Annotated in this window: 53 protein-coding genes and 1 pseudogene (1 of these 54 cut by a window edge); 26 read left to right on the top strand and 28 right to left on the bottom strand. The window is 35.9% G+C overall.

Annotated features, from left to right (window positions below; genetic code table 11):
• A protein-coding gene (gene rimK, locus AWV75_RS05285) for a 30S ribosomal protein S6--L-glutamate ligase (RefSeq protein WP_002985675.1) crosses the window boundary here: on the top strand, positions 1-939 show its 3' portion. Its footprint begins 426 nt before the window's first position; 939 of the gene's 1,365 nt are visible here — the last part of the coding sequence; its start codon lies beyond the left edge, outside the window; it ends in the stop codon at positions 937-939.
• A 52-nt stretch (positions 940-991) separates the two neighbouring features.
• On the top strand, positions 992-2,140 hold the full coding sequence (locus AWV75_RS05280) for an LETM1-related biofilm-associated protein (protein WP_060873385.1): 1,149 nt from the start codon (positions 992-994) through the stop codon (positions 2,138-2,140).
• Here AWV75_RS05280 and can read toward each other — a convergent pair.
• Positions 2,137-2,787, bottom strand: a complete 651-nt coding sequence (gene can, locus AWV75_RS05275) for a carbonate dehydratase (protein ID WP_002985679.1) — start codon at positions 2,785-2,787, stop codon at positions 2,137-2,139. The two genes, AWV75_RS05280 and can, sit on opposite strands and share 4 nt — an antisense overlap.
• 11 nt (positions 2,788-2,798) lie before the next feature.
• Positions 2,799-3,437, bottom strand: coding sequence for a carbonic anhydrase family protein (locus AWV75_RS05270; RefSeq protein WP_060873384.1), 639 nt, complete (start codon positions 3,435-3,437; stop codon positions 2,799-2,801).
• A gap of 390 nt (positions 3,438-3,827) precedes the next feature.
• Between AWV75_RS05270 and metK the strand changes: the two genes are divergently transcribed.
• Positions 3,828-5,120 (top strand): methionine adenosyltransferase, encoded by a 1,293-nt coding sequence (gene metK / locus AWV75_RS05265; RefSeq protein ID WP_060873383.1) that lies wholly within the window; start codon positions 3,828-3,830, stop codon positions 5,118-5,120.
• 93 nt (positions 5,121-5,213) lie between these two features.
• Here metK and AWV75_RS05260 read toward each other — a convergent pair whose 3' ends face one another.
• The 6 genes from AWV75_RS05260 to AWV75_RS05235 form a co-directional block, all read right to left on the bottom strand.
• Complete coding sequence (locus AWV75_RS05260) at positions 5,214-6,728, bottom strand: lectin-like domain-containing protein (protein WP_060873382.1); 1,515 nt, start codon at positions 6,726-6,728, stop codon at positions 5,214-5,216.
• 13 nt (positions 6,729-6,741) lie between these two features.
• On the bottom strand, positions 6,742-8,235 hold the full coding sequence (locus AWV75_RS05255; RefSeq protein ID WP_060873381.1) for a hypothetical protein: 1,494 nt from the start codon (positions 8,233-8,235) through the stop codon (positions 6,742-6,744).
• Positions 8,232-8,867 (bottom strand): hypothetical protein, encoded by a 636-nt coding sequence (locus AWV75_RS05250; RefSeq protein ID WP_060873380.1) that lies wholly within the window; start codon positions 8,865-8,867, stop codon positions 8,232-8,234. Before AWV75_RS05250 ends, AWV75_RS05255 begins: the two co-directional genes overlap by 4 nt.
• Before the next feature lie 30 nt (positions 8,868-8,897).
• Positions 8,898-9,587, bottom strand: coding sequence for a hypothetical protein (locus tag AWV75_RS05245; RefSeq protein WP_060873379.1), 690 nt, complete (start codon positions 9,585-9,587; stop codon positions 8,898-8,900).
• A gap of 507 nt (positions 9,588-10,094) precedes the next feature.
• Positions 10,095-11,192, bottom strand: a complete 1,098-nt coding sequence (locus AWV75_RS05240) for an inorganic phosphate transporter (RefSeq protein WP_060873378.1) — start codon at positions 11,190-11,192, stop codon at positions 10,095-10,097.
• A gap of 17 nt (positions 11,193-11,209) precedes the next feature.
• Complete coding sequence (locus tag AWV75_RS05235; protein WP_060873377.1) at positions 11,210-11,854, bottom strand: DUF47 domain-containing protein; 645 nt, start codon at positions 11,852-11,854, stop codon at positions 11,210-11,212.
• Positions 11,855-12,505: 651 nt separating this feature from the next.
• Between AWV75_RS05235 and AWV75_RS05230 the strand changes: the two genes are divergently transcribed.
• Positions 12,506-14,134 (top strand): acyl-CoA carboxylase subunit beta, encoded by a 1,629-nt coding sequence (locus AWV75_RS05230; protein WP_002985701.1) that lies wholly within the window; start codon positions 12,506-12,508, stop codon positions 14,132-14,134.
• 525 nt (positions 14,135-14,659) lie between these two features.
• Here the strand turns inward: AWV75_RS05230 and AWV75_RS05225 are convergent.
• From AWV75_RS05225 to AWV75_RS05210, 4 genes are all read right to left on the bottom strand, one after another.
• On the bottom strand, positions 14,660-15,601 hold the full coding sequence (locus AWV75_RS05225) for a YeiH family protein (protein WP_060873376.1): 942 nt from the start codon (positions 15,599-15,601) through the stop codon (positions 14,660-14,662).
• A 70-nt stretch (positions 15,602-15,671) separates the two neighbouring features.
• On the bottom strand, positions 15,672-16,568 hold the full coding sequence (locus AWV75_RS05220) for a LysR family transcriptional regulator (protein WP_060873375.1): 897 nt from the start codon (positions 16,566-16,568) through the stop codon (positions 15,672-15,674).
• Between the two features lie 265 nt (positions 16,569-16,833).
• The gene (locus AWV75_RS05215) at positions 16,834-17,460 is read right to left on the bottom strand and encodes a 2OG-Fe(II) oxygenase (RefSeq protein ID WP_060873374.1); all 627 of its coding nucleotides are present in this window, start codon (positions 17,458-17,460) and stop codon (positions 16,834-16,836) included.
• A 184-nt stretch (positions 17,461-17,644) separates the two neighbouring features.
• Positions 17,645-18,571, bottom strand: a complete 927-nt coding sequence (locus AWV75_RS05210; RefSeq protein WP_060873373.1) for a bestrophin family protein — start codon at positions 18,569-18,571, stop codon at positions 17,645-17,647.
• 272 nt (positions 18,572-18,843) lie between these two features.
• Here AWV75_RS05210 and AWV75_RS05205 point away from each other — a divergent pair, with 272 nt between their 5' ends.
• From AWV75_RS05205 to nhaC, 3 genes are all read left to right on the top strand, one after another.
• Positions 18,844-19,440, top strand: coding sequence for a superoxide dismutase (locus AWV75_RS05205; RefSeq protein ID WP_060873372.1), 597 nt, complete (start codon positions 18,844-18,846; stop codon positions 19,438-19,440).
• Between the two features lie 2 nt (positions 19,441-19,442).
• Positions 19,443-19,883, top strand: a complete 441-nt coding sequence (locus AWV75_RS05200) for an undecaprenyl diphosphate synthase family protein (protein WP_060873371.1) — start codon at positions 19,443-19,445, stop codon at positions 19,881-19,883.
• 804 nt (positions 19,884-20,687) lie between these two features.
• A complete protein-coding gene (gene nhaC / locus AWV75_RS05195; RefSeq protein ID WP_060873370.1) occupies positions 20,688-22,166 on the top strand; it encodes a Na+/H+ antiporter NhaC in 1,479 nt (492 codons plus the stop codon).
• 250 nt (positions 22,167-22,416) lie between these two features.
• On the opposite strand, the gene AWV75_RS05190 is transcribed toward nhaC, so the two are convergent.
• On the bottom strand, positions 22,417-23,316 hold the full coding sequence (locus AWV75_RS05190) for a helix-turn-helix domain-containing protein (RefSeq protein WP_060873369.1): 900 nt from the start codon (positions 23,314-23,316) through the stop codon (positions 22,417-22,419).
• 142 nt (positions 23,317-23,458) lie between these two features.
• On the opposite strand from AWV75_RS05190, the gene AWV75_RS05185 reads away from it, so the two are divergent.
• The 8 genes from AWV75_RS05185 to AWV75_RS05150 all read left to right on the top strand — a co-directional run bounded on the left by AWV75_RS05185 (position 23,459) and on the right by AWV75_RS05150 (position 29,945).
• Positions 23,459-24,079: an urease subunit beta gene (locus AWV75_RS05185; RefSeq protein ID WP_082711036.1), complete on the top strand. Its 621-nt coding sequence runs from the start codon at positions 23,459-23,461 to the stop codon at positions 24,077-24,079.
• A gap of 21 nt (positions 24,080-24,100) precedes the next feature.
• Complete coding sequence (ureC, locus tag AWV75_RS05180) at positions 24,101-25,807, top strand: urease subunit alpha (RefSeq protein WP_060873368.1); 1,707 nt, start codon at positions 24,101-24,103, stop codon at positions 25,805-25,807.
• 415 nt (positions 25,808-26,222) lie between these two features.
• Complete coding sequence (locus AWV75_RS05175; RefSeq protein WP_002985718.1) at positions 26,223-26,861, top strand: peroxiredoxin; 639 nt, start codon at positions 26,223-26,225, stop codon at positions 26,859-26,861.
• A gap of 29 nt (positions 26,862-26,890) precedes the next feature.
• Positions 26,891-27,199: a thioredoxin family protein gene (locus AWV75_RS05170; RefSeq protein WP_060873367.1), complete on the top strand. Its 309-nt coding sequence runs from the start codon at positions 26,891-26,893 to the stop codon at positions 27,197-27,199.
• A gap of 17 nt (positions 27,200-27,216) precedes the next feature.
• Positions 27,217-27,474: a DUF6952 family protein gene (locus AWV75_RS05165; protein WP_002985723.1), complete on the top strand. Its 258-nt coding sequence runs from the start codon at positions 27,217-27,219 to the stop codon at positions 27,472-27,474.
• Between the two features lie 216 nt (positions 27,475-27,690).
• Positions 27,691-28,224 (top strand): NADPH-dependent FMN reductase, encoded by a 534-nt coding sequence (locus AWV75_RS05160; protein ID WP_060873366.1) that lies wholly within the window; start codon positions 27,691-27,693, stop codon positions 28,222-28,224.
• 233 nt (positions 28,225-28,457) lie between these two features.
• Positions 28,458-29,567 (top strand): FUSC family protein, encoded by a 1,110-nt coding sequence (locus AWV75_RS05155; protein ID WP_060873365.1) that lies wholly within the window; start codon positions 28,458-28,460, stop codon positions 29,565-29,567.
• 27 nt (positions 29,568-29,594) lie between these two features.
• Entirely contained in the window at positions 29,595-29,945 is a 351-nt protein-coding gene (locus AWV75_RS05150) for a hypothetical protein (protein WP_060873364.1), read from the top strand.
• Between the two features lie 107 nt (positions 29,946-30,052).
• Here AWV75_RS05150 and AWV75_RS05145 read toward each other — a convergent pair whose 3' ends face one another.
• The 4 genes from AWV75_RS05145 to AWV75_RS05130 form a co-directional block, all read right to left on the bottom strand.
• The gene (locus AWV75_RS05145) at positions 30,053-32,152 is read right to left on the bottom strand and encodes a heavy metal translocating P-type ATPase (RefSeq protein ID WP_060873363.1); all 2,100 of its coding nucleotides are present in this window, start codon (positions 32,150-32,152) and stop codon (positions 30,053-30,055) included.
• Positions 32,153-32,156: 4 nt separating this feature from the next.
• The gene (locus AWV75_RS05140; RefSeq protein WP_060873362.1) at positions 32,157-32,609 is read right to left on the bottom strand and encodes a heme-binding domain-containing protein; all 453 of its coding nucleotides are present in this window, start codon (positions 32,607-32,609) and stop codon (positions 32,157-32,159) included.
• 72 nt (positions 32,610-32,681) lie between these two features.
• Positions 32,682-33,245: a DUF3347 domain-containing protein gene (locus AWV75_RS05135; protein ID WP_060873361.1), complete on the bottom strand. Its 564-nt coding sequence runs from the start codon at positions 33,243-33,245 to the stop codon at positions 32,682-32,684.
• 199 nt (positions 33,246-33,444) lie between these two features.
• Positions 33,445-33,840 carry a hypothetical protein gene (locus AWV75_RS05130; RefSeq protein ID WP_060873360.1) on the bottom strand — a complete coding sequence of 132 codons (396 nt, stop codon included), beginning with the start codon at positions 33,838-33,840 and terminating at the stop codon, positions 33,445-33,447.
• Positions 33,841-34,035: 195 nt separating this feature from the next.
• Between AWV75_RS05130 and AWV75_RS05125 the strand changes: the two genes are divergently transcribed.
• Genes AWV75_RS05125 through creD form a run of 3 tightly spaced genes read left to right on the top strand, consistent with a single transcriptional unit; the run spans position 34,036 to position 36,283 of the window.
• Entirely contained in the window at positions 34,036-34,641 is a 606-nt protein-coding gene (locus AWV75_RS05125) for a hypothetical protein (RefSeq protein ID WP_060873359.1), read from the top strand.
• Between the two features lie 6 nt (positions 34,642-34,647).
• On the top strand, positions 34,648-34,947 hold the full coding sequence (locus AWV75_RS05120; protein WP_060873358.1) for a winged helix-turn-helix domain-containing protein: 300 nt from the start codon (positions 34,648-34,650) through the stop codon (positions 34,945-34,947).
• Between the two features lie 52 nt (positions 34,948-34,999).
• Positions 35,000-36,283 carry a cell envelope integrity protein CreD gene (gene creD, locus AWV75_RS05115; RefSeq protein WP_060873357.1) on the top strand — a complete coding sequence of 428 codons (1,284 nt, stop codon included), beginning with the start codon at positions 35,000-35,002 and terminating at the stop codon, positions 36,281-36,283.
• A 167-nt stretch (positions 36,284-36,450) separates the two neighbouring features.
• Here the strand turns inward: creD and AWV75_RS05110 are convergent, their stop codons facing one another.
• On the bottom strand, positions 36,451-37,839 hold the full coding sequence (locus AWV75_RS05110) for an aminopeptidase P family protein (RefSeq protein WP_060873356.1): 1,389 nt from the start codon (positions 37,837-37,839) through the stop codon (positions 36,451-36,453).
• A gap of 53 nt (positions 37,840-37,892) precedes the next feature.
• Positions 37,893-38,606 (bottom strand): SDR family oxidoreductase, encoded by a 714-nt coding sequence (locus AWV75_RS05105; protein ID WP_060873355.1) that lies wholly within the window; start codon positions 38,604-38,606, stop codon positions 37,893-37,895.
• Positions 38,607-38,767: 161 nt separating this feature from the next.
• On the opposite strand from AWV75_RS05105, the gene AWV75_RS05100 reads away from it, so the two are divergent.
• Positions 38,768-40,102 (top strand): metal-dependent hydrolase family protein, encoded by a 1,335-nt coding sequence (locus tag AWV75_RS05100; RefSeq protein ID WP_060873354.1) that lies wholly within the window; start codon positions 38,768-38,770, stop codon positions 40,100-40,102.
• A gap of 92 nt (positions 40,103-40,194) precedes the next feature.
• Here AWV75_RS05100 and AWV75_RS05095 read toward each other — a convergent pair whose 3' ends face one another.
• Entirely contained in the window at positions 40,195-41,229 is a 1,035-nt protein-coding gene (locus AWV75_RS05095; RefSeq protein WP_060873353.1) for a hypothetical protein, read from the bottom strand.
• A gap of 373 nt (positions 41,230-41,602) precedes the next feature.
• On the opposite strand from AWV75_RS05095, the gene AWV75_RS05090 reads away from it, so the two are divergent.
• The 7 genes from AWV75_RS05090 (at position 41,603) to AWV75_RS05060 (ending at position 51,650) form a co-directional block, all read left to right on the top strand.
• Positions 41,603-42,418 (top strand): 2,3,4,5-tetrahydropyridine-2,6-dicarboxylate N-succinyltransferase, encoded by an 816-nt coding sequence (locus AWV75_RS05090; protein WP_060873352.1) that lies wholly within the window; start codon positions 41,603-41,605, stop codon positions 42,416-42,418.
• 82 nt (positions 42,419-42,500) lie between these two features.
• A complete protein-coding gene (locus tag AWV75_RS05085; protein ID WP_060873351.1) occupies positions 42,501-44,372 on the top strand; it encodes an LTA synthase family protein in 1,872 nt (623 codons plus the stop codon).
• A 57-nt stretch (positions 44,373-44,429) separates the two neighbouring features.
• On the top strand, positions 44,430-45,179 hold the full coding sequence (locus AWV75_RS05080; RefSeq protein ID WP_060873350.1) for a glycosyltransferase family 2 protein: 750 nt from the start codon (positions 44,430-44,432) through the stop codon (positions 45,177-45,179).
• A gap of 45 nt (positions 45,180-45,224) precedes the next feature.
• Positions 45,225-45,989, top strand: a complete 765-nt coding sequence (locus tag AWV75_RS05075; RefSeq protein ID WP_060873349.1) for a glycosyltransferase family 2 protein — start codon at positions 45,225-45,227, stop codon at positions 45,987-45,989.
• Positions 45,990-46,039: 50 nt separating this feature from the next.
• Positions 46,040-47,524: a hypothetical protein gene (locus AWV75_RS05070; protein ID WP_060873348.1), complete on the top strand. Its 1,485-nt coding sequence runs from the start codon at positions 46,040-46,042 to the stop codon at positions 47,522-47,524.
• A 67-nt stretch (positions 47,525-47,591) separates the two neighbouring features.
• The gene (purL, locus tag AWV75_RS05065; RefSeq protein WP_060873347.1) at positions 47,592-51,260 is read left to right on the top strand and encodes a phosphoribosylformylglycinamidine synthase; all 3,669 of its coding nucleotides are present in this window, start codon (positions 47,592-47,594) and stop codon (positions 51,258-51,260) included.
• A 165-nt stretch (positions 51,261-51,425) separates the two neighbouring features.
• Positions 51,426-51,650: a hypothetical protein gene (locus AWV75_RS05060; protein WP_002985766.1), complete on the top strand. Its 225-nt coding sequence runs from the start codon at positions 51,426-51,428 to the stop codon at positions 51,648-51,650.
• A 37-nt stretch (positions 51,651-51,687) separates the two neighbouring features.
• Here the strand turns inward: AWV75_RS05060 and AWV75_RS05055 are convergent, their stop codons facing one another.
• The 8 genes and pseudogenes from AWV75_RS05055 to AWV75_RS19105 all read right to left on the bottom strand — a co-directional run bounded on the left by AWV75_RS05055 (position 51,688) and on the right by AWV75_RS19105 (position 57,563).
• Positions 51,688-52,008 carry a rhodanese-like domain-containing protein gene (locus tag AWV75_RS05055; RefSeq protein ID WP_060873346.1) on the bottom strand — a complete coding sequence of 107 codons (321 nt, stop codon included), beginning with the start codon at positions 52,006-52,008 and terminating at the stop codon, positions 51,688-51,690.
• 70 nt (positions 52,009-52,078) lie between these two features.
• Entirely contained in the window at positions 52,079-53,101 is a 1,023-nt protein-coding gene (locus tag AWV75_RS05050; RefSeq protein WP_060873345.1) for a hypothetical protein, read from the bottom strand.
• Positions 53,098-53,742 carry a hypothetical protein gene (locus AWV75_RS05045; RefSeq protein WP_060873344.1) on the bottom strand — a complete coding sequence of 215 codons (645 nt, stop codon included), beginning with the start codon at positions 53,740-53,742 and terminating at the stop codon, positions 53,098-53,100. The genes AWV75_RS05050 and AWV75_RS05045 overlap by 4 nt, the downstream gene beginning before the upstream one ends.
• Before the next feature lies 1 nt (position 53,743).
• The gene (locus tag AWV75_RS05040; RefSeq protein ID WP_060873343.1) at positions 53,744-54,163 is read right to left on the bottom strand and encodes a nucleoside 2-deoxyribosyltransferase; all 420 of its coding nucleotides are present in this window, start codon (positions 54,161-54,163) and stop codon (positions 53,744-53,746) included.
• Between the two features lie 270 nt (positions 54,164-54,433).
• Positions 54,434-54,907 carry a hypothetical protein gene (locus AWV75_RS05035; RefSeq protein ID WP_060873342.1) on the bottom strand — a complete coding sequence of 158 codons (474 nt, stop codon included), beginning with the start codon at positions 54,905-54,907 and terminating at the stop codon, positions 54,434-54,436.
• Between the two features lies 1 nt (position 54,908).
• A complete protein-coding gene (locus tag AWV75_RS05030; protein ID WP_060873341.1) occupies positions 54,909-55,190 on the bottom strand; it encodes a hypothetical protein in 282 nt (93 codons plus the stop codon).
• Between the two features lie 17 nt (positions 55,191-55,207).
• A pseudogene (locus AWV75_RS18680) lies at positions 55,208-55,348 on the bottom strand (RHS repeat-associated core domain-containing protein); the annotation flags it as partial.
• A gap of 1,252 nt (positions 55,349-56,600) precedes the next feature.
• Entirely contained in the window at positions 56,601-57,563 is a 963-nt protein-coding gene (locus tag AWV75_RS19105; RefSeq protein WP_262491987.1) for an RHS repeat domain-containing protein, read from the bottom strand.
• Positions 57,564-57,671: the final 108 nt, after the last annotated feature.

The raw sequence follows: 57,671 nt of genomic DNA, 5'->3' as shown, positions 1-57,671 counted from the left end.
CCAACAGTAGAAAAACTAGATGAATACTACAATAAACCCAAAGAAGCTAAAAGCGGCTTAAGAATTGGGTTATTAGCTAGTAATCCAGACTTATACAGCAACCAACGTATTATTGAAGCAGGAGAATTAAGAGGGCATGAAATGCACTTCTTAAATCTGAAATACTGTTACATGAAATTGGACGCGAATCAACCGGAAATTCACTATAGAGGGGGTCGTGTATTGAATGATTTTGATGCTGTTATTCCTCGTATTAGACCGAGTATGACCTACTATGGTTGTGCGTTGACGCGTCATTTTGAATCGCTAAAAGTATACAGTTTGAATAGCGCTGCAGCGATTGCACAATCGAGAGATAAATTATTCTCTTTGCAATTGCTTTTAAATCATGGAATTGACATTCCTACCACAGGATTTGCCAATTCACCTTTGGATACCAATGATTTGATTAAAATGGTTGGCGGAAGTCCGCTAATTGTCAAATTATTAGAAGGAACACAAGGGAAAGGCGTGGTATTAGCAGAAACAAAGAAAGCAGCGGAAAGTGTAATCAATGCTTTCAAGAGCTTAAATGCCAATATTTTAGTTCAAGAATTCATCAAAGAAGCCAATGGAAAAGATATCCGTTGTTTTGTGGTGGATGGCAAAGTAGTGGCTGCAATTCAGCGTGAAGCTGTTCCAGGGGAATTCAGAGCGAATATCCACTTAGGAGGAACTGCCTCAATCATCAAAGTAACACCTGAAGAAAAACGAATTGCTATTCGCGCAGCGAAAGCGATGAATTTAAAAGTGGCGGGAGTTGATATCATTCGTTCCGCTAAAGGTCCTTTGTTGTTAGAAGTGAACTCTTCACCTGGATTAGAAGGGATTGAAGGCGCAACAAATAAAGATATTGCCTCTGAGATGATTAAAGCAATCGAAAAACAAGTTAAATGGTAAAGAAATAGCTTCCTGCTATTTCTTACCTTCATTATAAACGCACTTTGTATTTATGAACCCATCAACAACTGGCTGGATAAAAAAATACTTCGCTGAGCAAGATAAATACGCTATTTTCAAGGCTACTGATACAAAAACATTAGCCCATGAAATTAGAGCAACTGGTTTTAGTTTCGGTCAAATCAACGCTAGTGGATTTCCCGAGATCTATACAACATTTAAGTATACCCAAGAGGAATTTGCTAAAATCTGTTTCTTACAGCTCTTAGAAAAGATTTACTTCTTTAAGTATCCCACACATACAACTGATGAATTCATCAGTCGATTGCTTGATTTTTACCAGTTATTTGTACCCCATAAAACCAATTTCTTCACTAGTTTATTTGAAGATAAAAACACCTATGCGCGTTTAGAACACCTCTTTGCAATTAAGTGGAAAGAAAACTTCTTTTCGCAGTCTAAGAGCAATAATATTGTATTGAATTTACTTGTTCTGTCTATTTATCTCTTGACTTTCGAGACCTATTTGGCAGGACAAATTCACCCGAATCTATACCATGTTTACTTGGAAGATTTGATTCAATCCATCTTAAATCGCACTCAACCTCAGCAAAACGCCGAAGTTCATTTAGTCGACAACCCCAATGACTTTGCCATTGAAGAAATCATGGAAGTACAATCCTCTTATTTGGAATCGAGTTTACTCTTGGATATTGTGATGTGTAGTTCTTGGAACAATGAAATAAAGACATTGGAATTACCCGATTTTTCTGTTGAACCATTCAATCGATTAGCATTTACGGAAGAACAAATTGAAGATAGTCGTTTGTGCTTTATGCTTTTCTTACAGCAAAATGATTACAACTACTTCTATTTAAAGTCATCGAATTTATTCAACAATATGATTAATAATTCAACTAATTACGTAGAGTTTTTAGTTGGACGAAATAAAGGGAGAATTTTAAAGGAAATTCAGAAAAATAAGCAATTGATGCAGTTATTGATGGATTCAACCCATCGAAATTTAGATATACAAGAAAAGAAATTGATTAAGAAACAAACCTTAGAGGTGATTAAAACAATTCCTTCTCTTGCTATATTTTTATTACCAGGTGGTACAATATTACTCCCTATCATTTTAAAATTTATCCCTTCACTCCTCCCCTCCTCATTTAATGAGAATTTGGATTCAGAAGATTAAATTTTCTTGAATCGAAGTTGATACACTTCATCAAGATCTTGATTATTCGTAACGTTTACTTCTAAATCTGTCACATAGCCAGAATTTAGTCCGTATACCCATCCGTGAATGCTCAAGTCTTGGTTTCTTGCCCAAGCCCCTTGTACGATAGATGTTTTTGCTAAATCGTACACTTGTTCTTGTACGTTTAATTCTACAAATCGGTTGAATCGCTCAGTGGTATCTTCAATACCATCCAATTCCACATTGTGTAAGCGATAAACGGTTTTAATGTGTCTGATCCAGTTGTCGATCAATCCATAAGATTCATTTTTCATTGCAGCTTCTACTCCACCGCATCCATAATGACCACAAACAATAATGTTGGTTACTTTCAGGATATTCACCGCATAATCTAGGACACTCAACATATTCATATCAGAATGAATAACCATGTTGGCGATATTACGGTGTACAAATACATCTCCTGGTTCTGCCCCAATAATTTCGTTTGCCGGTACACGGCTATCCGAACAACCAATCCATAAAACAGGCGGGGTTTGTCTGTGACAAAGGCGTTTAAAATATTCTGGATTAATGGCTAGTTTTTCTTCTACCCACGCTTTGTTATTCTCTAATATTTTTTTGTAAAATTCGTTGTGTTTCAAAACTTCTTCTTTTATTCAACAAACATTTCTTTAACGAAATCTACTTCCCCCGTTTCCACTTTGTAAAAAGCACCTACAATACCGATTTCTCCTTTTTCATACATTTCACAAAGTACATTACTTTTAGTCAAAATATGATTGATGGTATATTCCACATTGTAAAACGCGACCATATCAACCCCTTCTTTTGATTTGATATCTAAATTAGGATAGTGTTTTTTTACGTGTTCAACGGCAGGGTCTACTTTAGCTAATAAGTTGCTTAAATGGCCTAATTTAACGTCTTTACACGCTCCTGTGATTGCACCACAGTGCGAATGTCCCAAAACCATAATCAATTTAGAACCGGCTAATTTACAAGCGAATTCCATTGAACCGATAATATCTTCGTTCAAGACATTTCCGGCGATACGCGTACTAAATACATCTCCCAATCCTTGGTCGAAAATAAGTTCAGCAGAAGTACGGCTATCAATACAACTTAGGATAATAGCGAAAGGAAATTGGCTCTCTTTCGTGTCATTTACTTGCTCCAATAAATTAGCATGTGCTTTTAAGTTTTCAACAAAGCGTTTGTTTCCTTCTTTTAAAAAAGACAACGCCATCTGCGGAGTCATTGACTTTTGGTCTTCTATATTATGTAGTCTCATTTTTACGCGATTTGTACGATAATAATTTCGAAACAAATGTAACCAAAAATGGCTTTTAAAATATAAATAAAGCAATAAACCTCTAGATTTTTATCAATTTAAAAAAAACATAACAGTTTTTAAGGATTTTATAGCTCCATATGTTTCAGTTCCAATTCATATAAAGGTGTATTTGCTTGGGATTACTAAAAATCACATAATCGTTAAGGGAAATATAAAAAAGAGAAAATTTGTATAGATTCAAAAATAGTTAATACATTTGCAAAGAATTTCACGGGAGGAAAAATTTGTACTGATTGCAACCTCGGTAAAAAATGCTAAAGCAGAATATATTGTATCTTCACTTTAGCCATTTCCTCTTTTTTTAAAACATTAAAAAAAACAAATCATATGGCTTATTACTTCACATCAGAATCTGTAAGTGAGGGACATCCTGATAAAATTGCAGATCAAATTTCAGATGCTTTAATTGACAATTTTTTGGCTTTTGATTTAGAATCAAAAGTAGCATGTGAGACTTTAGTGACTACTGGGCAGGTAATTCTTGCTGGGGAAGTAAAATCAAAAACCTATTTAGATGTACAACAAATTGCTCGTGATGTAATCAACAAGATTGGTTATACCAAGAGTGCGTATATGTTTGATGGCAATTCATGTGGTATCTTATCGGCGATTCACGAACAATCGGCAGAGATTAGCCAAGGTGTTGAGCGTACCAACAAAGAAGATCAAGGAGCAGGAGACCAAGGGATGATGTTTGGTTATGCATCTACAGAGACCGAAGACTATATGCCTTTAGCTTTGGACTTATCTCATAAATTATTGCAAGAACTTGCTGTAATCCGCAGAGAGAATAAAGAGGTAACTTACCTTCGTCCAGATGCAAAAAGTCAGGTTACTTTAGAGTATAATGACGACAATAAACCGGTTCGCATTGTAACGATTGTATTATCTACACAACACGATGACTTTATTCAGGCAGAAAATGCAACTCCTGAGGCAAAAGCGAAAGCTGAAACAGCGATGCAAGCGCAAATTAAGAAAGACATCATCGAGGTATTAATTCCACGTGTATTAGCTAAATATCCACAGTACCAATACTTGTTTGAATCAAAAGAAGAAATCGAGTTCTTAATCAACCCCACAGGTGTTTTCATTATTGGAGGCCCACATGGAGATACTGGATTAACAGGTAGAAAAATTATCGTTGATACCTATGGAGGAAAAGGAGCACATGGTGGAGGTGCTTTCTCAGGGAAAGACCCAAGTAAAGTAGACCGCAGTGCAGCTTATGCTACCCGTCACATCGCCAAAAACCTTGTTGCAGCTGGTGTTGCTGAAGAAGTTTTAGTACAAGTTTCTTACGCCATTGGTATTGCAAAACCAACAGGAGTATACGTGAATACCTATGGTACATCTAAAGTAAATCTAACAGATGGAGAAATTGCAAAAAAAGTAAGTGAACTATTTGATTTACGTCCTTACTTTATTGAAACAACGCTAAAATTGCGTAATCCAATCTACAGTGAAACAGCAGCGTATGGACATATGGGACGCAAACCACAAGTGGTAACTAAAACATTTACTAGACCTGGTGGAGAAACCAAACAAGTAGAAGTTGAATTGTTTACTTGGGAAAAATTAGACCGTGTAGACGATATTAAAAAAGCTTTCAATTTATAAGCATTTAGGCTTATTTCATTCTTATAAAAAACGCTTAGCTAATGCTAAGCGTTTTTTCTTTTCAACAAAATGCAACCCCTATTTTCCCCGTAGTTACTTTACTTTTTTCACCCCTTTATTTATTAACAAAGGAGGATTGCGATATAGTGGAATTTCATCTGTAAAATTCAATGTTACTGAAGCGGTGGTTGATCGGTATTCTTCTGCTCCAATATTTACCCCTGATATTGGTCGTTTATTTTTTATATCATAGTAAAAGGTATAGCTCGTTCCTTTAAATTCAGCTTCAGCAGTAAAGGTTACTTCTCCAGTATTCGTATTGTAGTTAAACTCGCCTACCCGTGGTACAACCAATTGATAAGGCGTGCTATTTACCACATAGTTTTTTGTGCTTTCATCAAATACTTTAAAGCGAAAAGAAGCAAAATCTAAGAACGAGGTTGACGGGCTTGGTGGATCTAGAACTTTATACACATTCGTATCATATCCAAAAGCGCTGTACAAAGGTTGACATACAAAAGGTCTACTTCGGATCACATCGGGGATGATGATATCTTGCACCTTTGGACAAAATGGTAGACTTAAGCTTATATTCCGAACATGTGTACGCACATAGGCCCCTCCCGTAGAAGCAGTAAATCCCATTTTCATTGTATTAGGAATATTGATAGCTAAATTCTTAACCTCAGCCACACTCGTCTCTCCTTGTTTTACTTGTTCTTGGTATTTAATAGTTCCTGATTTAGGGACAAAATAATTGCGGATAATCGAAGCTTTACTTGTGCCATTGATGATATCAACAAAAATAAAGAAACCGGATCTTCGACTAACATCATCGATACCTGGTACAAAAGCGATTTGAACCTTTCGATATCCCTTTTGCCCTGGTTTTGCTACTAAAGCATTGTTGCGAATACTAAAACGATTTCCTTTAAACCCTTTTTGTTTACTTATGGCTTCCCCTGTGTTAGTATCTAGATACAGATTGGCATTTTTTTTAGTTCCTATAGCAAAAAGTACTGGATAACCTTCGAATTCATTTCGTGGATCATAAGGCCCTCTTAAAGCAATAAAATCTCCATCTTTTAGGTTCGTTAAACCATTTCTAATCTCATTTTGATCCTGTTGGATTCTTTTATAATTCCCAAAAATATCTAAACCAAGCCCAAAGATACCTTTGGTAAACCCAGCTACATTTTGACCTGAAATTCTTTGAGTAGCAGCGTATCCTAAAGCTCCTCCTCTATCTCCTATACTAGGATTGGACTCATTGGCATCAAACAACACCATCGTTAAGCCATCCCCATATTTCCCTTCCTCCATTATTCCCATGTCAAAAGCATATTCAAACTCCAAGATAAACCCCTTGTCGGGTGTAAAACTTAAATTTTCTAGATATACCCCTGCATATTCATTTATATGATGGGTTAAATTTATGCCATACTGATTAAATTTAACCAAACCGGGGCGACTCTCGGCTATGACCTTGAAATCAGCTGCTTTCTGTCCTGAATTAAAATAAGGAAATTGAGCATAAAATGAGACGCTATACAACAGACTTATTCCAAGTACAATAAACTTTACTTTTCTTTTTCTATTTCTTTTCATTGTCGTTTATGTCTTAAAGAGAACTGCCATTTACCATAATAATATCGTTGCAATTGTCTTTAAACTTCAACTGAATTTTAGCACTTAAAGACCGATATTGTTCTCCCCCTAAATTGGTAATTCCCATCATTTTCTTTTTATTTTTCACCGTAAAATACACCGTATCTTCTTTGGCTGTCAAATTCTTGTTTGGCGTAAATACAACCTCCATGGCCAATGGATTATATTCATATCGCCCATTATCCGTTGTCGCCACAAAGGGTTCTAGCGTATATTCTAAATTTGCCTCTTCTAGAATTAAAAACCTAAAACTATAAGGATCAATATGTTCCCTACTTCCTAAAGCATTTAAATCTTGTCCCATTTCATATTTATTGGTATTAAAACCAATAGCGTGTTCAAAGACCTCTACTGTAGTTGTATGGTCCTTACAAGCATTGGACACTAGTATATTTTTCAAAACGGGAGAAAAGGGCAAATAGACCTCAATATTTCGGATGATATTTTTTTGATAAATCTCTCCCGTTGTTGCAGTAAAACCAATATTAAAATTAATTGGAGCAATTATTTTTTTATCCTTTAAAACATCAGCTGTTTTCGTGTTTGCTTCATAGTATTTAATCCAACCATTCGATGGAATAAACAAAGAATTGATGACTCTACTAGTTTCACTTCCATGTATGATATCCACATATAAACTAAATCCTGGATTTCCTAAATATTTAGTCGGCAACAAAGCCACAAGGACTCTTCGATAAGAAGCATGTCCAAAACTAGCCTGGATATCTCCTTCATTATTTGCATTGTTTTCTCTCAATTTAAAGCTAAAACCACGCGGGTCCGGAGTCTCAAAATTCTCGGTATAATTTCCCGTTGCTATATCGAGTTTATAGTGTTCATTACTGTCGGTTACACTTTGTGAAATCAATACTGGATATCCTTCTAATCTATCCCCTTGCCCTCGAACTGTTACATGGTTCATTTGCTTTCTCTCTGTGTAAATTCCATTTCTAAATTCAGTATCCCCTATTTTACGCTCCTTAAAGTCCCCATTTATATCCAATCCAATACTCAAAAAACCTTTACTCAGCCCATGTACTGCTTGATTTGTTGCTACCGCTTTACTATAAGCATACCCGAGTCCAGCAGTTTTAGATCCGATTTCAGGATTACTTACTTTCGCATCAAATAGTACTAAAGCTAAGCCATTGGCCCCTATTTGAGTCGAATTAGACCCTTTACCAGTCATAAGGTAATCGAACTCAATCATACATCCTCGCTCAGAAGCAAAGAATAAATCCTCTACAAACACACCGCTGGTTTGTTTGGCTTTAGCAGTTAATTCAGCACCATATTTCGAAAAATTGACTTTGTCTGATCCTGTAAATTTTACGAATTCATCTTCAGAAGAAGCCGTAGTAAAATAAGGTAATTGTCCATATACCCAGCTTGATGAACAAAAACATGCCATACAACAATAGGCGATTAAGAAAATTCTATTCTTCATTGTATTTTCACTATAATGAGGTTCAAATAACTAGAGGCTGTCACCTTATTCACGAGTGATTTATACACTAGGTATTGTTTTCCGCCTTCCGTCCTAACGGTAGGTGCTGTACTAAAAGCAGTAGTGTCAAAACCAGTCACCACAAACTTTACTTCATGCTCTGCCCAAATAGGCATACCACTCGTTTCTCCTATTTGATTCTTATATTGTTCATAGAGATAAACTTTCTGCTCAGTTGTCTTATACATTTGAATGGGAAATGCAGGCATATAAATCCAAGGATCTTGTTCAGCACTTCCTCCACCTGTCCACATCTCACCATTCCATGTTTTTACTCCTGCCGACATTTCATCGCTTCCAATGTGATAGACTTGCAAGCCGATATGTTCTTTTTTATTCGCCACTGTTTCGGTCTGTACCATGGGCATTAAACTAGATAATTCACTCAATTTTACACGCGGTAATAAAAGTCCTTTGGTTGCTGTTGTATTCTCTGCATCTGACTGATACTCTTTGACATCCAACAAAGCTCCTTCTACGGGATAAGTTGCGCCACCTATAACCACTTGTCCATAAAACAAATGGCCACATCCCAAAACAAGCAATAAGGTAATTCGTATTTTACTTTTCATCTTTTTATAATTATATATGCGATTTCGTTTTTAACTAGCTAGTAAAGTAGACTTGTATTTCAAGACCAACGTGTAGCTTCCTGTGGGTAGTGTAGTATACATATTCTTTGTTCCAAAATGGAAAGACAAACCGTTATTTGTAGTGATATTTGCAATTTGCTGCAAAACCAAAACACCCGCACTATCGTATATTTTTGCGTCAATTACTTGGTCAAAATTAGCTACTGATAGCGGTTGTTTGATTGTAGTATTGTAAGATAACGTTGTTGCATCGGGTCCGCTTACTTCTATATCAAATTTCCCAATATAGACTTGTCGATTATCTATGACTTCATTGGCAAAAATAGGAACATTGCCTATAACAAGGACTGGAGGTTTAATCTGTTCTATTTTTTGATAAAGATTCTCAATTTCAATCGTTACATCGGATTCTAAAGCTAATAATTCCCAATTATTACCATTCCAGAAATAGAATCCCTTCTTAGAGATTTCACCTGTACCATTATTAAATACAACAACGCCAATAGGATTTACACCACCAGCTAAAACAGTTTGTTTATGCAAAGCTATTCGAGGAAATAATACCCCTTTATCTGTTGCACTAATGTCCAAAACTGCGGATTGATGAGGCTCTACTGTACCAATACCAATATTATCTTGCGCGTGAATTGCTGTAGTAGTTAAAGCAATTAGTCCAATAACCAATCTTTTTTTTCTCATTTTTTACACATTTAATGGTACAAAACAACTAAAGATGTAAAAAACAGCAGATGCAAACTGTAAAAAGGTTCATGAAAATTTGTATTTACCCTTTTCCGTGATGATAAAAGTGTTTTTATTTAAAAAAATAACTTTTTGACACTCGCCTATCAAAAAGAAGGCAACTGTAGGAATTACAAGTGCAAAGCACTCCATGCTATTACATTTTTATAAAAAAGTTTCAATTATTTACATTTTCAACGCCTTATTGGGTTGTAATTTTTATTTATTTTATGCGGTATTTTTTAGCTTTTCCAGCTGACTTACAACAAAAGAAACGGAGATATACAATCCTTTTATCACCTTTTTAATCGTTGTTATTTTCTAATGTCCCTTGAGTAAAAACAAGCCATCTCGCTTCTTCCTGCGTTAATTTTTCTTCTTTTATTTAGGCAAATGTATAAAACAAAAAAAGGAATGATTTTTCAATCATTCCTTTTTTATCTATACTTAAAAACTTGTGTCTAATTAAATCACTGCCGATACAATATAATATACAATCATAGCGATAATTGCAGATACAGGTATGGTCAATACCCAAGCCCATAGTAAGTTAATTGTAACTCCCCAACGTACTGCTGATACGCGTTTTGTTACCCCAACCCCAATAATTGAACCTGTAATCGTATGCGTTGTTGAAACTGGAATACCCAAGTGCTCGGTTACGTATAACGCTACAGCCCCAGCTGTTTCAGCAGCAACACCTTCTAATGGTGTCACTTTGGTAATCTTACTTCCCATTGTTTTAACAATCTTCCATCCTCCAGATAACGTTCCTAAACCAATGAATAAGAAAGAAGCAAGAGGAACCCACCACCAGTGCTCTACGAACACTTTGAAGGTATCTACCCCTTCAACTAAGTAATCTGGATCCATATCTACATTCACATGGTAGAAGATTACTGCAGCACCGATAATACCCATTACTTTTTGCGCATCGTTACCTCCATGTCCTAAAGAGAACAAAGCAGAAGAAACTAATTGCAAGCGCTTAAACCATTTTTCGCATTTGTAGTGGTTTTGATTTCTACAAATCCACATAATAGCCACGGTAATAAAATAAGCGAGTATTAAACCTAATAAAGGAGCTCCAAAAATGAATAAGAAGATTGGAATTACTTTAGAGTACACCACTACATCCACTCCCTCAATAGAGAAACCACCGGCATGAGCAACAGCAGCACCTATAAAACCACCAATTAAGGTATGAGAAGAGGAAGAAGGAATACCTAACTTCCAAGTGGCTAAATTCCAAATAATTGCAGCAATTAAACCTGCAAAAATAACTTCTAAGCTAATAAAGTTCTCGTTAACCGATTTGGCGATGGTATTACCAATCTTAAATTCACCAATAATATATAAGGAGATAAAATAAGCTGCAAAGTTAAAAGCCGCCGCCCAAAGCACTGCTTGGAAAGGGGTCAAAACTCGAGTTGTTACAATAGTAGCAATTGAGTTTGCGGCATCGTGAAAACCATTGATATAATCAAATCCGAGGGCTAAAACGATAATCACAATTAACATTATCCCGCTTTGATTACTCAATATTTCTGTAAAAAATTCCATATACTAGCGCTAGATCATTAAGAGTATTTAACGATAACAGTTTCTAAAACGTTAGCCACGTCTCTACAACTATCTGTAGCCGTTTCTAAAGCCACCATTACCTCTTTGTATTTAATAATTTCGATCGCGTTATTTTCATTTTCAAAAATATCGGCCACGGCCTTATCAAAAACTTTATCCGCCTTTCTTTCTAAGCGTGAAATGTTTTTACATACAGTAGCTAACTCTTCTAGCTTTTTTAAATCTTTCAAATGTAATAGTCCTTTGTGTACTTCACTACAAGCTTCTAAATTTGCTTCAGTTAATTTGCGCAAAGGCTTCGTAATTTTATCAATTTGATACAATCTCATACGAGAAGCAGCATCAGATAAGTGGTCCGCTACATCATCAACCGCCGTAATTAAACTGTGGATATCTTCTCTATCAAAAGGAGTGATAAAGTTTTTCCCCAATTCAATTCTTGTTTTCTGTGCGATCGCTTCGATTTCCACCTTAATTACTTCAACATCTTTAAGTAATTTCTCTCTCTCCTTAGCTGGCGTATTCACAGCTTCATTCAGCGTTTCTGATAATTTTTTAAGCTTTACAGCTGCTTGTTCAAATAAAGGATAAAACGTTTTGTCCTTTGGAACTAAAAATTGAAAAATGTTATTCAATGACATTATATAATAATATATGTTATAAACAGGGGCAAAATTACGCAATAAAATCAACCTAATGTTTCCTTAACGTTAATTTTTACGTCAAAACGAGGTTTCCTTTTATTTTACCTATACAATTTACGACTATTTATTGATTTTTAACCACTTATATAATTAACATTGGTACTAAAATTCAATAATCACTTAACAATAAGGTAACATTGGAGTTATATAATCCTGTACACCTGCAGGCTTAAAAACACACAAACTGCTGAAATTCAATATATTAACTTTCATTTTTCTGATTTTTGATTCTTGACCATCCAACGCCCAATTTGAGGAGCATTAGACACCAAAAGAGACCCCAAAACTAAATGGACTACACGAACAAACCAATAATTCCCTGTTTGCACCTATTCATAGGAGGTTTCTTTAGTCGTTGCTTTAAACTAAAACCACGTATTCCTCAAGTACACTATTATTTAGTTGACCCTATAAATTTAACAAAAATACAGCTATTTATTTGCTGCTCTCTTAGTGGATGAATTACTTTCTTTTGTATTGCCTTTTATATTTAAGCATTCTTGAATATTAACGCTATTGCTATTCCTATAAATTTTTATTTTGTACTTTAGCGAAAACTAATAACATTATACAACAACCTAAATAACTATGGATATTAACTTCAATAAAAACGAAGATCACAACAAGTTATTGCTTTCAGATTTAAAACGAAAACTAGCAAAAGTTAAACTTGGTGGAGGTGAAAAAAGAATTGAAAAATTACACCAACAAGGAAAAATGACAGCCAGAGAGCGCATTGATTATCTATTAGACCCTAAAACTAATAGTATTGAAATTGGTGCTTTTGCAGGAGATGAGATGTATGAAGAACACGGAGGATGTCCTTCTGCTGGTGTTGTAGTCAAAATAGGTTATATCAAAGGAAAACAATGTATCGTTGTAGCCAATGATGCTACAGTAAAAGCAGGTGCTTGGTTTCCGATTACAGGAAAGAAAAATTTACGCGCACAAGAAATTGCCATAGAGAATAAACTTCCAATTATTTACTTGGTTGATAGTGCGGGAGTATATTTACCCCTTCAAGATGAGATTTTCCCAGACAAAGAACACTTTGGAAGAATTTTCAGAAACAACGCCATCATGAGTAGCATGGGCATCACGCAAATCGCTGCTGTAATGGGAAGTTGTGTTGCAGGTGGTGCTTACTTACCCATCATGAGTGATGAAGCGTTAATTGTAGATAAAACGGGGAGTATTTTCTTAGCAGGAAGCTATTTAGTAAAAGCAGCCATTGGCGAGAGTATTGATAATGAAACCCTAGGTGGCGCAACGACACACTGTGAGATTTCAGGTGTTACAGATTACAAAGCAAAAGATGATAAAGACGCTTTAGATACCATCAAGAATATCGTAGATAAAATTGGTGATTTTGACAAAGCAGGTTATAATCGAATTGCAGCTAAAAAACCCGCTGCAGATCCAAATGAAATTTATGGTATTTTACCTAAATCTCGTGCAGAGCAATACGATATGATGGAAATCATCAAGCGTTTAGTTGATGAGTCTGAATTTGAAGAATACAAAGCGGGATATGGTCAATCCTTGATTACGGGCTATGCTCGTATTGATGGATGGGCGGTTGGAATTGTTGCCAATCAACGCAAAGTAGTAAAAACGAAAAAAGGTGAAATGCAGTTTGGAGGAGTGATCTATTCGGATTCTGCAGATAAAGCGACTCGTTTTATTGCGAACTGTAACCAAAAGAAAATTCCTTTGGTATTCTTGCAAGACGTAACAGGATTCATGGTAGGTTCTAAATCAGAACACGGAGGAATTATCAAAGACGGAGCGAAGATGGTGAATGCAGTATCTAACTCTGTGGTTCCTAAATTTACAGTAGTTGTAGGAAACTCTTATGGAGCAGGAAATTATGCAATGTGTGGAAAAGCTTATGACCCACGTTTAATCTTTGCTTGGCCAAGTGCTGAACTTGCTGTAATGGGAGGAGCTCAAGCGGCAAAAGTATTGTTGCAAATTGAAGCTTCTTCTTTAAAAGCGAAAGGACAAGAATTATCTGCGGAAGAAGAACAAAAATTATTCGATAAGATTAAAGCGAAATACGACAAACAAGTATCGCCTTATTATGCTGCTGCTCGCATCTGGACAGATGCTATCATCGATCCATTAGATACGAGAAAGTGGATTTCTATGGGAATCGAAGCGGCGAACCATGCGCCCATCGAGAAACCGTTTAACTTAGGTGTGATCCAAGTATAAGTATACAAAAATCGGCAATTTAAAATTGCCGATTTTTTTTTTGATTTTTTATAACTTTTTGAAGTTGTAGAGGTTGTCAATTAAAGACTATTTGCAAAAAACAAACCTCAACGCCTCACCTTCTCAACGCCTCACAAAAAAACAAACCTCACAAAAAACAAACAAAAACCCCTTCAACTAACCCAAATAAAGGTCAAATTAGTTTTTAAGTCTGAAAATACAAGAACTCGCTACGCTCAAACACCTTTTATTTTTACAGCCTTTTCAAACATTTGACGCTCTTTATTTGACTTGCGTTGAGGTTAAATTGTCTTTTGTAAAGATATTTTTTTCTTTTAAGTAAATTGGTTTTCTATTCTCTACTAGGAAAAAGATGATCTCATAACGCATTACTTGTATGATAGGTAGGTTGCTTTTTTGTTTTTGTGAAGTTGTAGGGGTTATCAATTAAAGACTATTTGCAAAAAAGCAAACCTCACCATCTCATCCTCTCACCATCTCATCCTCTCACCGCCTCACAAAAAACTACACATACAAAATATACGCTAACGAACTTACCGAAATAAAGATCCACAACAAGACCCCTTCAATAAAAGGTTTAGCACCCGCATTTTTCACTGTTCTAAAGGATAGCGAAGTTCCAATTAAAAAGAGTGTTAGCGTCAAAGCAGCTTTGGATAGTTCTACGATATAAGGACCTAAAGGTTGAATAAAAGGAATATAGGAATTAGCGAGCATGGCTAAGACAAACAACCCAATAAAATAAGGTATTTTCACTTTAGAGCCTTTATTTTTGAAGAGCATGGTAGATAAAAAAGCTACTGGAATCACCCATAGCGCACGGGCTAATTTAACCGTTGTAGCGACTTCTAAGGCCTCATCTCCATATTTAGCAGCTGCACCAACCACCGAACTCGTATCGTGAATAGCAATCGCCGACCAAAGTCCAAAATCGACTTGACTCAATCCCAACGCATGACCAATAGGCGGAAATATAATTAAAGCGACTGAATTCAGGATAAATACAATCCCCAAAGCGACAGATATTTGTTTTTCATCTGCATCAATTACAGGGGATACAGCAGCAATCGCACTACCTCCACAAATCGCTGTTCCCGAAGAAATTAAGTAGGATATTTTCTTGTCAATTTTCAATAATTTCCCTATTCCAAATCCTAAAGTTAACGTTAAGAAAATGGAGAAAATCGTCAAGACGAAGCCATCCTTTCCTGCAGCTAAAGCACTGTACACGTTCATTCCAAATCCCAATCCAACTACAGCAATCTTCAATAGGAGTCCTGTAGCCTTTTTCGTTTGTTTGGCATAGGGATTTTCAAAAATTTGTGCATAAATGATTCCCAACACCAAAGCCGTTGCAGAAGAAATAAAAGGAAACAAGCTTAGAAGAGCTAAGCCCATGAATATTATTTTACTACCGAGTGCAGTATTGCTATTTTGTACTGTCATAACTATGTATTTTCAACCCTACAAAGGTCAATCATCTATACTAGCGAGAAAAATACATAATAGTTATCAGCTATAACTTTAGGTTATATGACTTAATGAATCGTATAAATAATTCTACTAAGGCACTTTCTTGTCCTTGACGTTGTACAATACTGAATTTTCGTCTGATATCTAAGCCATTAATATCCACTACAACTAATTCGTTGTATTTTAATTCTTTGAGAATAGCATGAATGGATAAAAAGGCAAAGCTATCGGAGTGTTTTAAATACATTTTGATACTTTCAGTACTAGAGAAATTCATTTCATTGCGCAACTGATTGAGTGAGATCCCTAGGTGATTTAAGTTGCTTTCAATCACGTCTAATGTACCTGATCCTGCTTCCCTTAATAGGAAAGAATACTCTTTTAATTCATGAGGTTCGATGATTCCTGTTTTGAACTTCGGGTTATCTGCTCGACAAACTAGTACAATTTCATCGTCAATAAAGTCGATATACTTGATTTGCGGGTTTTTGGAACAGCCTTCAACAACTCCAACATCAATGTTTTTACTCAAGAGCAATTGCTCGATGACTGCTGAATTTTCGGAGAGGATATCCAAGTGGATATCGTGTACTTTACCTCTAAATTCAGCTAACAATGGCGGTAAAACATATTGAGAAACCGTGGTACTTGCACCAATACGCAAATTGCCATCCATTTTAGCATTGAGTGCATGCATGTCAAACTCTAAATTGCGGTACGTGGAGAAAATATCCTCAGCATACGTATACAACAATTGCCCAGATTCGGTTAAGCGAATAGTAATTCCATCTCGTACAAATAATTTGGTTTGATAATGTCCTTCTATTTCTCGAATGTGTTTGGAAACAGCTGGTTGAGAGATTAATAGTTCTTTGGCCGCTTTGGTAAAGCTTTCTCTTTTTGCCACGGTATAAAAAACTTTCAACCGAAAATCAAACATAGTTTTCTCTATTAAATGATACTTCTATTAGGAAGCAATATCTGTTGTATAAACAAAAATACTGAAAATAATGGATGCTTCGTGTTTTTTTGTTTTGGTAGCGGAAGTACATTGATTCATAGCATTACATTGATTACACTAGTGAACAAGTCTTTTCAATCCTATTGAACCCATTGTATTTATACTAATATTCATCCTTCTCTTACGGAGTATATATCCGTACAACACCCCATTATAAAAAAAGTTAGGTTTCCCTAACTTTCACTTATCTTGTTTTCAACCATCCCGTAATACTATAGCGGGGTTTATTTACTGTTCGAACTTCATGTTCGATCGATTTACTGTCAAAAATCACCAATCGCCCTGGTAAAGCATAGACGATTTCCTCTCGTTCATTCCCTTGTTCATCAGGTAAAAATAAGACTAATTCCCCACCGTTGGCAGGAGTCCAATCTTGCTCATTTAAATATAGAACAACAGATAAAGTACGGCGTGTATCTTTGTGAAACACATCCAAATGACGTTGGTAACCCGTTCCAACAGGATAACTCGCATAGTGAAACTCTCCTTCTTTGATTCCCAAGAAACAAGTGCGATTGACATAAGCAATAAATTCATTCATCTTTTGGAAGTACATTGCTTCTACCTCATCAGGTGCCTGTTCATTCAACCATAAAATAAAATCCCCTCTCACCTCTTCTACTATTTGCTCTTCACTTGCCTGTCCAATCGCTGCTTTTTTAAACACTTGTAAATCTTGTTTCATAAAAAAATTTGCGCGTAACAGGTTTATTTCCTCTTCAGTGAAAAAACAATCGACTACAGCATATCCACAATTTACTAAATCGTGTATTATTAACTCATAAAATGAATTTACTTCAAAGTCACTCATATATCATTAGATAAAAACTAAGCAAAAATAATTTACAACACAAAAAAAATAATGCGAGTATGGCACTTTTTTTTAGTTGTTTCTGCGTTAATTTTTTCTTAAAGAAATCGACTCCCTCTTTCACAAAGCACAAAAAAACACGCCAAATAAGCGTGTTTCTCGTTATACTACTGAAATAATATGTTTATTTGACAATGTAATTTTCGTCAGGCAAGACTAACGCAGGAAGCGGTAAGTCTGAAATTTCTGATAAGGAATAAGCGATATTACTACACATTTGATCCAAGGCCAAATCATTTTCTTCTTCACCAAAAGGTTCCGCAATTTCCGCAACTACCGCATCTAGCGCAATGAAAGTATAAGCGACAAAAGTTACAAAGAATGGCATAGTCCATACAATTAAGTCAATCAACCCAAAAGGAAGTAGGAAGCTATACACGTAAACAGTACGATGCAAGATAATAAAGTATACAAATGGAATCTTAGTATGCACAATGCGCTCACAAGCAGCAAGTACAATCGACAATTGTTCAATATTTTGATCTATTCTCGCCTGTGTAATTGAATCTATACGCCCTGCTCTATACTGTTCATTGACCCATTTCGTCAATTCGCTCAATAAAAAAGCAGGTTTAAAACGCTTAGTCAACATCTCTTGATACATTTCTTCCGTTAGATAAGAACGCACAATCGTCCAGTCCGTTTTATTTCTCAGTTGTTTATTCAATACATAACAAAATGCAATAATTAACTGAATACCCTTTTGTTTCTCTTTCAAAGTAAAACTGTCGTCTTCTTTGATGAAATGCAATATCTGAAAAGCCAAAGAGCGAGTGTAAATGACTAAACTTCCCCATTGTTTTCGTCCCTCCCAATACCGATCATAGGCTGCACTATTGCAAAAACCCAAGAAGATAGCTAAGGAAATCCCTACTAAGGTAAATGCTCCAACATTTAGGGGTATAATAATCTCTGGAAAAAAGTAATGACTCCAATAGACTAACCAAGAAAAAATAAAGATGGCTAATAAAGTAGGCGCAATCTTCTTCAACACAGACCCTTTCCAAATAAAAAGCATTTGAACAATATGCTTTTTGTCTCTAACTATCATATGCTATAGAATTTATATCCTACAAAATTAATCTATACTGAGGGAAAAATAGCCCCTAGCACACCAAAAATAAAAACAAAATAAAAACGCCGTGTAGAAACTTGATAAGTACCTATCAACTAACTATTCCTAAATATTATTTTAGATAAATCTAAAATAATATTTCAACAAAACTAAATAACTCCTATATTTGTACAGGTAAACTTCACTTCATTAAGTAAAAAGACCGCTTAAACCCAGATATAATTCCATTAATTACAAAAGAAACAAAAATGAAAATCGACTTACAATTACCTGCATTACCCTATGAAAAAAATGCACTCACACCTTTAATTACAGCAGAAACCTTTGATTATCATTATGGTAAACATCATGCTACTTACGTCAATAACCTCAAAGAGCTGATTCAAGATACCCCCTTACTTGAAAAATCTGTACCTGAAATCATTCTGCACAGTTACCAAACAGGAGATATAGCACTTTTTAATAATGCTGCTCAACACTGGAATCACACCTTCTTTTGGCATAGTTTATCTCCTTTTGGCGGAAAGGTTCCTACAGGAAAAATCAACGACTTAATCATCCGGGATTTTGGTAGTTTTGACCATTTCAAGACACTTTTCACTACAACAGCGACCAAGCTTTTTGGTTGTGGATGGACTTGGTTAGCTCAAAATGAGGACGGTAAATTGGAAATTATCCCTTTAAAAGAGGCGCATACTCCTTTGACACTCAACAAAACGCCTATTCTAACCTTAGACGTTTGGGAACATGCGTATTACATTGACTATCGAAATGCAAGGCCTCAATTTATTGCCAATTTTTGGGAAATCGTCAACTGGGAATTTGCGAATCAAAATTTAAAATAATTATGAGCGATACTTGTATAAATCACCTAGAACGTTATTGGAAAACCTTAACGGTATCCAGTAATGAAAAATTCAACCAGGCAAACTATCTGGAAGCCTTAGAAGGATACAAAGAAGCACTGTATAGAGCTGAAGTACTAAATAACCATCGGGAATTATGCCTGCGATTAAAAATCCCTGTTATTCAAGTGTATATCATTTCGTGTAACAACTTAGCCCATACCCACGAAGAACTTCAAGAACTTAATCAAGCACATGCCTATTTAAAACGCGTCATTTACTTTTTGATTTACCTTGTGGAACATATCGCAATTTCAACGGAATCCATTCAAGGAGACCTCAAACAAGCACTACTTGCTTATGCCGATTTTAAACAGCGTAATCAATATTATCCGCTAGAAGATACTACATTAGATCAATTGATTCAAACCTTACCTCGATAGGGTCGTTCTTTGTGAGGCGGTGAGATGGTGAGGTGGTGAGATAGTGAGGTGGTGAGATGGTGAGGTGGTGAGATGGTGAGGTGGTGAGGTGGTGAGATGGTGAGATGGTGAGATTTGTGAAATCATGGGTTTTATCGATTAAAGAAGATGAGATCAGACTTTACTCATAACCCCATAACCCATAATGGTGAGACATTCTTCTTTAAGCGAAGAAATCATCAAAAAAACCTCTAACAAAAAAGCGAAAAGAGTAATGCGTTGTGAGATCATCTTTTTCATAGCAGAGAATAGAAAATAAATTTATTTAAAAGTGTAAATCATTTTTACAAAAGACAATTTAACCTCAACGCAAGTCAAATAAAGAGCGTCAAATGCTTGAAAAGGCTGTAAAAATAAAAGGTGTTTGAGCGTAGCGAGTTCTTTTATTTTCAGGCTTAAAAACTAATTTGACCTTTATTTGGGTTAGTTGAAGGGGTTTTTGTTTCTTTTTTACCCTTAAAAAAAGAAAGGGTTGCTCTTTATGAGGGTTTGTTCTTTGTGAGGCGGTGAGGTTTGTGCTTTGTGAGGTTTGTGCTTTGTGAGGTTTGCTTTTTATGAGGATTGCTCATCGTCTCACCATCTCACCACCCACCACCTCACCATCTCACCATCTCACCACCTCACCACCTCACCATCTCACCACCTTCACAAAAAAAATCTTTCCTTCCCTTTTTTGGTACAGTTTATGAGGGGTATTATTTACGATTCGATCAAAATTAAGTACTTTTACTTTTTATATTATTCATTTTTTAAACGGAACTTGACATGCAAGAAAAACAAGAAAAGCCTATTTCGCTAACACAATCATTAATTCCTGTCGTATTACTCGTGATATTACTAGCTATTAATGTTTATGTATTCCGGGATGACGCTTTATCGGGAACCAATCAATTCATTTTGTTATTGGGTGGTGCCATTGCAATTCTTGTAGGAATGTACAATCGCGTTTCTTATGATAAGATTTTACAGCAAATTGTCAATAATGTACGTGATACGTCAAATGCCATTTTTATCTTACTCCTTGTAGGTGCTTTATCAGGCACTTGGTTATTGAGTGGTATTATTCCCAGTATGATTTATTATGGTTTAGAGATTCTACATCCTTCCATTTATCTACCCGCTTGTGTGATCATTACTTCTATTATCTCTATTGCAACGGGGAGTTCATGGACTACTTCGGCTACTGTCGGAATAGCGCTTGTAGGAATTGGTAATGCCTTGGGTATGCCCTTGGGTGTAATTGGTGGAGCCGTTGTTTCAGGAGCTTACTTTGGTGATAAACTATCCCCCTTATCTGATACGACAAACTTAGCGCCTGTGATGGCGGGCACCGATTTGTTTACGCACATTCGCTATATGCTATATACCACAGTACCAACCTATACTGTGACCTTGATTTTGTTTATTATTTTGGGGTTTATTTATGGTTCAGAAGGGCAGGTAAATACAGCAGAAACATTGGATGCAATTAGCACTACCTTTCACATTACCCCACTTCTATTTATTGTTCCTCTATTGGTTATTGTACTTATTGTCAAAAAAGTACAACCAATTGCGGCTTTATTAATTGGTACTCTATTAGGAGCTGTATTTGCCTTGATTTTTCAACCTTCTATTGTTCTGGCAGTTGCAGGTGGTCAAGAATTTAATTTCTACAATGCCTATAAAGGAACAATGCTCGCTTTAACTACAGATATTCGCATCTTATCGCCATTAGAAAGCCTCAATGGATTATTTGAAGCAGGAGGTATGGCGAGTATGTTGAATACAGTATGGTTAATCTTATGTGCGATGTTTTTTGGTGGAACAATGGAAGCAATTGGTGCGTTGCAGAAAATATCAACGGCTTTACTATCCATCGCCACTAACATATTTGGTCTATTTGCCAGTACTGTTGCTAGCTGTTTAGCGGTAAATATCACAACGTCTGATCAATATTTATCCATTGTGGTACCTGGAAAAATGTTTGCGGAAGCTTACAAACAAAAAGGACTTGCCCCAGAAAACTTAAGTAGAACGCTGGAAGATTCTGGAACGGTAACCTCAGTATTAATTCCTTGGAATACCTGTGGTGCTTATCATGCAGGGGTTCTTGGTATTCCTACCCTCACTTATTTACCTTATGCCTTTTTTAATTACTTAAGTCCTTTTGTTACTTTGTTGTATGCGGCTTTTGACATTAAAATAAGACGTTTAATCAACAAAGAAAAAGAACAAGTCGATCTAATAGAAGAGAACAACTAGCGCCTATATGCTTTATTCGCGCGTTTTCTTTTCTATGTCAACGTAATATTTCTATATTGAGTCCATATTGAGTCTATTAAAATGCGCATTTTTATGGACTCAATATGGACACACTACCTATTATTCCCCGCTAACTGCTAGTTAAAACAAGTTGTATTTTTCTTGCTGACTTTTCATGCTTCTAAGCTACAGCGGATTGAATATACAAAATAGCATTGAAATTTCTCCTTTTTAAACACCACTATGCTGTTTAATGAAGTCGATTATCAATGGCTAGTCGTTCTCTAACTCGATATTCATTCGGGGCTATGCCCATTTCTTTTCGAAAAAATTTTGAAAAGTAACTTGGTGATGGATACCCCAATTCAAAAGCAATTTCGGCTATATCTTGAGTGGTATTAATCAATAAAAGTTTAGCATATTCCACATTCACTTCATTAATCAACTGCTTAGCCGAACGTCCAATGATCTTTTTGATGCACCGATTTAAATAGTTCTCCGATAAACACAATTGATTGGCATAGTAACCCACTGATTTTTCTCTAATATGCATAGCTATAACCAATTCTTTAAACTTAAAGGCAATTTCTAAATCCCTTGAATTAAATGTGTAGTTATCTGTATAATAATTTAATCGAGATAAAATAGAATAAAAGATAGGCACATAAATAGCTGGCCTATTTTCAGGGAGGCCCAATTCACCATACAACAACAATAAACTAGCTGTTATCGCTTGTGTATCATAATAATTAAATTTGTAAAACGGAACATACTTCACCTCTTCTTTTTTGTCATACATCAACAGATATTGGGTAAAAATATCGGATTCATAAAAGACGATAAAACCTTTAACATCTTCTGATAAGTACTGGGTAGCTGTCCACACTCCTTGCTTAACGTGGAGGCACTCCCCTGCCACTATGCGATAATTTTGAAAGTTGATCAACTGCTCAAATTCACCCTGAGCTAAATAAATGATAAAGCTAAAGGCTGTTCGATAAGGATTTACAGGTTTTACAATTCCCGTTAAATATTCTTCTATTTTATAAACTTGCAGCGAGTTCGTATTACTTAAAATCGCAAAATCAAGATAAGGCAAGTATCTTTTTTTATAATCGTAACTAGATAAAATCGTAGAAACTTCTTTCATATAAAAATACAGTAAAAAATACGGTTAAAGGTAAGTAAAAATAAGACAATTTCGCATGGCACGAAAAAGGAAAGTATTGGCATGATATGGCTATTTACTAGCATGCTATCGTTAATTATTTTTGCATAAAACTTTAAGAACTATGTATTTAACTCACCAAGAAAAGGAGAAAATGCTTCTTTTATTTGCGGCTATTGTTGCAAAAAACAGAAAAGAAAAAGGACTAAAACTAAGTTATCCAGAAGCTGTTGCTTACCTATCTGGACATGTCATAGAGGGGGCCAGAGAAGGAAAGACGGTGCAACAATTGATTGAAGAATGCAATCAATTACTGACAACTGAGGATGTTATGCATGGAGTTCCTGAATTAATTGAGCAATTACAGGTCGAAGCGATGTTTGTAGATGGCACAAAATTAGTATCACTTAACAACCCAATAAACGGAAGGGGTGCCACCTTAATCCCTGGCGCATACGAATACGCAGAAGATGACATTAGTCTATCTGAAGGAAGAAAGCGCCTGACCATCAAAGTAATTAATACGGCGGATAGACCGGTACAAGTAGGCTCCCACTTCCATTTCTATGAGGTGAATCCAGCTTTAGATTTCGACAGAGCACAAACAAAGGGATACCACCTTGATATTGCCTCTGGTTTATCCGTTCGCTTTATGCCCGGGGTTGAAGAAACCATTGACCTTGTTTCCTACGGTGGAGCGCAAATCATTCACGGTTTTACAGGAAAAATAAATGGTTCGATTTAATTTAAATGAGTAAGAAGTAATATGAAAAAAATATCACGTAAAGAATATGCTAGCTATTTTGGACCAACTACAGGAGACAAAATACGCTTAGCAGATACCGATCTTTGGATCCAAATTGAAAAAGATTATACCACGTATGGAGATGAGTTAATTTTTGGCGGCGGAAAAGTAGTACGCGATGGTATGGGACAACATCCTTTGGCTACGAAAGACCAAGTATTAGATACAGTAATTTCCAATGCGATAATTTTAGATCATTGGGGCATTGTAAAAGCAGATATTGGTATTAAAAACGGAGTTATTGTTGGCATTGGAAAAGCTGGAAATCCGTTAACGATGGATGGGGTGTCACCGGATATGATTGTGGGTGTTGGAACGGAATACATCGCAGGAGAAAATCTCATTGTAACTGCAGGAACGATTGATACACATGTACACTACATTTGTCCACAACAATTTGATGTTGCCCTACAATCGGGTACAACAACTGTAGTTGGAGGAGGAACAGGACCTGCTGCTGGAACTTTAGCAACCAACTGTACTTCAGGCGCATGGCATTTGCAACGTATGGCCTTAGCTACGGATAAAATTCCAGTAAACTTCATCTTTTTAGCCAAAGGAAATAGTTCAAGTGCAGTAGCTTTACACGAAATTGTCACTGCAGGGGCAGGAGGAATGAAAATTCACGAAGATTGGGGAAGCACACCTTACGTCTTAAACAAATGCTTAGAGGTGGCAGACGAAGCGGATATCCAGGTTTGTATTCACACCGATACCCTAAACGAAGCAGGATTTGTAGAAGACTCCTTGAATTCTTTTAACGGTCGATCTATCCATACTTATCACACAGAAGGTGCAGGTGGTGGACACGCTCCCGATTTACTAAAAGTGGTTGAATACGATAATATCCTTCCTTCTTCTACTACACCAACCAATCCTTTTACCATCAATACCATTGATGAACATCTGGACATGATGATGATTTGTCATCACTTAGATAAAAATATTCCAGAAGATATTGCTTTCGCCAAATCGCGTATTCGCGAACAAACGATTGCTGCAGAAGGAATTTTACACGATATGGGCGCTATTTCCATGATGAGTTCTGATTCTCAAGCGATGGGCCGAATTGGAGAAGTGGTAACACGTACTTGGCAAATTGCTGATAAGATGAAGAAAGATTTTGGTCCTTTGCATCCCGATACGACTAGCGATAATTTCAGAGCAAAGCGTTATGTAGCGAAATACACCATTAATCCTGCAATTACACATGGTATATCAGACTATGTAGGCTCTATTGAAGTTGGTAAAATGGCTGATTTAGTTTTCTATCGACCTTGTGCCTTCGGAATAAAACCGGAAATGGTGCTTAAAGGAGGGGTAATTGCTTATGCGGGAATGGGAGATCCTAATGCCTCTATTTCTACACCTCAACCTTATATGTATCGCCCAATGTGGGGAACCTATGGCAAAGTAGTTGGAGAAATTTCTGTTCTATTTGTTTCACAGCAAGCCATTGATAATGGTGGATTACAGGAATTAGGTGTTGAAAAAGCATTAAAAGCAGTGAAAAACACCCGCCAAGTGAAAAAATCAGATTTGATTCACAATGCAAACCAACCTCATATTGCTATGAATCACGAAACGTATGAAATTCACATTAATAATCAACCTGTTTCTATACAACCTTCTAAGTCCTTACCATTAAGTCAATTGTATCATATTTAAGAGGAAGGAGCAAATAAGGGATTTTCAATAGTCAAAGAACAAACTTTCCTTTGCTATAATTAGAAAAAAAGGCTAAACTTAATAATAAGTTTAGCCTTTTTTTATGCGGTTTGACTTTGGCGGATACCTATAATGATTTACAATTCTCCTCCTCCACTCAACAAACTACTCCATCTCTATTTTATAACAAATTCTTCACACCTCTTCTTCTTTTTTCTTTGTATATTTAGGCTCGTCGAAATTTGATATACGACTGAGCGTACAGCCATAAAACTGGGTTCAACACTATAAATAAAACTTATAGTAAAATAAAAAACAATAATCAGAAATAATAGTATAAGCCACTTTTGTGGGCTACTTTTGTATTAGAAATAAGAAAGAAAAAACAAATATTAACTTTAAAAAAATAAATAATATGTCTTTAGTAGGTAAAAAGTTTCCAAACATTACAGTAGATGCAATTTCAGAAATGGGTGATAATTTAAGAATCAACATTTTCGAAGAAGCTACAAAAAATAACAAAAAAGTATTATTATTCTGGTATCCAAAAGATTTCACTTTCGTATGTCCAACAGAATTACATGCTTTCCAAGAAGCTCTTCCTGAATTTGAAAAAAGAAATACAATGGTAATTGGAGCATCTTGCGATACAAACGAAGTACACTTTGCTTGGTTAAACACAGCAAAAGACAACGGAGGTATTGAAGGAGTTACTTATCCTATCATTGCTGATACACAAAGAAACTTATCTTCTGTATTAGGAATTTTAGACGTAGAGAGTGAAGTATACAACGAGGAATTAGATTCAGTTCAAATCGAAGGATCAAACGTTACATACAGAGCAACTTATTTAATTGACGAGACAGGAAAAATTTTCCATGAGTCAGTAAACGATATGCCATTAGGAAGAAACGTAAATGAGTACGTACGTTTAATCGACGCTTACACACACGTTCAAACACATGGTGAAGTATGTCCAGCAAACTGGGAAGAAGGAAAAGATGCAATGAATGCTGACAGAAAAGGTGTTGCTGATTACTTAAGCAAACACTAATTAAATACTAACGTAAAAAAACTTAAAAAATGCTTTTAGAATTAGATCAAGATAACTTACAAGAAATTGTAGGTCAAAATGAAAAAGTAGTTGTTCAATTTTCAGCTACATGGTGTGGTAATTGTAGAATTATGAAACCGAAGTTTAAAAAGCTTTCAACAGAAAAAGAGAATATCACATTTGTAATTGCAGATGCGGAGAAATTCCCTGAATCTAGAAAACTAGCTGACGTGAGTAATCTACCTACATTCGCTACTTTCGTAAATGGAAAATTAGTGAACCAAACGCAAACAAATAAAACGGAAGTTTTACACGAGTTAGTTGGTGAAATCGCTTAATTCTAAATACAACGAGCATGAAATTACCTGTAATTAAACATTTGACTCAATTTATTGAGCAAAATGACCAAGACTATATCATTGAAACCCTTGAAGTATTGGAAAACCTTACGGAAGTTCCTTCGTTAAAAGACGAAGAATTAGATGTAATTGGCGAATTAATTTCCAATATGTATGGAGCACTAGAAGTTCAAAAATTAATGAAAGAAGGTGCTACGCAAAAAGAAGCTTTAAACAGCTTTATGCAACGCGTTTTAGGGTCAATCGACAAATAATCTTTATATTTTACATACAAAAAGCTGCAAAATTTGTTTTTTGCAGCTTTTTTTTATTTCTATGTCTAAGAGTAACTTGTATTTACTTTTATGAATCTTTCCTTTTTAAGTTAAAAATCAAATCACCATTTGCTCTTATTTTTTTCTTATTCTAGATTAAGAAACGGTTGAGTCTTCTGCTTGTATCTTTGTAGGGTAATAAAAAACAATTCAACCATGAAAATTACAGCCTTTGCAGCTACAAATAGTACGCAATCAATCAACCTAGCCTTAGTTAAAAGCGCATTACATACTTTTCAAGAACACGAAATACAAATTTTAGATCTCAACGATTATGAAATGCCTATTTATTCGCCAGAACGAAACCAAGGGGGTATTCCAGAAAAGGCACTCGCTTTTAATCAAATCTTACAAGAAAGTGATGCTTTAATTATAGGATTAGCAGAACACAACGGAACGTTTAGTACTGCATTTAAAAATATTTTTGATTGGGGATCACGTGCAGATAAAGCCTTGTTTCAACAAAAACCAATGCTATTATTATCAACATCGCCTGGACCTAGAGGAGGACAGTTTGTTATGGAATCAGCCAAAACGATCTTTCCTTTCTTTGGTGGAAATATTAAATCTCATTTCTCCTTGCCAAGTTTCCAGGATAATTTTAAAGATGGAACTATTGTCAATGACAACTTACAACAAGAATTTGAAGCGCGATTAAACGATTTTAAATCAACGCTTCACCAAAACTAACAACTACTTTTTCAACAAAAGAGGTTATTCTTTCGAGGATAGCCTTTTTTTATTCTCAATTCGCATCCTGTTTTTGTCCTCTATTTTGCTTATTTCTTCTATTTTCAAACTGCAAATTGATTCGTATCTTTGTCCTACCTTAAAAGTTGATTCAAAAGTTCTTTACTCTTTATGTAAAACACAACGAATCAGTACAGTTTACTCATTGTAAGCTACAAAAAATAAATGTAACCATGAGAAGTAACTTCTTCGTTCAATTACTCCAACAAGAAAGTAAAAATTTATTCCAACTCAAACACAGTGATCGCTTATGGCATATTCCCTTTATGGCCATGTTTGCCATTGGAGTTCCCTTGTTAGTAGGTTGGCATTTTGACAATCTGCAAGCGGGTTTATTGGCCTGTTTGGCGGGTTTGGTTATTTTATATCTCCCCTCCAATTTACCTACACCTCAACGTATGTTTATCATGTTGGTTTGTTCTTTTGGCTTTATGTTTTCCTATGTAGTAGGGGTTATTTTTAGCTTTAATTTTATTGTATCCGCCCTTGTCTTTGGATTATTTGCAACAGCGGTACACTGGATATCCTTGTATTTTGCTATGCCTCCACCTGGGAGTTTTTTCTTTATTATGATTGCCTCAATGGCAAGTAATACTCCTTTCGACTTTGATACCATTGCCACGCGAATTGGTTATTTTGTTTTAGGAACTATTTTTGCTTGCACCTTAGCTTTAATTTACAGCTTTATTGTCGGACGCAAATACACCTCCAAAACACCCGTCCGCATTATCATACCTGTTCCTATAAAAACACAAGTAGATTACTTCATTCGTTCTCTTATTGTGGGAGCTTTTATGTCCTTATCTCTACTAATTGGCAATGTACTGAATTTCAATAATCCTTATTGGATTCCCATTTCTTGCTTGGCGATTATGCAAGGAATCTCCCTTTATCACGTGTGGCAAAGAGCGTTGCATCGTATTACGGGAACTTTCATTGGTATTGGCCTCTGTTGGGTACTTATTTCCCTTTCACAAGACCCGCTATACTTGTGTATTTGTATCATGCTTTTGCAATTTATCATTGAAATTTTTATTTCGAGAAACTATACCCTTGCTGTCATTTTTATTACTGCCCTCACTGTTCTATTGGCGGAGGCCGGTAGTACGCTTATCCACTCGCCAAATGTATTGATACAAGCGCGTTTAACGGATATAATTATTGGTAGTTTATTGGGTGGAATTGGTGGATGGCTCTTGCATCATGAATATCTGCGTCATCATACCGTTGATCAAATCAGAAGCACGCGCATTGGTATAAAAAGAAAACGAAAAAAAGCGTAATTTGCTTCTTATTAATCTTTGCAAGGTATGAAGCAAAAGCTACCTATTATCGTTTGTAAGTACCTGCCGAAGCATATAGCAGCCCTAACCTTATACCCCTTTATTATCTACAAAGATGCCTCTTTTGCTGAAGATGCTATTCTGATCAATCACGAACGCATTCACCTAAAACAACAACTGGAACTTCTTATTCTACCATTTTATATTTGGTATGGAATCGAGTTTCTTATTCGATTACTATACTTGAGAAATAGAAAAAAAGCCTATCGCGCCATTTCATTTGAACAAGAAGCCTATACACATGAAGCTAATCTTGCGTATTTAAAACAACGTAAAGCCTATGCATTCTTCCAATACCTGCGTAATCAAAAACTGTAATTTGATTCTTACCTGAGTATCTCTGAACTTGTAAATAAAAAAACCGATAGTCAAACTACCGGTTTTCAAAGCATTTCATTGTATAACTTCCCTTGTAATAAAGTAAGTTACTTTATTGTATTCATTTTTAATAAGCTTGCATTTAATGCTACTACAATGGTACTTGCACTCATTAATACCGCACCTAAAGCGGGACTAAGCATAAAATGTGGATATAATATTCCAGCAGCTAAAGGTATTGCAATCACGTTGTATCCTACAGCCCACAAGAGGTTTTGAATCATCTTACGATACGTTTTCTTATCAAATTCAATTAATTTTACCACATCTCTTGGGTCGCTATTCACTAAAATGATATCTGCTGTTTCTGCTGCTACATCCGTTCCTGATCCGATGGCAATTCCTACATTTGCTTGCGCTAAAGCGGGTGCATCATTTACTCCATCCCCAGTCATGGCTACTATTTCTCCCTTCGCTTGGTATTCTTTTACAATTTCTTGTTTATTATGGGGAAGTACATTCGCCAAATAACCATCCATACCCAATTTAGCTGCTACCGAAGCCGCTATTTTCTCATTGTCACCTGTAAGTAAAAAGGACTTAATTCCCATTGCTTTTAATGCTGCAATCGCCTCTGCGGATCCTGTTCTAATTCTATCCGCTAAACTTAAAATACCAACAACTTGATTGTCTATTAATACAAAGTTGACAGTGGCTGTATCTTGCTCTATTTCTTTTGGAATTGGCGGGATAACGAGGTTATTGGTTGTAAAATAGTTTGGTCCAGCAGCAATTACTTCTTTTCCATTTACCTTCCCCTTTACTCCTATTCCCTGCATATACTGAAAATCTTCTGATTTCCACAAAGGATATGCATTTGCATGGAGTACGCGCATGATTCCCTTAGCAATATGATGTTCTGAGTTTTGTTGAACTGCAGCTGCATATTGAATAATTTCTTGTGAGGAATAATCCCCTAAAGGAATAATATCCTGTACTTCATGAGAGCCTTCAGTTAACGTACCCGTTTTATCAAAAATAATGGTCGTTAAGTTTCTCGTAATTTCAAAAGCAGTGCGATTTCTGATTAATAGCCCATTGGTAGCTGAGAGTGTCGTCGAAATAGCCACAACCAATGGAATTGCAACACCTAAAGCATGCGGGCATGCCGTTACCATTACTGTCACCATGCGCTCTAAGGCAAAACTCAGATTTCCTTCTACACTATACCAATATGCAAAGGTTGCAACCCCAGCAAATATGGCGATGAAAGTTAGCCATTTCGCTACTTTATCCGCTAGATTTTGGGTATTCGATTTGGCTGTTTGTGCATCTTGAACCAGAGTAATAACTTTGTTTAAGTAACTGTCTTTTCCAACACCTGTTACCCATACTTTTAATGCGCCATCGCCGTTGATAGAGCCCGCGATTACTTTTGCTTTTACTTCTTTTTTAACTGGAACACTTTCCCCCGTCAGCATACTCTCATTAACATAGGACATTCCTTCTATTACCTCTCCATCTGCGGGAATTTTTTCACCGGGTTTGATAATGACCGTTTCTTTATCCTTTAGTTCGCTCAACTTGATTTTTACAGCCTCCCCTTCGCGTTCTACTGTTACTTCGTTGGGCAATAAAGCGACTAAGGATTGTAAGGCCTTAGATGCCGCCATTTGGGAACGCATCTCTAACCAATGTCCAAGGAGCATAATGACAATAAGTGTAGCCAATTCCCAGAAGAAATCCATTCCCTCTAAGCCAAACACAACTGCCGTTGAATAGGTATAGGCGACTGTAATTGCAATTGCGACTAATGTCATCATTCCAATATTCTTTGCTTTTATTTCCCCTATCATTCCCTTTAAGAAAGGCATTCCCCCATAGCAATAAATAAATGTTCCCAACGCAAGTAACACATATTTATCACCTGTAAAGCTCAAAGTGAAGCCCAGCCATTGCTGTATCATAGGAGATAAGATGAGAATGGGAATCGTCACTGCTAAGCTCACCCAAAATTTACTTAAAAAAGCATGGGTATTATGCCCTTTATGTTTATCATGGGTATGTTCCATATCATGATGGTGATGTTCTTCATTGGCATGTCCTCCAGTTGCTCCGAATGGAACTAAATCCATTCCACAAATGGGGCATTTTCCAGGTTGATCTTCTAAAATTTGAAGATGCATCGGACAAGTATATTTTTTCATTGTTTTATGGTTTTACTAATGAATTAAAATAACGAATTAAAATCTCTTCTTCCTCTTTCGTCAAAGCTGTCCCTTTGTGCATTAGGGTATAGGACGTCAAAGGCATTTTTCCTTGCTGAATCTGATTGATGATTTGCTTAAACTTTGACCTTCTTTTTCGCGTTCCATAGGTAGCTACCACATCAAAGTTCAGCTTGTCTTTTCCTTCTACAATGTGCTGTTCCATCAACCAGGCCAACGGTTGAATTTTACTGTACCAAGGGTACGTAGTTTCATTACTATGGCAGTCATAACACGAGGTTTTCAAGATCGATTGAACTTCTGAAGGAACTTGAAATGCCGCATTGAAACTTTCTTCTGCAGGTACCGTATAGGCCTTGATTTCTGGTCTTTTCAATTGAATTAAAGCAAAACAGACCAGGAAGAAGAAGATATAGGTACTACTTTTACTAAACATAGCCTTAAAATTACAACGTATTTTACCCCCCTTATATGCTTACATCAAAGGGGATAAAATAAAGTGGTGCAATTAATTTAATTCTTCTTGGATGGATCCACAAGACAACATTTTTTCTCCCATATAAGGGTTTCTAAAATCTTTCGCTGAACTCAACCAGAAAGCACCTTCTCCTCCATTAACCATAGGGCAGAAAACTTTGTAATATGGTTTTGAAATATCAAACAGTTGCACTAAATCATAGATATCTGTGCTAATTTCCACGAAATGTTCTCTTTGGTGTGCAATATCCCCAATATTACCTTCAATATGTTCTGCGTTTTCTTTAATATTGGCAGCAATATCTTGGTACGTATTTTTTTGTTCTGCATCAAAATGAGCTCCCTCTACCTTTTGTAAAGCCGCTAACATTCCCGTCGCTGCCTTCGCTGTTTCTTCAGCATTATCAGAGGACAAAGCAAAAGTCATATGATCATAGTGTCCTAACAATTGCGTAAAATCTATCGCTTCTGCTGGTTTTTCCTGTATCGTTTCGGTTGGTGTATTCGTTCCTATTGGCGTAGTTTCTTTTTTATCGTTACACGCTGTTAAAGTAACCAATGAAGTGGCAATTAACCCTAAAACTAAGTATTTCATCTTTTGTAAATTTTTAAATTAGATTATATATTATGTATGTATAAAAACATTTATTTCCAATACGCTATTCTATTTTCAATCTTGAAAATCAAACAACAGCTAGCGCAGTCCTTGCCAAAGAAGGACTGTGAAAAATAAAGGATTCGAAAACTACTTTTCGTTTTCGACAAGACACATCTTAGGCTATACAGCCTATTATTTAACCTATTTTAGGAGGTAACCAAATTGAAAATTCCCCCGATGGATACTGGGGTTGACGATAAACAGGATAACTGTGTTTATCTTTACATATAAGCACTGTGTAAGACTGCTTTTCCAATGGAGCAAGTAACAAAATATGACAAGGGCCTTGGCAAAAAAATTGACAACAATCACCATGGGAACGAGAACCTTCTCCTGCATCTGCACAACAAGCATTTCCGCAAAAACTACTTTCATGATGGGTTGATGAAGACATCTTAGTCCCTACAACCGTTTCATGAGATGCCCTAGTAGCATCAGTAGTAGTATGGACAGCACAAGCCAATAGCTCACTTGGAAGGAAAAAAATTCCAAGCAGAACTAATTTTACTACTATATTCCATACTTTATACATACAAAGCCTTCTATTTCTGACAGTAATACCAAAGATAGGTTTTATTTTTCAGATTACAAGAAAGGGGAACTACTATTAAAACTTTACAATGTGTAAGTAAGAATCTCGTATTTTAAGTTTACTATTTTTTATTTTTTACTTCTTGCTTTTTTTATCAAAATTATTTATAACTTTGTTTTTCAAAGTACTTTTCAAATGAACACAAAAGCAATCGAAGATTTACAGCAAATCAAGTCCATCATGGAACGTTCTACTAAGTTTTTAAGCTTGAGTGGTTGGAGTGGCATCTGGGTTGGTATTTGTGGCTTAGCTGCAAGTGCTATTTTATATACGTGGCAATCCAATACAAACGCAGCGCAAGTTTTATCTTATGATGCAGTAAACTTAATCCTATTAGCGTTACTTACGCTTGGAGTTGCTTTAGGCGGTGGACTTTACTTTACGATTAAAAAAACAAGAAAGCAAGGCATTCCTTTTCTAACTAATGTGACGAAGCGCTTGCTCCTTCGCTTTTTATTTCCTTTAGTACTAGGCGGAATACTGTGTATTGTGTTTTATTCTAAATCTCTCCTCGAACTTACTTTACCTACTACCCTTTTATTTTATGGGTTGGCTTTGTACAGTATTCAAGAAGATACCGTTAAAGAAATTAAAGCTATTGCTTTCATCGAAATTGTATTGGGTTTATTGGCTTTTTATTTTTCCAAACATTCACTTGTATTTTGGGCTTTAGGATTTGGGTTAACTCATCTCCTTTATGGTTTAATTTTATGGAATAAGTACGACAAAAGAGCAAATTAGAAAGACATGAAATTTGATATTGAACAATTAAATAAAGTATTTGACAATCGTATTCGCGTTGGAATCATGAGCGGATTGATGGTTAATGAAACATTGTCTTTCAAAGATTTAAAAGAATACTTAGCGCTTACCGATGGCAACCTTGCTTCTCATTTGAAAAATTTAGAGGACAGTCAATATATTACTGTACACAAAGGTTTTATTGGTCGTAAAACCAATACCGTTTACAGCGCTACAGCAGAAGGCAAACAAGCCTTCAAACAACACTTAGCTTATTTAGAAAATTTAATACAGAAACTAAAATAATTTTTTTTACTCATTTACTTTGAAAAACAAAGTACTTTTAAAATTAAAAAACATGGAAAAAGAAACAAAAAAACACTTGTTTAAAGGGTTAGCCATCGCAGCTTTAACCCTGGGCTTACTAATTTTTATTCCCATCATTGGAGGTATCATTTCCGAACGTTCTGCTTTTCAAACCGAAGTTGTACAAGAAGTATCTGAAAAATGGGGAGATCAACAAACTCTATATGGTCCATTTATCTTATTGGAGTACAGAATTGCTACTATCAATGAAAAAAACGAAGTCTTATATCAACGGGAAAAAGCCTTGTTTTCCCCAACAACACAGACAATAACAGGCTCTATTTCAACAACAACCAAGAAAAGAAGTTTATACCAAGTTACCTTATACAATACCGATCTTCTTATTGAGGCTCAATTTGATCCACAAGAAAAGCTCCTCGCCTCTCTTGGAACTCAAGGGAATCCTGAAATTACAAGTAAGAAAATTCTCTATGGAATTTCAGATACCAAAGGACTTTCTGAGGCTTTGGCTTTATTGAATACTCCTGGCAAAGTATTTACATTGAACGACAATCCTATTATAGAGCAAATTCCCTTTTTAAGCTTAGACTATACCGCAGAAGAATCAACACCTACTGCCATCAAACTCCCTCTCAAGCTAAAAGGCTCATCGAATTTGCAGTTTCTCGCTCATGCAACAACAACAAAAGTCAATATAAAAAGCGATTACCACGATTTAAAATACATTGGAAATTACCTTCCTGAAGAACCAGAAAAAGGGAAAGACCAAGCTAATAGCACTTGGAATATCTACCAACCTTTACCCTTAAATACAACTTCCCTACACAACCTAACGTTTGATAAATATACCTTTGGAATTGAATTTTTAGAGCTCAATAACTTTTATTCCAAAATTGATCGCTCTATTAAGTATGCCTTACTCTTTGTAGGACTTACTTTTATTGTCTTTTACTTTTTAGAGAATATTAAAAACTTAAAAATCAATTTAATCCAATATGCTTTAATTGGGTTCGCTATTTTCTTAAATTACATTTTATTGCTTTCTTTTTCGGAATATCTAGGGTTTAGCATCTCCTATGTTCTTTCCTCTCTATCCACGATAGTACTCATCACCATTTTTACCTGGAAAATTTCCAAGAATAAGAGCAGTACCGGAACTATTTTTGGTTTACTCCTACTGTTATATGGTTTGCTTTATTTTTTAATCGAACTAAAAGAAACGGCCTTACTTGTAGGAAGTATTAGCATCTTTATTATCCTTGCTGCCTTAATGCAATTTTCAATCAAAATGACAGCATCTAAAAAAGAGGAATAGGAAACAAGATTGAACAATACTTCTGTTTTATCCTATGAACAAAAAAAACACGGCATGCAAAATCAACTGCATGCCGTGTTTTTCTATTTTACCCCGTAGTTTCGCCGACTTCACTACGTTATTATTTCGCTATCACTTTATTTCATAAAGAACGAGGCTCGTAAATATTACCCCATTTTATAGGCTTCAATTTCTTCTACTGTACGGATTAATTCAGGTCCTAACTGACGATATCCCTTTTCTTGAATGAGGAAGTTATCTTCAATGCGAATTCCTCCAAAGCCTTGGTATTGCTTTAACTTTTCATAATTGATGAAATCCAGGTATTTCTTTTCAGCCTCCCAACGTTCAATCAGTTCGGGAATAAAATAAATTCCAGGTTCAACGGTTACAACATGGCCTGATTTTAGTGCTTTACCCAAGCGAAGTGATTTAAGTCCAAACTGTTGTGTTTCTTTGGGTTCACTTGGCGTATACCCCACATATTGTTCTCCTAAATCTTCCATATCATGTACATCCAATCCCATCATATGCCCTAAGCCACACTGAAAAAACATCGTATGCGCATGCGCTTCCACTGCATCTGCTGCATTCCCTTTCATCAATCCGAAATCAATTAACCCTTGTGTAAGAACTAATGCAGCATGTAGGTGTACTTCCTTAAACTTTACACCTGCTTTTAATTGATTTTTAGCCTCTTCAAAAGCAGTTAGTACCACTTGGTATAAATCGCGTTGTTCAGGTGTAAAACGCGGATCTACGGGAAAAGTTCGCGTTAAATCGGAAGCATAGCCCATGGGTACCTCACAGCCAGAGTCATTCAGTAGCAATTGTCCCGATTGTAGTGTATTTCCTTGATAATGATTGTGTAAGATTCCTCCTTGCACCGTTACAATGGACGGATACGCTAAGGCGCAATCTTCTTGTGCTGCAATTTGTTGAATAGCAGCTGCAATTTCGTATTCTTTTACTCCTGGTTTTGCTAAGCGCATTGCCGCTAAATGCATACGCGTAGAAATAGTCAAAGCTTTTTCAATTTCGCTAATTTCCTGCTCTTCTTTGATTTCTCTTTGTGCCACTATGGCTTGAATCAACGCTGTTGAGGGCTGAAGATTGGCAATTGCAACTTGAAGTAACTCACTGAGTATAATCTTGTTTGCTGGTTGATAAGGTGGCAAATAATGGATGTTGCGTTTTGCCGTTTGAGCAGCAAGGATATACGATGCTAATGCTTCATACGGACGCGTTTCTGTTACCCCCGTTTTCTCGCATTTCGCTTTTAGCGTTTCTTGTCTTCCCATCCAAACTAAAGCATCCATCGACAATTCATCACCAAAAATCAACGTTTTATTTGCATCCAAATCAACAATTGCAGCGATATGTGCCTGTTGAATACCGAAATAGTACAAAAACGTACTATCTTGCCTAAAACGATAAGTATTATCTTCAAAATTAATGGGATTTTCTCCATTACTTAAGAACAATAAAAGTCCAGTGTCTTCTACTTGTTGTATTAATTTTTCTCTTCGTTTGAGATAGGTTTGTGTACTAAACATAGTGTCTGATTTAAAAAAGTAAGGTACGATTTATTTAGAGCATGCTGATTAACTTATACGTTAAAATCTTGCATGGCTGGCATATCAATTTCCTTCACACAAGTAGCTTTGCTTGTACTTAAGATAAAGCGAATAGCAGCTAATACATCCGTTAAAGGAATTAATGCCCCTGCTGTTACTTCAATTACTTGCTCTGGTGGTACAGTATAATCACATTCCGTAGCCAAGTATCCCAAATTGAGGATGCTAATGCCAATTGCGTGCTCGCGTAATGTTTCGCGTAAGGCATGAACCATCCCCCTCAAAGCAAATTTAGAAGTTGAAAAAGCCACCTCTTTTCCCTTGTGGTTTTCTAGCCCCCAAGTGGATCCAATAAGGATAATCTTCGCGTTTTCACTGCCTTTTAGATTCTTAAGAAAAGCGTGTAAGGATAAAATACAAGCTGTAATATTCGTTTGTATAATTTGTACGATTTCAGCAGTAGAAGATTGTTCAAAATCATAAGCATCCGAAAATGCTTCTTGTTCCCAAATACCGACATTGTAAATCAAGTAATCGAGAGGCGTATCACCTACAATAGCTTCAACAGCATTTACAGCTTCTGTTGGTTGAGCTAAATCAGCCTGAATCCATACCAAATTATCTTTTGCATCTGCTGGTTTGGATCGAGAAACGCCAAATACTACATCTTGTTCCTGAGGAATCGCTTGTGCAAGGGCTCTCCCTAAACCTTTGCTGATTCCATATATTAAATATTTTTTAGCCATCATTACTTATTTACACACAAAGCTAGTTGAGTTTCTACAACATTTCCTCTTTTTAAGAAAAAATTAAATTATTCTCAATATATACAGACAAAACAACTTTTTTAATTAAAAATAAGTCAAAATAAAATTTAATAAGTGTATATTTACCCTAAAAATTTAAGATGATACATAATTTTTTAAAAGTTAGTTTACTTTTCGGTGCACTTTGTTTGGCTACTGCAGGTTTTGCACAAAACAAACTTGTTCTTCAAAACGTAGAAATTTTTAATGGCAAAGACAGCAAGACGAAAGTGGGCTCTCTTGTTGTAGAGAAGAATAAAATTGTAAAGATTGTCACTGGAACACTTACCGCACCTGATCTTGAGGGAGCTCAGGTGATTGATGGGAAAGGAAAGTTTGCCATGCCTGGGATGATTGATGCCCATTGGCATTCTTTTTTAGCAGCCAACTCTAACCAAGCGATTATGTTAGGGGATGAGAGTTTTCTGTTTATTAATGCGGCAAAAGAATCTGAAAACACCTTACAACGCGGTTTTACAACAGTTCGAGATTTAGGTGGGCATGTGATGGGAATTAAACAAGCGAATGATTATGGTATCAATAAAGGACCTCGTATTTACCCAAGTGAGGCTATGATATCACAAACGGGAGGACATGGAGACGCTAGTTTTCCTTGGTCTGAACCGCGTATGGTTGATCATACTCCCCCGCGATTTCAAGTCTTAGGAGGTAGTATCATTGCCGATGGAGAACAAGAAGTTACTGTGGCAGCAAGAGAGCAATTAAGAAAAGGAGCTTCCCAACTAAAAGTGATGGCTGGCGGTGGTGTGGCGACCATCTATGATCCTTTGGATGCTACACAATATACAACGAAGGAAATCAAAGCAGCAGTAGAAGCAGCTGAAAATTGGGGTACCTATGTAACGGTACATGCGTATACCCCAAAAGCAGTAAGACAAGCTGTTGAAGCTGGTGTTAAATGCATTGATCACGGTCACTTATTAGATGAGGCAACTGTAAAACTTCTGGGAGAAAAAAAGATTTGGTTGAGCATGCAGCCTTTCGACCTAGATGCAAGTGCTTATACCAACCCTGAACAAGCTTCCAATAAAAGAGCGGTAGGAATGGGAACAGAAAACGTCTATACTTGGGCTAAAAAACACAACGTAAAAATAGCTTTTGGAACAGACTTAGTTGCTCCGCCTAAAAACCCATTGAGACAAAATGAGTTAGTGGTGAATTTACAACAATGGTTTAGCAATTTTGAAATCTTAAAGATGATTACGTATGACAATGCGCAATTGCTAAAAATGAGTGGTCCAAGAAATCCATATCCAAGTGATTTAGGAACCCTAGCAGAAGGAGCTTATGCTGATATTTTACTATTTGACAAAAGCCCACTAGAAGATATCGCCGTGATTGGAGATCCTAAAACCCATTTGCTTTTGATTATCAAAGATGGTAAAGTATTCAAAGATCAATTGACAACGAAATAATATTGCGTTAGCCCTAGAAAAAACAATAAACTAAAAAGGTTCGATTGCATGCAATCGAACCTTTTTAGTTGGCTATTATTTATCACTTCATCCTATTCCGTCGTTTTCCATCGATCCAATCGATTAAAGTTTAACGTATAGACATCCATTTCTTTCAACACTTTCATCACCTCTTCAGGAGCATATAAATCTACTGCACGATCTTTAGCTTCCCATGCTTTTTCATCGGTTAGCTCTTTTATTTCCTCCTTATCGGATTGACTCAAACCTTTAAAAAATAAAATTTTTCCCATGCCAGCTTCTGAGGCGCCTTTATACATGCTATATTCATTTTCATTTTCGGTATTTTCGGTATACTTTACCCCTTCTAACCAAGGTTCTTTATGCTGAGCTAAGACCCGATCATTGAACAATAAATCCCACTGCTTACTCACGTAATTGGCTGGGAAAATTGCACGTCCTATCCCACTCACCACAAATTGGCTGTACCATTGACTGAAAAAGAATCGCTCGGTAAGAGTTGCATCCACCATCAAAAATTTATCGGAAGACAAATAAGCGGCATACGCAGCACCTAACCCCATAGCTGCTGTAGGTCCACCCAAGATAAAACGCCCTTCATCGAGGTGTTTTCCTTCATGGTCTGTAATTCGATCCAACATCGAAGTTGTAGCATAAATCGCATTTTCTTCAAACGCTTCTTTTGAATCATAGTATCCATAAGGTTCACCTTGGGCATTCTTCCCTACCTTACTTCCACCAAATCCAATGCGATCGATGGCAATAAGATGAAAATTATGGGTCAATTCTTCATCTAGAAAATAAGGCAACAAACTAGTAATATTATCTCCATTGCGCGGCACTAAAATTAAGTAAGGATTTCGTACACCCCCTAAATAATCGTATCCCTCTACATAGTTATATCGCTTATTGCTCAAATACCCTATTTTAAAATTATTCACGCTCAAAGTATCGTAGACTGGAGTTCTTATTTTTTTAGACGCAAAAAGTTCTTCCGCTTTTTTGGGGTCATATTCCTCATACATCCAATCATATTTGCTCCAAATAAATACATACCCTAACAATAGTAAAGCTGCTAGTCCAAAGCCTATTTTTTTTATTTGCATACCCAATCTTTTCTCTTTTTAACATTTTTTTGTAAAAGTAAAGGTAAAATATAAGTCATCCAATTTTTTACTATCAAACACCTAAATCTCATCGCCTCATCCTCTCACCCTCTTCTCGCCCTTTCTTGTTATATATTCGCCTTTGATTTTTACCTGATTTCCTTCATTTCCGCTTAATTTTTCTAAACATTTATACTTATATTTGTAGCTGTTTTTCAGTACAAAAATCAGTTGTTGTATCTGCCAATATGATAGAACGTATCAGATTTTTATTTTACTTCATCAAAAGAAGAGTAAAGACTAAAAAACAAACGAGTACAAGGATTATCGCAAGACAATTCAAAGTTATTTTTAATCTCAAAACAACCGAATAATGAATCAGCTACAACACATTATTGAAACGGCATGGAATGATCGTTCCTTACTTCAACATCAAGATACACAAGACGCAATCCGCGAAGTAATCGATGCGGTTGATCAAGGTAAATTACGCGTTGCAGAACCTACGGCAGAAGGATGGCAAGTTAATGAATGGGTAAAAAAAGCGGTTGTTTTATACTTTCCGATTCAAAAAATGGAAACGTTTGAGGTAGGAATTTTCGAGTATCACGATAAAATGCCTTTAAAGCGAAATTATGCAGCAAAGGGAATTCGCGTGGTGCCTAATGCTGTTGCTCGTCATGGGGCTTATATTTCATCGGGTGTTATTTTAATGCCTTCGTATGTTAATATCGGCGCTTATGTAGATGAAGGAACCATGGTAGATACATGGGCAACCGTAGGATCTTGTGCTCAAATTGGCAAACACGTTCACCTTTCTGGAGGTGTGGGTATTGGAGGTGTATTAGAACCTTTACAAGCGGCTCCAGTTATTATTGAAGATCATGCATTTATTGGCTCACGTTGTATTGTTGTTGAAGGTGTTCGCGTAGGAAAAGAAGCGGTTTTAGGTGCCAATGTAGTCTTAACTGCATCTACGAAAATTATTGATGTGACAGGAGAAACTCCTGTAGAAATCAAAGGGTACGTTCCTGAGCGATCTGTTGTTATCCCTGGTTCTTATACCAAGCAATTTCCAGCAGGAGAATATCAAGTACCTTGTGCGTTAATTATTGGAAAACGAAAACCTTCTACAGATTTAAAAACATCGTTAAACGATGCTTTAAGAGAATACAATGTTGCTGTTTAATACCATGCAATACAACTAATACGATTACCACAGTCCATACATTGGCTGTGGTAATTTCGCTTTAAAATTACACGATTATTTTATGACTAAAATATTTTCTAAAAACCTCAAGGTTTTTACGTTGCGTTTCTTACTCATTTTTGCTTTCTATCAATTGTGTAGACTGGGATTTTATTGGTATAACAACCATTTATTAGATCCTTTTGATGCTAAAGTCATTTGGGGTGGTATTCGCTTTGATCTCGCCGCTTTGGGCTTTATTAATCTTGCTTTTGCACTTTTACATCTTTGGCCAGGTAAGTTTCAAACCAAAAAGGGGTATCAGACGTTTTTATTTTACAGTTTTTACCTTGTCAATATTTTTATTCTATGCTTAAATTTCGTGGATTATGAATACTTCCGTTTTATTGGCAGACGCAGTTCATATGCCTTTATCACGGCTTCTGGTATGGAAAACGAATTGCCTGGTTTGCTAAAAAATTTCATTGTAGATTATTGGTGGATTCCGCTTTTCATGTTGGGTTCTTTTGTTTTTTTCTGGCTGATATACAGAAAAATAGACTACAAAATACACGATTCACGTTTTAACTTTCCACAAGTTCTTACCCTCGTTTTAGTTTTGGGCGTTTTACTTCTATTAGGGCGTGGTGGATTCCAACCCAAACCCATTCGCTTAGTTGATGCAGCAGGATATGGAGGAATGAAAAATACCGCCTTGGTATTAAACACCCCATTCTCTGTCTTGAAAACGATGGGAAAAAAAGAGACTTTACCCGATTATAATTTTTACAGTGAGGAAGAATTACTTTCTATTTTTAATCCTGTACAGGTATTTCAATATGACTCCATCAACAAAAAGAATGTTGTTTTATTAATTGTCGAAAGCTTTGGGCGCGAAAACATGCACAGAGGCTTAACTCCTTTTATGGATTCTTTGGCTCAAAATAGCTATTTTTTTGAAAATGGATTTGCTAATGGAAAAGTTTCAATTGATGCTGTTCCTTCCTCTATTTCAAGTGTGCCTAGCTTAATGGATCGCACGTATATTACGTCAAGTTATGCTTTAAATGACATTTATCCTCTACCAAAAATCCTCAATGACCAAGGCTATCACACTGCTTTTTTCCATGGAGCATTTAACGGAAGTCAAAACTTTGACCAATACTCAACAGTCGCTGGTTTTAAAGAATATTATGGAAAAAATGAATACGAAGGACCCGAAGCTTTTGATGGTTCTTGGGGGATTTTTGATGAAGAATTCTTGCAATTTTTCGCTCAAAAACTAGATGGGTTCCAAACTCCATTTTTCTCTACGCTATTTACCATTTCTTCACATAATCCCTATACTATTCCAGAGCGATACAAAGGAAAATTTCCTAAAGGCACTGCCGCAATACACGAATCAATTGCCTATGCAGATTACGCCCTGCAACAATTTTTTAAAACAGCAAAAACCAAAGCTTGGTATAACAATACTCTTTTTATTGTTGTAGCCGATCACACCTCTTCAGATGCACAGGAAGAAAAATGGAAAACCAATGTAGGTAAATTTAGAATTCCGATTTTATTCTTTGCCCCTGGAGATGAGCGTATACCAGTAGCAAAAATCGAACGTAACTTTCAGCAAATTGACATCCTTCCAAGTTTAATGGATTATTTGCAAATCAATACAGAAGTAGTTTCTTTTGGTAAATCTTATCAGTCCGATCGTGACTTTGCCATCAGTTATTTAAACAATATTTACAACTATGAGGAAGGAGATTACTACCTTGCCTTTGATGGAACCAAAAGTTTAGGCCTTTACAATTGGAAAATTGATCCTGAATTAAAAGACAATCTGCTTACCAAAAACCCTGAAAAAGTAAAAGAAATGGAACGTTTCTTAAAAGCTTATATACAAACTTTTAATTCACGAGTAAAAAACAATCAACTAATTGTTAAAAAAAAGCTATAATTTTAGCATCTTTACAACAGTTATCAAACAATTTAAAGTTACAAAATACAGTATACCATGGCTATCAGTGGATTAGTAATTACATTTAATGAAGAAAAAAATATAGGCAAGTGTATTGATGCTTTATTTCAATACTGTGATGAAGTAATCATCATTGATTCGAATAGTACTGACAATACAGTAGCAATTGCTGAAAGTAAAGGAGCACAAGTTCACCTTCAAGCCTTTTTAGGAGATGGACCGCAACGCACCCACGGTTTACAATTCTGTAAACACGATTGGATTATGAATTTAGATGCGGATGAATTTCTAGACGTAGATGCACTGGCTTTTATTCAAAAGAAAGAATATGAGAATAGTCCTTATGATGGCTATAAGTTCCGAGTTAAAAATTTTTTAGGTGATAAATTAATCAATTTCTCAGGTTGGTATCCAGATTCAAAAGTTCGTTTTTTTAATAAGAAAACAGCTGGACCTTCTGCTGATATTACCCATCAATATATTGTGACTACTCATGAGAAAAGTGAGCCTGTACACATTCTTCATTATGGTTGGCAGAATTACAAACAAGTAATTGATAAAAAGAACCAATATTCGACTTGGGCAGCCCAACAATTATTTGAAAAAGGAAAAAAAGTTTCCTCATTCAAACCAGTATTAAATGGTACAGTAGCCTTTGTAAGATGTTATTTTTTCAAAAAAGGAATCTTGAATGGCATAGATGGCTTGGCTTTTGCAATAATACAATCATTCTTTTCGTTTATGAAATATGTAAAACTAATTCGTTTACATAAATCCAAAAGCTAAAAGCCTATTTTTTCAGAAAACAAACTAAATTGTGTCAACGTATTTATGAAAAAGAAGATAACTCTTTTAATTCCCACCAAGAATGAAGAGTCAAATATTAGAGCATGCATTTTATCTGCTAAAAATTTAGTGGACGAGGTTTATATTGTAGATTCTTTCAGTACAGACAAAACGACCGAAATCGCACAAGAACTTGGAGCAAAAGTACTTGTAAGAGAATTTGACAATTACTCTGATCAGAAGAATTGGGCAATTGCACAAATGCCGACGGAATGGATTCTCTTACTCGATGCAGATGAACAATTGACTCCAGAATTGAAGCAAGAAATTACAACCTTACAAGAACAGCATACATTAGATACATACGATGCCTATTGGGTATATCGAAAAAACTTCTTTTTCAATCGAGAAATAAACTATTCGGGATATCAAAATGACAAAGTTATTCGTTTGTTTAAAAAAAGCGTTTCCAGTTATACCAATCGAGTTCACGAGTGTTTACAAGTTAATGGTACCCTTGGTTTTTTATCAGCTAAACTGTATCACAACACCTATAGAGGGTTTGATTTTCACATTGCTAAATTGAGTCGATATGCTAGTTTACAAGCCGAAGATTACGACAAGAAAACAGGAAAACTAACGGGATATCATTTCATTTTCAAACCAGGGATGCGCTTTCTCAAGCATTATATCTTAAAACAAGGATTTAGAGATGGTATACCTGGACTAATTCTCTCTTCATTGAATGCATATGCTACGTTTTTACGCTATGTAAAACTCTGGATGTTGCGAAACAACATTAACAATTAGCCTGTTCCATGTCTCGTTATTTTTACTACATTTACCTTTAAACATCAGCTATGAATACACTCAGGTTTATTATGTTCTTTATCGCCTTGTTTAGCATCGTCAGTTGCCGAACAGACATGGATTTTGAACCCAATACTCAACCTTTGCGCTTTTCTGCTGATACGGTATTCTTAGATCCTGTTTTTACAGAAACACAGTCTAGTTCTTATTTGGTAAAAATCTACAATACGAGCAATAAAAACATCAAAATTCCACAATTAACATTAGGTAAAGGAGAGCAGTCTTATTTTAATTTATTGATTGAAGGAGTGTCGGGCAAACAATTTTCCAATGTTGAACTACTCCCTAAAGACAGCTTATACGTTTTTGTTCATACCTTAGGTAAAGCAGATACTCAAACCAAAGATTTTATTTATACCGATCAAATTCGCTTACTCGGGTCGACACAACCACAAAGTATAGCACTTGTAACCCTAATCAAGGATGCTTATTTTTTACATCCTGGAAAAGTGGAGAAACAAGTATTACACACGGTTCAACTAGACAATCAAACCACGGTTGAAGGGTTTTATTTGGGTGATTCTAATGTACATGTTCGAAATACATTAACCCTAGATAACACGAAACCGTATGTAATTTATGGTTATGCTTTTATTCCTGAAAATCAAACCTTAATTCTAAAAAAAGGGACGCAACTCTATTTTCATGAAAATTCTGGAATTATTGGCTTACCAGGCAGTGCAATCCAAGCAGAAGGAACATTAGAGGACCCCATCATCATGCGCAATGATCGTTTGGAACCTGCTTATGACTATACTGCCGGTCAATGGTCAGGAATTCGCTTACAAAACCCAGGTCCAAGTGTGTTGAATCACGTGACCATAACCCATGCTAAAATTGGTTTGTATCTTGAACAAGCAACGGATTTCACGCTACGTAACGTCAAATTATTCAATCACCTATACTCTTCTTTAGTGGCGATAAACTCTCGTGTTCTGGGACAAAATATTGTTGCTGCTAACACGCAAAATTCAGCGGTTGTCCTGCGCAACGGTGGAAATTATGTATTCCAACACTGTACATTTAGCAATACAGGACTCCGTCCCGATCAAACGGCGTTGCTTATTGCCAACAATACCGCAACTCCTTTTGAGCGTTTAACTATCCAAAATAGTATTTTACATGCCTCGATTGCACAAAGTTTTATTCTTCCACTCGAAGAAACAGCAAATATTCGCTTTGAATCAAGTGCATTAAAAGATACCAGTAAACGAAACAACAGTGTTTCTGTTTACAATTATGCCAATGAATCCATGTATTTCAATACGATTCTAATGGATACTCCTTCTTCGGCGTCTATTGATTTTTTCGACCCTAAAAAGAATCTCTTCTACTACTCTAGTCAGATGACACACTTAATTGACAAGGGCGATAAAGAAATTGCACGTAGTATTCCGCGTGATATCGACGGAAAAGACCGTCGTCAGTCAGCCGATTTAGGTGCTTATCAACATATTGAAACTACAAAAGAATAATTTTTTAATTGTCTTTTTTTAGTATATTTTTGCATCTTACAACAACAACTAAAATAATCTTATCGCAATGATTTATTTCTTCGAAAACCCTTCGAAAAAGTTCTACGCTGTTCAGGTGGAGAACGCTTTATCTATTGAAGATATTCAAAAACTAAATTGGCTTTTTGGCAACGCTAAGCACCTAGATCAAAAAGTAATTAACCGTCAATTTATCGGTCCACGTGCGACTATGATTACGCCTTGGAGTACCAATGCGGTTGAAATCACGCAAAACATGGGGATTAATGGAATTATTCGCATTGAAGAATTTTTAGAGGCTAACCAAGAAGCATTTGATCCGATGTTATCACAAGTGTTTGAATTGTTAGATCAAGATATTTTTGCGATTAACATTCAACCTGAGCCAATCATTTACATTGAAGATATTGCGAAATACAATCAAGAAGAAGGATTAGCACTAAACGAAGAAGAGATTACCTATTTAGAAAACTTAGCTCAAAAAATAGGACGCAAACTAACGGATTCGGAGGTTTTCGGTTTCTCACAAGTAAATTCTGAGCATTGTCGTCATAAGATATTTAATGGAACATTTGTAATTGATGGAGAAGAAAAACCAACTTCTTTATTCAAATTAATCAAGAAGACTTCAGAGACTCATCCAAACGATATTGTTTCTGCTTATAAAGATAATGTGGCTTTTGTAAAAGGACCACGTGTGACTCAGTTTGCTCCTCTATCAGCGGACAAACCCGATTTTTATGCAGAAAAAGAATTTGATTCTGTTATTTCATTAAAAGCAGAAACGCATAACTTCCCTACAACGGTAGAGCCATTCAATGGTGCAGCTACAGGTTCTGGAGGAGAAATTCGCGACCGTTTAGCAGGAGGACAAGGATCATTGCCTTTAGCGGGTACTGCGATTTACATGACTTCTTATTCTCGTTTAGAAGAAAACCGTCCTTGGGAAAAAGCCATGGATGAAAGAGCTTGGTTATACCAAACTCCAATTGATATTTTAATCAAAGCTTCTAATGGAGCTTCTGATTTTGGAAATAAATTCGGACAACCGTTAATTACGGGGTCTATTTTAACTTTCGAGCACGAAGAAGACGCACGCAAACTTGGTTTTGATAAAGTGATTATGCAAGCGGGTGGTATCGGATACGGAAAGTTAGATCAAGCCAAAAAACACAAACCTGAACAAGGAGATCAAGTAGTTATCTTAGGGGGTGAAAACTACCGCATTGGTATGGGAGGAGCAGCAGTTTCTTCTGCAAATACGGGAGCTTTCGGATCTGGAATTGAATTGAATGCGATTCAACGTTCAAACCCTGAAATGCAAAAACGTGCAGCGAACGCGATTCGCGGTTTAGTTGAAGCGGACCACAACCCTATTGTATCGATTCACGATCACGGTGCAGGTGGACACTTAAACTGTTTATCTGAATTAGTAGAAGAAACAGGAGGACATATCAATTTAGATCAGCTGCCTATTGGAGATCCAACGCTTTCTGCTAAAGAAACAATCGGAAATGAATCTCAAGAAAGAATGGGATTGGTGATTGGTAAAAAAGATATGGATACGTTAGAGCGCATTGCAGAAAGAGAACGTGCACCTATGTATACAGTTGGTGAAATCACTAACGATCATCGCTTTACGATTGAATCTGCAAAAACAGGAGCTAAACCAATGGATTTTGCCATTGAAGAGATGTTTGGTAGTTCTCCAAAAACAATTATGGCAGATCAAACGATCGAGCGCATCTATGCTGATTTAGATTATGCTGTTGAAAATGTGGATACCTATTTAAATCAATTATTACAACTAGAGGCTGTTGCTTCTAAAGATTGGTTAACAAATAAAGTGGATCGTTGTGTGGGTGGTCGTGTGGCTAAACAACAATGTACAGGTCCTTTACAATTACCGTTGAATAACTTAGGAGCTATGGCTCTTGATTATAAAGGAAAAGAAGGAATTGCTACAACAGTAGGACATGCTCCTGTTGTTGCTTTAGTTGATCCTACTGCAGGAAGTAGAAATGCGATTGCAGAAGCGTTATCTAATATTGTTTGGGCTCCATTAAAAGACCAAATGAAAGGGATTTCTTTATCTGCAAACTGGATGTGGGCTTGTAATAACCCAGGAGAAGATGCTCGTTTATACGAAGCTGTACAAGCTTGTTCAGATTTCGCTATTGAATTAGGAATCAACATCCCAACAGGGAAAGACTCCTTATCCATGAAGCAAAAATACCCTAATGACGAGGTAATTGCTCCTGGAACAGTGATTATTTCTGCTGCGGCAAACTGCACGGATATTACGAAAATTGTTGAGCCAACATTAAAGAAAAATGCAGGTTCTATCTACTATATCCGTTTATCACAAGATAGTTTTAAATTAGGAGGTTCATCATTTGCTCAGATTTTAAATAAAATTGGACACGAAGTACCTACAATTCAAGATGCTGCTTACTTCAAAAAAGCATTCAATGCTGTTCAAACTCTAGTAGAAGACAACCAAATTGCTGCAGGTCATGATATTGGAAGTGGTGGATTAATCACTACACTTTTAGAAATGACGTTTGCTGATATCAACTTAGGAGCACGTTATGACTTAACTGCTTTAAATGAAAAAGATACAGTAAAAGTTCTTTTCAATGAAAATATTGGTTTAGTGATTCAAGCGAAAAACGACGAAACGTTCGAAAAAGCAATGAACACAGCAGGTGTTGAAGCAACTAAAATCGGAACGGTTATAGCGGAAGAGACCGTATCCTTCCAAAACGGAAATGACAGCTTTAACTATAGTGTTCCTGCAATCCGCGATACGTGGTATAAAACGTCGTATTTATTGGATCAAAAACAAACCAAAAACAACAAAGCAACTGAACGCTTTAACAACTATAAAAACCAGCCGTTACAATTTGCTTTCCCATCGCAATTTGATGGAAAGAAACCAGCTATCGATGCGTCTAAACCACGCCCAAAAGCAGCGATTATCCGCGAAAAAGGAAGTAACTCTGAAAGAGAAGTTGCCAACGCTATGTTCTTAGCTGGATTTGATGTGAAAGACGTTCACATGACGGATTTAATTTCAGGTCGCGAAACATTAGAAGATATTCAATTCATCGGAGCTGTTGGAGGTTTCTCTAACTCTGACGTATTAGGATCGGCAAAAGGATGGGCTGGTGCGTTCATGTACAATGAAAAAGCAAATACAGCACTGAAAAACTTCTTTGCTCGTCAAGATACCTTATCCGTAGGTATTTGTAATGGTTGTCAATTGTTTATGGAATTGGAGTTAATTAATCCAGAACATGCTGTTCATGGAAAAATGTTACACAATGATTCTCAAAAACACGAAAGTAACTTTACTTCCGTTACCATTCAAGAGAATAACTCAATCATGTTATCTACCTTAGCCGGTAGTACCTTAGGGGTTTGGATTTCACATGGTGAAGGTAAATTCAACTTACCAGAAGCAGAAAGCAACTATAATATTGTAGCAAAATACGCTTACGATAGCTATCCTGCAAATCCAAATGGTTCCGATTACAATACAGCAATGATGTGTGACAATACAGGACGTCACTTGGTTATGATGCCTCATATTGAGCGTTCATTATTCCAATGGCATTGGGCGAATTACCCAGAAGGACGCAAAGACGAAGTTTCTCCTTGGATGGAAGCTTTCGTTAATGCACGTCAATGGATTGAAGCAAATCAAACAAAATAATACTATACAAAAAAAAGCCTTCGTAACCGAAGGCTTTTTTTATGGTTCTTAACAGTAATTAGCAATCAATCAAGCGCTTTAATCAAAAAAAAGGTGTAGTTTTATAGGAAAGGCAGGAATATACTAGCCTTGATTCAACCAAAAAGTGCAATAAATTATAGTATTATGAAATTAAGACCTATTCGTACGGAAGAAGATTACCACATGGCTATGATCAAAGTACAACTATTAGAAAGTAGTCCACAAAATAAAGATACTGTAGATGAACTAGAGGTATTACAAATTCTAATTGAGAAATATGAGCGTGACAATGCTCCCATGGGTATGCCTGATCCTATTGACAGTATCAAAATTTACAATCAATATTTCTCAGACGAGAAAGAAGAATAAACAAAAAAACCAACTGAAATTCCAGTTGGTTTTTTGTTTATTTATCTAATTGATTCTTCACCGCACGAACTCCCCCTCCATTGTATACATGTTGATAGCCCAACTGTTCTAATACTCTTTTTGCTTGCTGGCTTCGCATACCGCTTCTGCAAAAGACAATTAAAGGCGTTTCTTGGCTATATCTACCACTTTTAGCGACCAACTGATCTAAAGGGATATTTACTGCTTTATTTACACTGCCACTAAGGTATTCTCCTTGGGTGCGTACGTCAATCAATATAGCACCTTCTTGCACTAGTGTTGCTAAAGAAGGTTTTGCTTCGGCTGAACCAAATATGTTTTTTAACCACTGTAACATGTTATTCTATTTTGTAAGCGAAGATAAACTCCCTCTTGCAATCCTACAGTAACTTAGGTTACACCATTCGTTATTCGTAGGCGCTTACTTTAAAAAACACATGCAGCTCTTCGTAGCAGTCGTGCGTCAAAGTGACATCGCGAACAAAACTCACAAAGTCCATTTTAAAATCATAACGGGCGTGGGATGTTTTGAGCACATAGTCTGACAAAGCCTGAGCAAAGACTTTCTGTTGGTTGGCATCTGCATGATCGTAGCTCGTTTTGAGTAACACACAATCAATGGTTTTTGTTGGGCTATCGCTCAGAAATATTCCCTCCATTAGTTGTTCCAACTGCACTTGCCAGTGGGATTGGTTTTGCATATTGTTCAATGTCAAGGCAAACCAAGTACTATATTCTTGATAGAAATCAGCAAATTTCTTACTGTGATGGGAAATGCGCTTATCAAAGGCTTGCATATCCCTCATAATCGTTGAGAAAAGTTGATAAGCAATGGGTTTATCAATATTGACCGTGATAAAATCGTTAACGGGTTCAAAGGCAATCGCCAATGTATCTAATATTTTCTTAATCTTTACTCCTTCTAGTGTTTTGCGTTTTCCCGCTACAGCCTTAAAGGTTTGTTGCATAATTTCCTCTACATATTCGACGGTATACTCTCTTTTTTCTTGAGAAAAAGTAACGATAAACTGCTGCTCTAAGGTTTTGTTTTTCTTAAAAATATCAATCAACCATTGCGCTAATATTTCTTTACTTTGTTCTAACACTAGCGCTTCACTAACGGATTGTTTCGCCTTTGTTCTTCTTTTTTTGACCACTTGCGTTGGAGCTACTTTCAATCCTTTTTCAGTGATTTGCAGTAATACAGCTCCTTGATGGACACAAATGTTTTGCGTCGATCCACAATCACAAGTCATGCGTTGAACACTTTGTTCATTTAACACAATATGGACATCATAAGTTTCTTCTGCTTCATCGACAAACGCAACAAAATTCCCTGGTTCCTCTTCATCTAATTCGCGCACTTGCACAGCTTTTATTTGGGCTTTTTCCTTTGCTGTTAACTGCTTCAGTAGTTCTTGTATTTTCATTTGCTTTGTTGTTTATCTAACGCCTTTGCTACTATTTCAATAAGCTCATCCCTAGTCATACATTGATTGAAATACGCTTCTAAAGAGCCTTCGTTGGTAATTTCTCCAAAAAAAACTTCATGATCAGTGCCAAACACCGTTGGATTTTCTTTTTCAGGATCATCTAAACTAATATACAATTGATCTGGGAATCCATAGCTGTAAAACAACTGCAAAAAATCTCCTCTTTGCTTACCAGTTACTTTCTCAATCTCACTTAAATCCACCAAGGTATAATCATCAAAATAACCATCATACCAATTGTTATAATCAGTAGTTCCCTCTTTAAATGGGGTGAAAAGTACCGGTTGCCAAAAAGTCTGTCCATGACTTTCCTCCGTCAGCGTGTAAAACTGGTCCTTTATTTTTTGATAAAGCGCTTCTCGGTTGGTATCCACAAGTTCTTGATGTTCTTCAATGAATTCACCTAATCCCCAAATAGGTTCTTCTTCCTCCGCTTTAGCCCAAGGCGTATCAATGGGTCTTTTATACAACACTGTATTGAAGGTAATAGACAGCAAATCCTCTAGTATTGTTTGTCCTTTTACTTGACTAACATCACCTCCTAATTGACTAATTCGATCTAAAATTTCTTTTTTCATGCTACAATTTTTCTTGCCTTTGTGACAACACTTGAATGACTTCCTCTAATTGTGTAGCTAAATCAACAGCATCTTGATAAATAATTTGATAATCACTTAATCCAGCTAATGTTGTAGAGTGTTCTGCACTTTGTTTTCTCAAATATACAACCGGTTTCTTTAACGCTTTAGCATAGCCTGCTTCTATGCCTATACCAATGCCTTTATCTGTAGTCTCTGCAAGTAAAAATGCACTATTTTCAATGTCTTGCATCGCCTGTTGCATCATTTCTTTTTCTTGTTGCGCTGTAAATGTATAGTGTTCTACAAATACCCACGGTTGATACTCATATGCCAACAAAACGCTTTTTATCGTTTTTAATTCTTCAACTAAAAGTTTTCTCAAAGCAAAACTACAAGAGATATAAACTTGACTGTTCATGGTTTGGTCCAATTTATTTTAATATCTGCGTGATTTTATTTTAAACGCAACTATCGCAAAGTTAATTCTTTTCGGGGGTTTACAGTAAACGATTCACTGTATACAGTTTTAATTCTCTTCACATAGAATAATACCTCTGTCAACCGTTAACAGTAAACTGTTTACTAAAAAACCCCAACGATCCGTTTGGGAAAGTTGGGGCTTAAATTATCACAATATCATCATCTTATTATAATCAATGCTATATTTTTATTTTTAAACATTACTTTTTTATTTAATATGCTCAATATATTCACCATTTACCTTTATTCTATTACTATTTTCAACTTCTAAATTATTTCGATAAATAAAAAACAAATTATTTGAAACACACTGAAGAAAACTCAATTTGTCTTCTTCTGAACATATTAAAAAATCATACAATTCTTTCAATTCTTCAAACATATCTTTATTTTTTTCTCCTATAACTATCGTTTCATTCTTTTGGCTTATTAATAAATATGCTCGTAATGGTTTTAATGTAACTCTAAAAAAATAAATATCTATTCCTTCAATATTAGAACGTATAGGTTCAATATAAATCAGCATATCCAATTGCTCTTTATTCTCCCAATCAAGTCTATTATTGTATTGATTTCCTTTATAAATAAATGCATAAATCGTCTCCTTAACTTTAGAATCAATATTTTGAGCTCTCATGTTAATAATTGAACATAAGCATAATAAAAATATAATTTTCTTCATATTATTTCTTATTTGAAATTTGAAAATAGAACATTTCCGAAAATTGTCGTGGCCTTCTTTCTATCTCTCTTTCGCTACTATTAGGAAACAAAGTACTTGAAGATTTTTTGTCTAATGTATGCATGAATTCATGCCCTAAGGTTCCTGTCATATTTTGGGTTTTACTAATTTTTCCACTATGTATTACTCCCCCATTATCAGGTCGAGTTACTTCCCAACCATCTCCATATTTCAAATTTAAATCATCAATAATTCCTTTATAAATAGTGATTTTGGATTCCAATATTGTTTTTCCATCCTTGGATCCACTAAATTAATCGGGTTGTTGTGTACATAATGATACGGATTCCAAGCAGGGAACTGCTCATATAACGGATCCACACTCAAAAATATACTCGCTCCTGGATCGTAATAACGTGCTCCATAATAGTAATAACCCGTTTACCTCCTTCTAGCTATTTTATTTCAAAGGTCTCGGTGAATATATCTAACCTAGTTTATATTTTGTTTGCGTGTTCGATAAATCTCAGCTTCGCTTCAATTTCCACTGCGTTTCGATTTGTGGATCTAACTCTGCACTACGTGCCTTCGTTCAACTAAAGCTACTCGCTTTAGTCTCCGAAATCGTTGAATTTGTACACATTATCGTAATTACTGTTATTGTGTTCCACCATTAGTTATCTCACCAAGTTATTATTTTGTTTGGGTGTTCGATGAATTTTGCTCTTGCTGCGGTTTCTCCTCATGAAGTGCACCGAAGTAATACGTAGGCACTCCATTGATGTCTGTAAGGTAAGAAGAATCCCTCTCATGAAGTCAAAATAAATGCATACAATCTTTTGATTTGCCTTTGACTGTTTTCTTCTTTGTAGTAGCAGTCTTTAGTCCAAAGTAAAAAAGTAGTCTTTGTAAAAACACTATTGTTTATCCTCACTGTCTTAGCATTCGACTCACTGCGCTCCTCTTTACTACTCCACTGACGATAAACTACTTTTTAAAATATACGCTACAACTGTTTACTTTTATTGCGATAGATTACGTACTGCAAAACACTTTTTAAATCAATTGTATGCTTTTAAATTGCATATTACGTTAGTATTCTTTGCTATTATAGCAAACAAAGGACTAAAACCCAACTACTACTTTTACTACACCACTGTTGCTTTTTTGTAGTCTTCGGCTGTACTTTACCTTTTGAAACACTTTACCATTGTCGTTTAAAATGTCGATGCCTTTTTTAATAGTGTAACGATGGTGGGGTGTTTCTTTTGTAGTGCACAATTGACTACTCTGACAATTCTTAACTCATTTATCTCACTACGTTTACATTTGTTTTGGTGTTCGATGAATCTCAACTGCGTTTCGATTTCTCATAACCAATCCCCCCTAAATAACAAAACCCCAACGATCCGTTTGGGAAGGTTGGGGAAATTTAAAAGTTACTTTCTTCTAAAGAATCTATAAAAAATAATATACAATACAGCAATGATTAATATATTAAAATAAAGATTTTCTCTTATAATTCCATGTTGTATTTCATTTGATGAAACATTAAACTGATAATATACAACTGGAAAACCAATTGATAAACCATGATTAAAAGGCGGGAATTTTATAAAAAAACTCATAATAAAAGTTATTGTAAAATATAGTCCTCCTATAAGTATTAAAAACAATATTTTCTTTCTCATTTTTACTTTGGATTAATTGTAGCATTACCATATATGTATCTTTCTTTCAATACATTCCCCCCATTTAAAGACTTTTCATAATTTCCTTTAGTATATAAAAACAAAGGCAAAACTTGTCCTCCTTCTTGAGATCTGAGATAAACTCCAGATGCCGGAAATAAAAAATTTCTATATGTTTTATCAAAGTTACCTTTCGTAGAATAAGTTCCTCCTGCACCACCTGCAATACCTGCTGTATATTTTACATTTGTATTCTCTATAAACTTTTCTGCCCAACTTGCTGTATTACAACCATAAAATGCAGCAACGCTTGCCGATGAATCAAAATTGTAATCAATGTTAGCCCAATTTGATAATGACATTTGTCCTTTATCAAATTCACTTCCTGTCAATCTACTTAAATCTAATGCATTAGTTGATTGATATTCACCTTTAGGTCCATCAACCCCACTATGGCCAAAAACACTAAATTCAACTGTACTACCATATCCTTCTTTCTTAGCATTTTCAATACCACTTTCAACATTCTTTTTTAAATTTCCTAAATTAGGATCTGTAATGTATATTAATTTATCTAATGGATTAGATTTTTCAATTTGTTTTTTTCTATGATCTGCGGCATCATTAATATCTGCACCACCACCTAAATTAAGCACGATTCTAACATTACCACGTGGATTTCCCTCTCCTGATTGTTCCGCACTCATACCCGTCGGATCAATCAAATTAATTGGATTATTGTGTACATAATGATATGGTGTCCATCCTGGAAAATCTTCCGCTAACGGATCCACACTCAAAAATATACTCATTGTAGGATCATAATAACGCGCACCGTAATAGTAGTAACCTGTTTGTGGGTCTATCTCTTTACCATTGAATTTGTACACATTATCATAATTACTATTGTTGTGTTCCACCATCAGTTCACCAAACGGTAGGTAACCATAATAATGTGTAGGTATTCCATTGATGTCTGTAAGGTAAGAAGAACTGCCTAAATGGTCGCTATGGTACCATTGTCCTTCCTTTTACCTTTGCAGTTTTAGTGGGTTTATCTACACTGTATTTCA

It is taken from the genome of Myroides odoratus (assembly GCF_001549985.1).
Classification (GTDB): Bacteria; Bacteroidota; Bacteroidia; order Flavobacteriales; family Flavobacteriaceae; genus Flavobacterium; species Flavobacterium odoratum_A.
Note: the sequence above shows the minus strand (reverse complement) of the source record. Positions and strands in the feature narration are given on the sequence as shown.

Coding starts and splice junctions, on each gene's coding strand:
- AWV75_RS05075 (WP_060873349.1), top strand. CDS start 45,225: ATGAAAAAGAAGATAACTCTTTTAATTCCCACCAAGAATGAAGAGTCA.
- AWV75_RS05160 (WP_060873366.1), top strand. CDS start 27,691: ATGAAAATTACAGCCTTTGCAGCTACAAATAGTACGCAATCAATCAAC.
- AWV75_RS05155 (WP_060873365.1), top strand. CDS start 28,458: ATGAGAAGTAACTTCTTCGTTCAATTACTCCAACAAGAAAGTAAAAAT.
- AWV75_RS05260 (WP_060873382.1), bottom strand. CDS start 6,728: ATGAAAAGAAATAGAAAAAGAAAAGTAAAGTTTATTGTACTTGGAATA.
- AWV75_RS05200 (WP_060873371.1), top strand. CDS start 19,443: ATGAGCGATACTTGTATAAATCACCTAGAACGTTATTGGAAAACCTTA.
- AWV75_RS05085 (WP_060873351.1), top strand. CDS start 42,501: ATGACTAAAATATTTTCTAAAAACCTCAAGGTTTTTACGTTGCGTTTC.
- AWV75_RS05175 (WP_002985718.1), top strand. CDS start 26,223: ATGTCTTTAGTAGGTAAAAAGTTTCCAAACATTACAGTAGATGCAATT.
- AWV75_RS05060 (WP_002985766.1), top strand. CDS start 51,426: ATGAAATTAAGACCTATTCGTACGGAAGAAGATTACCACATGGCTATG.
- AWV75_RS05110 (WP_060873356.1), bottom strand. CDS start 37,839: ATGTTTAGTACACAAACCTATCTCAAACGAAGAGAAAAATTAATACAA.
- AWV75_RS05170 (WP_060873367.1), top strand. CDS start 26,891: ATGCTTTTAGAATTAGATCAAGATAACTTACAAGAAATTGTAGGTCAA.
- AWV75_RS05095 (WP_060873353.1), bottom strand. CDS start 41,229: ATGCAAATAAAAAAAATAGGCTTTGGACTAGCAGCTTTACTATTGTTA.
- AWV75_RS05140 (WP_060873362.1), bottom strand. CDS start 32,609: ATGTTTAGTAAAAGTAGTACCTATATCTTCTTCTTCCTGGTCTGTTTT.
- AWV75_RS05250 (WP_060873380.1), bottom strand. CDS start 8,867: ATGAAAAGTAAAATACGAATTACCTTATTGCTTGTTTTGGGATGTGGC.
- AWV75_RS05240 (WP_060873378.1), bottom strand. CDS start 11,192: ATGGAATTTTTTACAGAAATATTGAGTAATCAAAGCGGGATAATGTTA.
- AWV75_RS05220 (WP_060873375.1), bottom strand. CDS start 16,568: ATGTTTGATTTTCGGTTGAAAGTTTTTTATACCGTGGCAAAAAGAGAA.
- AWV75_RS05135 (WP_060873361.1), bottom strand. CDS start 33,245: ATGAAATACTTAGTTTTAGGGTTAATTGCCACTTCATTGGTTACTTTA.
- metK (WP_060873383.1), top strand. CDS start 3,828: ATGGCTTATTACTTCACATCAGAATCTGTAAGTGAGGGACATCCTGAT.
- AWV75_RS05145 (WP_060873363.1), bottom strand. CDS start 32,152: ATGAAAAAATATACTTGTCCGATGCATCTTCAAATTTTAGAAGATCAA.
- AWV75_RS05070 (WP_060873348.1), top strand. CDS start 46,040: ATGAATACACTCAGGTTTATTATGTTCTTTATCGCCTTGTTTAGCATC.
- AWV75_RS05230 (WP_002985701.1), top strand. CDS start 12,506: ATGGATATTAACTTCAATAAAAACGAAGATCACAACAAGTTATTGCTT.
- AWV75_RS05190 (WP_060873369.1), bottom strand. CDS start 23,316: ATGAAAGAAGTTTCTACGATTTTATCTAGTTACGATTATAAAAAAAGA.
- purL (WP_060873347.1), top strand. CDS start 47,592: ATGATTTATTTCTTCGAAAACCCTTCGAAAAAGTTCTACGCTGTTCAG.
- AWV75_RS05150 (WP_060873364.1), top strand. CDS start 29,595: ATGAAGCAAAAGCTACCTATTATCGTTTGTAAGTACCTGCCGAAGCAT.
- AWV75_RS05050 (WP_060873345.1), bottom strand. CDS start 53,101: ATGAAAATACAAGAACTACTGAAGCAGTTAACAGCAAAGGAAAAAGCC.
- AWV75_RS05255 (WP_060873381.1), bottom strand. CDS start 8,235: ATGAAGAATAGAATTTTCTTAATCGCCTATTGTTGTATGGCATGTTTT.
- AWV75_RS05245 (WP_060873379.1), bottom strand. CDS start 9,587: ATGAGAAAAAAAAGATTGGTTATTGGACTAATTGCTTTAACTACTACA.
- AWV75_RS05165 (WP_002985723.1), top strand. CDS start 27,217: ATGAAATTACCTGTAATTAAACATTTGACTCAATTTATTGAGCAAAAT.
- ureC (WP_060873368.1), top strand. CDS start 24,101: ATGAAAAAAATATCACGTAAAGAATATGCTAGCTATTTTGGACCAACT.
- AWV75_RS05185 (WP_082711036.1), top strand. CDS start 23,459: ATGTATTTAACTCACCAAGAAAAGGAGAAAATGCTTCTTTTATTTGCG.
- AWV75_RS05280 (WP_060873385.1), top strand. CDS start 992: ATGAACCCATCAACAACTGGCTGGATAAAAAAATACTTCGCTGAGCAA.
- AWV75_RS05040 (WP_060873343.1), bottom strand. CDS start 54,163: ATGAACAGTCAAGTTTATATCTCTTGTAGTTTTGCTTTGAGAAAACTT.
- nhaC (WP_060873370.1), top strand. CDS start 20,688: ATGCAAGAAAAACAAGAAAAGCCTATTTCGCTAACACAATCATTAATT.
- AWV75_RS05205 (WP_060873372.1), top strand. CDS start 18,844: ATGAAAATCGACTTACAATTACCTGCATTACCCTATGAAAAAAATGCA.
- AWV75_RS05090 (WP_060873352.1), top strand. CDS start 41,603: ATGAATCAGCTACAACACATTATTGAAACGGCATGGAATGATCGTTCC.
- AWV75_RS05045 (WP_060873344.1), bottom strand. CDS start 53,742: ATGAAAAAAGAAATTTTAGATCGAATTAGTCAATTAGGAGGTGATGTT.
- AWV75_RS05130 (WP_060873360.1), bottom strand. CDS start 33,840: ATGTATAAAGTATGGAATATAGTAGTAAAATTAGTTCTGCTTGGAATT.
- AWV75_RS05270 (WP_060873384.1), bottom strand. CDS start 3,437: ATGAGACTACATAATATAGAAGACCAAAAGTCAATGACTCCGCAGATG.
- AWV75_RS05210 (WP_060873373.1), bottom strand. CDS start 18,571: ATGATAGTTAGAGACAAAAAGCATATTGTTCAAATGCTTTTTATTTGG.
- AWV75_RS05120 (WP_060873358.1), top strand. CDS start 34,648: ATGAAATTTGATATTGAACAATTAAATAAAGTATTTGACAATCGTATT.
- AWV75_RS05225 (WP_060873376.1), bottom strand. CDS start 15,601: ATGACAGTACAAAATAGCAATACTGCACTCGGTAGTAAAATAATATTC.
- AWV75_RS05235 (WP_060873377.1), bottom strand. CDS start 11,854: ATGTCATTGAATAACATTTTTCAATTTTTAGTTCCAAAGGACAAAACG.
- AWV75_RS05055 (WP_060873346.1), bottom strand. CDS start 52,008: ATGTTACAGTGGTTAAAAAACATATTTGGTTCAGCCGAAGCAAAACCT.
- AWV75_RS05100 (WP_060873354.1), top strand. CDS start 38,768: ATGATACATAATTTTTTAAAAGTTAGTTTACTTTTCGGTGCACTTTGT.
- AWV75_RS05035 (WP_060873342.1), bottom strand. CDS start 54,907: ATGAAGAAAATTATATTTTTATTATGCTTATGTTCAATTATTAACATG.
- AWV75_RS05215 (WP_060873374.1), bottom strand. CDS start 17,460: ATGAGTGACTTTGAAGTAAATTCATTTTATGAGTTAATAATACACGAT.
- AWV75_RS05125 (WP_060873359.1), top strand. CDS start 34,036: ATGAACACAAAAGCAATCGAAGATTTACAGCAAATCAAGTCCATCATG.
- creD (WP_060873357.1), top strand. CDS start 35,000: ATGGAAAAAGAAACAAAAAAACACTTGTTTAAAGGGTTAGCCATCGCA.
- AWV75_RS05105 (WP_060873355.1), bottom strand. CDS start 38,606: ATGGCTAAAAAATATTTAATATATGGAATCAGCAAAGGTTTAGGGAGA.
- AWV75_RS05080 (WP_060873350.1), top strand. CDS start 44,430: ATGGCTATCAGTGGATTAGTAATTACATTTAATGAAGAAAAAAATATA.